Consider the following 57230-nt stretch of genomic DNA (forward strand, 5'->3'; position numbering starts at 1 on the left):
TGGGGTTGGTGAAGTTGCGGTTGAAGTAGGCATTGCGCAGGTTGAGCGTGGCTTTGGCGTCTTCGACAAACCCTTCGGCGTGGGCGGTGAGGGGCAGGGTGAACGCGAGGCTGGCGAGACCGAGGCGACAGGAGGAATTGCGGGCGAATTGACTCACAGTGAGGCTCCCTTTCTTTTGTTGTTTTTATTATTTGTTATACGTTGTCGTACAACATTGGACGCGATATTTGCGGGGTTTTCGGGGTGTGTCAAGCAGAAGTTATACGATGACGTGCCGTGCCTGAATAAAAGTGGGCAGGGTCAACGGTGGGAGGGGGCTTGCCCCCGATAGCAGTGTGTCAGTCACATTAATGTCAACTGATACGACGCCATCGGGGGCAAGCCCCCTCCCACCGTTGACCGAGTTCGACTTGGTTTTTTTATCCCGCCAGGACCATCGGAGGCAGGGTGCCAAGAAGTGAAACGGCGGCTACTGCGCAGACTCCCAGCAGCCATTCCACCATCACGCTGGCCTTCAAGCTGCCCAGCCGCTGTTCGCAGCTCTCGAGGCGCAGCCGATTCAGCAGCGCCAGCGCCAACATGCCCAGCACCAGCATCACCTTGATCAACAGGATCAGGGCAAAACCACTGAACAACGGCGTGGGCCACAACTGCCCGGTGAGCACGCGCACGTTGATCAAGCCGGTTACCAGCAAGCCGGCGACCAAGCCATAACCGACGCTGCTGAAGCGTCGCAGCACAGGCTCCAGCCGGTAGTCCTGCGTACGCCCGAGGGTCAGCACCAACAACAGCAAACCACCCAGCCAGGCGCCTACGCACACTAGATGCACCACCTGATTAAGGATCAATAATTGCCCACTCAGCCCATTGAGCATGGCGCCATGGCCCACTGGTGCCAGGGTCACCAGCATCAGCACTGTCAGCGGCAGGCGCAGCGCCGGCCAGGGCTTGATCAGCGCGATCACCAGCAGCAAATTCAGCAGCAGGTGCCAGGTCCACACCTGGCCGAAGAAGGTCTTGCCCAACACCCGCTGGACGGTCGCCGGTTGCAGCGCCGCGTCCCAACCGCCGGCCATGCTGGCGGTGATCAACAACAGCCACGCGATCCCGGAACCTAGCCCCACCCAGGCCAGGCCACGGGTGATGCGCAACAATTGCCGGTCAAGTGCCGGGAGCACGGCCGCGCCGAGCAGCAGGGGCCTGAACACGCAGGTCCCGAACATCAGCAGCACGACGATGAAATGCAGGAAGCGGCACAGCACCAGCAGGGTTGCCATGGCTTATTGGCCAACCTTGAAGCTGTACTCGCCTTCGCTTTTGTGGGTATCGACGGACACCGCGTGCCATTCGACTTTGTAGGTGCCGGCCGCCAGCGGTGCGGCAGGGGTGACCACCAGGGTTTTCTTGTCGGTGTCCGGGGTTTCCAGGCCCTTGATCGCGATTTCCGTGCCGTCCTTGCTCAGGGACACCTTGGTGAAGGTTGCTTCGACGCCTTCGCTGAACGTCAGGCGCAGATCTTTTGGCGCAGCCACACTGCTGTCTTTGGCTGGCGTGGCGCTTTCAAGGTGCGCATGGGCAAATGCCGCGGACGCGCCCAGCAGTGAGGCGAGCAGGGCGAGGGTTGTCAGGGAATTCTTGATCAACATTGTTCAATACCAATCAGAGGATAGAAGGCGCCAGTGTACGAAGTTTCGGTTCGGCGTGTCGCCCCGATCTAGAGCCGATGGTAGTCTCTAGGTCGTGTTGTTGTCAGGGAGCCCTTATGGGCAATCACAAGATCGGCATCCGACGGATCAACGTCGAGAAAATCCTGCTGGCGGCGGAGAAGGTCTTCGCTGAAAAAGGCTATGGCAGCACCGCCATGGCCGACATCGCCAAAGAGGCGCAACTGCCGCGCTCGAATCTGCATTACTACTTCACCACCAAGAGCGAGCTGTACAGCGCGGTGCTGTTCGACCTGCTGGAGGTGTGGAAACAGGACGCCCTGAGTTTCGAAACCTTCGATGACCCGCGCGTGGTGCTCAGCAGTTACATTCGCGCCAAGATGCAGCGCTCGCGCACACGGCCGTATGGCTCGAAAGTCTGGGCCAACGAAATCATCCACGGCGCGCCGACCCTCGGTGAGGCGCTGGATGAAAGCCTGTACGACTGGGCCAAGATGAAGGAAGCGAAAATTCGCCAGTGGGTGCAGGACAAACGCATCCTGCCGCTGGAGCCGTCGAGCCTGCTGTATATGATCTGGGCGTCGACCCAGCACTATGCGGACTTCGATCACCAGGTGAATATCTTGAATGATCACCAGCCGTTGTCGGATATGCAGTTTGAGCGGGCGATTCAGACGGTGACCGGGGTGATATTGCGCGGGATCGGGTTAGAGCCTTGAGTCTTGGAGGGAGGCTGAGGGCCTTATCGGGGGCAAGCCCCCTCCCACACTTGAATGTATTCCAAATCAAAATGTGGGAGGGGGCTTGCCCCCGATAGCGGTCCGAAGGCCTACACCGCCTCCCGATAAGGATTGCGCGGGTCCTGGGTCCAGTTCAAAAACGGCTTGCCCGTGTCGATCGGCACCATCTCGATGCAGTCGGCCACCGGGCAGGTGATCTGGCACAGATTGCAGCCCACACACTCGTCATCGATCACCTCATATTTATGCGTGCCATCGGCCTGTTTCAAACTGGCGATGGCCTGGTGCGAGGTGTCCTCGCAGGCGATGTGGCAACGCCCGCAGCCAATGCAGGCGTGCTGGTCAATCTTCGCAATCACCTGGTAGTTGATATCCAGGTATTTCCAATCGGTGGTGTTGCCCACCGCGCGCCCGGAAAACGCCTGCAAGCTGGCGTAACCCTGACTGTCCATCCACCGCGACAAGCCATCCTTCATTTCTTCAACGATGCGAAACCCATGCAGCATCGCCGCCGTGCACACCTGCACCGCGCCGCAGCCCAAGGCGACGAATTCGGCGGCGTCACGCCAGTTGCCGATGCCGCCGATACCGCAGATCGGCAGGCCCTGGGTCTGCGGGTCACGGGCGATTTCGGCGACCATGTTCAAGGCAATCGGTTTGACCGCCGAGCCGCAGTAGCCGCCATGGGTACTTTGTGTGCCGACCACGGGCAGGGCGACCATGCGTTCCAGGTCGACGCTGGTGATGGAGTTGAGGGTGTTGATCAGCGACACTGCATCGGCGCCGCCACGATACGCCGCGCGCGCGGCCACGCGGATGTCGGTGATGTTGGGCGTGAGCTTGACGATCACCGGCAGTGAGCAATAGGTCTTGCACCAGCGCGTCACCTGTTCCACATACTCCGGCACCTGGCCGACCGCCGCGCCCATGCCGCGTTCGGGCATGCCATGGGGGCAGCCGAAATTCAGCTCGATGCCGTCGCAGCCGGTGGCTTCTACCAGCGGCAGGATGTTTTTCCAGGACTCCTCGACACAAGGCACCATCAGCGACACGATCAGTGCGCGGTCCGGCCAGTCCTTTTTCACCTGGGTGATTTCGCGCAGGTTGATCTCAAGGGAGCGGTCGGTGATCAGCTCGATATTGTTGATACCCAGCACTTCGCGATTCGCCCCGAAGTGGGCCGAGTAGCGCGACGACACATTGACTGCCGCCGGGTCTTCACCCAGGGTTTTCCACACCACGCCGCCCCAGCCGGCCTCGAACGCGCGCACCACGTTGTAGGCTTTGTCGGTGGGGGGAGCGGAGGCCAGCCAGAACGGGTTGGGGGCTTTGATACCGGCGAACACAATCGACAGATCGGCCATTACGCGGCCTCCACATTGAGCATGAGTTGGGCATGCATGGCCTCGGCGGCCAGCTTGCCGTGTTGCACCGCCTGCACGGTGAGGTCCTGGCCGAGGCTGACGCAATCACCGCCGGCATAGACCCCGGGAATGCTGGTGCGCAGGTGTTCGTCGACAAAGATGCGTTCGCCCACGCGGTGCAACTGCTGGGCCAGTGGGTCGTGCAGCGCTGCATTGTCAAAACCCTGGCCGATGGCCTTGAAGATGGCGTCGGCGGCCAGCTCGAAGGTTTCGCCGGTGGGCTGCAGGCGACCGTTTTCCAGGTGTGTGCGGGCAAAGCGCATGCCGCGTACACAGCCCTTGTCGTCAAGCAAGACTTCTTCGGGCTGGGCCCAGGTCAACAGGCGTACCTGATTGGCCTTGGCTATGTCCTGTTCATGCTGGGTCGCGCCCATGTCGGCCACACCACGGCGGTACACGAGGTTGACGTCGCGGGCACCGAGGCGCGCCATTTGCACGGCCATGTCGATGGCGGTGTTGCCGGCGCCGAGCACGATGCAGCGGTCGGCCAACGGCAATTGGGTGAGGTCATCGGCTTGGCGCAGTTCGCGGATGTAGTCGGTGGCGGCGAGCAGGCCGGGGGCGTCCTCGTGGGGCAGGCCGAGGAGTTTGCTGGCCGCCAGGCCGAGGCCGAGGAACACCGAATCGAATTGCGTGTGCAGCTCGCTCAGGGTGAGGTTGTCACCCAGGCGCTGGCCGTGACGGAGCTCGATGCCGCCGATTTGCAGGAGAAAATCCAATTCCTTCTGAGCGAAGTCGTCCACCAGCTTGTACTTGGCGATTCCGTACTCATTCAGGCCGCCGGCTTTTTCCCGGGCTTCGAAGATCACCACGTCATGGCCATGCAAGGCGGCGCGGTGGGCGCAGGCCAGACCGGCGGGCCCTGCGCCGACTACGGCGATGCGTTTACCGGTGGGCGCGGCGCGTTGGAAAGGGTGTTCGCTGAAATGGGCGTTGTCTACCGCGTAGCGTTGCAGCAGGCCGATCAGCACCGGGGCGCATTCTTCGGCGTTATTGCGCACGCAGGCTTGCTGGCAGAGGATCTCCGTGGGGCAGACGCGCGCGCAACTGCCGCCAAGGATGTTGGCCGAGAGGATTTTCTGCGCGGCGCCTTGCACGTTCTCGGTGTGGATATGGCGGATGAACGATGGGATATCAATGTCGCTGGGGCACGCGTTCACGCAGGGCGCGTCGTAGCAATACAGACAGCGCGAGGCTTCCAGTTGGGCCTGCCGGGCGTTGAGGGGCGGCGCCAGATCGCTGAAATGGTTGGCGAGGGTGGCCCCGTCTTCGCGGGGGTGGGGGAGGTGGGTCAGGGTCTGGATCACGGTAGTGGCCTCACGGTTTTTTTGGGTTGCCTCTAAGTGGGCATTTTTGTCGCCTTCACTGGCCTCATCGGGGGCAAGTCGAATCGTCGCACCGCCCCTCCCACATTGAAATGCATTCCAAGTGTGGGAGGGGGCTTGCCCCCGATAGCGGTGTCAGCGTTTCACAGCCACAGGCCTGGAATGCTCCGCCCGCTTGCTCAACTGTTCAAACACCGACGGGTACGCCGGCCGTTCCACATACCGCCCGGCACCCCGCTCGGCGCGCAGGTCGCCATCGGCCCAGACCAGCTTGCCCTGGCTGATGGTGTGGCTCGGCACGCCGCGCACGGTCTTGCCTTCGAAGATGTTGAAGTCGACTTGCTGATGATGGGTCTTGGCGGAAATGGTGCGCGTACCCTGCGGGTCCCACAGCACCAGGTCGGCATCGGCGCCCACGCGAATCGCGCCTTTACGCGGGTAGAGGTTGAAGATCTTCGCGGTGTTGGTGGAGGTCAGCGCAACGAATTCCTGCATCGACAGGCGCCCGGTGTTGACGCCTTCGTGCCACAGCAGCGCCATGCGGTCTTCGATGCCGGCGGTGCCGTTGGGGATCTTGCTGAAGTCGTCACGCCCGACAGCCTTCTGCTCGGCGCAGAAGCAGCAGTGGTCGGTGGCGGTGGTGTGCAGGTTGCCCGATTGCAAACCGCGCCAGAGTGCCTCCTGATGCCCGCGCGGACGGAACGGCGGGCTCATCACGTAGCCCGCGGCAGTCTGCCAGTCCGGGTGTTGATAGACGCTGTCGTCCAGCAACAAATGGCCGGCGAGCACTTCGCCGTAGACCGCCTGGCCCTTGCCCCGGGCATAGGTGATTTCGTCCAGTGCTTCCTGGGTGGAGACGTGCACCAGGTACAACGGCGTGCCGAGGGTCTCAGCGATGCGGATCGCCCGGCTGGCCGCTTCGCCTTCCACTTGGGAAGGGCGCGACAGCGGATGCGCTTCCGGCCCGGTGATGCCCTGGGCCATCAATTTGCGTTGCAGGTGGTAGACCAGCTCGCCATTTTCCGCATGGACCGTGGGTACCGCGCCCAATTCGAGGCAGCGCTCGAAACTGGCCACCAGGGTGTCATCCGCGGCCATGATCGCGTTCTTGTAGGCCATGAAATGCTTGAAGCTGTTGATGCCGTGGTGGCTGACCAGTTCGGCCATTTCCTCGCGTACCTGCTCGCTCCACCAGGTGATCGCCACATGAAAGCCGTAGTCGGACGCCGACTTCCCGGCCCAGCCGCGCCATTGGTGGAACGCCTCCATCAAGGACTGCTGCGGGTTGGGTATCACGAAGTCGATGATCGAGGTGGTACCGCCCGCCAGGCCCGCCGCCGTACCACTGAAAAAGTCTTCACTGGCCACCGTGCCCATGAACGGCAGTTGCATATGGGTATGGGGATCGATGCCGCCGGGCATCAAGTATCGACCGCTGCCATCGAGTGTTTCAGTGCCGGCGGGAATATCCAGGTCCGTGCCGATCGCACGTATCAGACCGCCTGCGCAAAATACATCGGCGCGGTAACTTTCATCATGGGTAATAACGGTGGCGCCACGGATCAACAGCGACATGTCGAATTCCTCACAGGCTTGACCGGCTTGTGCCAGTTCTAAGTGTTGTAATACCGCTCGCCGATGGCGGGTTAATTCCTGTCATCGGTGACAGGAATAGAAACTAGCCCGAGTTTTTCGATTGGGCAAGAATATTTTTATTAGCCTTTTTGTTGTCTTAACCTAATGATTTATAAGGATAAAAATATTAATTCACCAAAATGAAGCAGCGGCATACCCTTTTGACGCACTTGACAGGTTGCTCATTTGAGCAACATTTCTTATTGCAAATCAGCCGCTTGAGAGACGGCGCTTGACGAGGCCGGGAAATAAAAATAATTGTGGTGCACCAGATTGAGTCCTGAAGGTTCGGATAACTTTGGTGCTAGCGCGCCTGAGTCGCACGGCACGTTGTTAAGACACCCTCGGGCAATTGGATAAAGCTGATAAACATCAGCCAGTTATATAGGCAGTGTGGGTTGCGACGCGGTTGTCGGCACGGTAATTGAGTGCAGTGACGGCTGGCCGGGCCTGAGATGTCATGTTGTCTACGAGGTACTCCGGCCACCTGCCTCAACCGTGCAGGTGAGCAACAATAATTTTAAAAAAACCGTGGAGCGGCCATGCAACAGAACAGATCGCAAGTCATTGAACGCAACGGCCTGTACGAACTCGACGCTGGCCCCGACGTCCTCGACAGCCCTCGCTACAACCACGACATGGCACCGACCAAGGTGCACGAACGCACCTGGAACACGTGGCATATCACGGCGCTGTGGGTCGGTATGTCGATCTGTGTGCCCACCTACACCCTGGGCGGCGTGCTCACTGCGTACTTCGGGTTGTCGGTGGGCGAAGCGCTGATGGCGATTTTGCTGGCCAATATGGTGGTTCTCATCCCCCTGACGCTTAACGCATTTCCTGGAACGAAGTACGGCATTCCCTTTCCGGTACTGTTGCGCTCATCGTTCGGCATCCTGGGTTCCAATGTGCCGTGCCTGATCCGCGCGCTGGTGGCGTGCGGCTGGTTTGGCATCCAGACGATGTTCGGCGGGCTGGCGATCCATCTATTTCTCGGCTCGATTTTCGAGGGCTGGAAGTCCCTCGGCGGCACCGGCGAGGTGATCGGTTTCATGATGTTCTGGTGCCTGAATTTGTGGGTGGTGTTGCGTGGCGCCGAGTCGATCAAGCGCCTGGAAACCCTGTCGGCGCCGTTGCTGGTCGCCGTGGGTATTGGCTTGCTGGTGTGGGCGATGCCGAATGTATCGATCAGCGAACTGATGGCGATCCCGCCCAAGCGTCCCGAAGGTGCGAGCCTCACCGGTTACTTCATGGCAGGTCTCACCGCAATGGTGGGTTTCTGGGCCACTTTGTCGCTGAATATCCCTGACTTCAGCCGCTACGCCAAAAGTCAGAAGGATCAGATCCTCGGGCAGATTTTCGGCCTGCCGCTGACCATGTTCCTGTTCGCCGCCCTGGGCGTGATCATGACCGCTGCCTCGGTAAAGCTGGTGGGGGTCAGCGTGTCCGACCCGGTCACCCTGATCGGGCATATCCAGAGCCCGGTGTGGGTCGCCATCGCCATGGCGCTGATCATCATCGCCACCTTGTCGACCAACACGGCGGCGAACATCGTTTCGCCAACCAACGACTTTCAGAACATCGCGCCCAAGCTGATCAACCGCACCACGGCGGTGATTCTGACCGGTCTGGTGGGGTTGGTGCTGATGGCCCATGAGCTACTGAAAAAACTCGGACTGATCGTTTCCGATGTCAGCCTGGAGACGGTGTATTCCAACTGGTTGCTCGGTTACTCCAGCCTGCTGGGGCCGATCGCCGGGATCATGGTGGTGGACTACTTCATCACCCGCAGACAGCAGCTTGACCTGGCCGGACTCTACCGTGATGACGTGTATCCGGCCTGGAACTGGAGCGGGTTTATCGCGTTCGGTGTGCCGGTGGTGCTGACATTGCTGTCCCTGGGCAGTGATGCATTCAGCTGGTTCTACAGCTATGGCTGGTTTACCGGTTCGGCGTTGGGCGGGGTGTTGTATTACGCGTTGAACGCCAGGCGCGCGATCACCCCGGTCGCAGCCAAATCATCTTTGTGAACACGGTCAACACTGTGGGAGGGGGCAAGCTCCCTCCCACATCTGGCCACTTTTTTGACTGTTGGAATCGTTTCAATTCATAAGAACCTGTAGCCTGAGGAGATCCCCCCATGAACGCTGCCCTCGACGTTCTGCAATCGACCCATCAGCACATCAACCGCGACCGTTTGTGGCAGTCGCTGATGGACCTGGCCAAGCTCGGCGCCACCCCCAAGGGCGGGGTGTGCCGCCTGGCCCTCACTGACCTCGACCGCAAGGCCCGCGACCTGTTCGTGCAGTGGTGCGAGGAGGCCGGCTGTACCGTGACCGTCGACGGCATCGGCAATATTTTCGCCCGGCGCCCGGGGCGCAACCCCGACCTGCCGCCGGTGATGACCGGCAGCCATATCGACACCCAGCCCACCGGCGGCAAGTTTGACGGTTGCTTCGGTGTGTTGGCCGGTGTGGAAGTGCTGCGTACCCTCAACGACCTCAAGCTCGAAACCGAAGCGCCGCTGGAGGTGGTGGTGTGGACCAACGAAGAAGGCTCGCGCTTTCCACCGTGCATGATGGGCTCCGGGGTGTTCGCCGAGAAGTTCAGCCTGGCCGATACCCTGGCCAAGGTGGATGTGGATGGCGTCTCGGTTGGCGAAGCGCTGAACGCCATCGGCTATGCGGGGACGCGTGCTGAGAGCGGGCACACAGTTGGTGCTTATTTCGAGGCGCATATCGAACAAGGGCCGATTCTTGAGGATGAGAAAAAAACCATCGGCGTGGTACTCGGAGCCCTCGGGCAGAAGTGGTTCGACCTGAAGTTGCGGGGCGTTGAAGCACACGCGGGACCGACGCCGATGCACCTGCGCAAGGATGCTCTGGTAGGCGCGGCAGCGGTGGTGGCCGCCGTCAACGCCGCAGCATTGGAGCACCAGCCGCATGCCTGCGGGACCGTGGGTTGCCTGCAGGCGTATCCCGGTTCGCGCAATGTGATTCCCGGCGAGGTGCGCATGACTCTGGATTTTCGTCACTTGGAGCCGGCACGCCTGGATTCGATGATTGCCCAGGTGCGCAAGGTGATCGATGCAACCTGCGACAAACATGGCTTGAGCTTTGAACTGCAACCCACCGCCGACTTTCCGCCGCTGTACTTCGACCAAAGCTGCGTGGACGCCGTGCGCAACGCGGCCAATGGCCTGGGGTTGTCGCACATGGACATTGTCAGCGGGGCCGGGCACGACGCGATTTTCGTCGCCGAGCTGGGCCCTGCGGGAATGATTTTTGTGCCGTGCGAGGGTGGCATCAGCCATAACGAAATCGAGAATGCAGCGCCGGATGACCTGGCGGCGGGGTGTGCGGTGTTGTTGCGTGCCATGGTGGCGGCTTCGGCAGCCATCGCCAGCGGCAAGCTCGCCGCCTGAAATGTGGTAAAAAATGTGGGAGGGGGCAAGCCCCCTCCCACATTTGAATCGTATTTGAGCTTAGACCCAGATGGCATCCCACAGCGGATAGTCGCCAATCCGCTCGACCAACCCTGCGCGCAATGGATTGGCCACCACATAGCGGGCCATTTTCACCAGGTCATCTTCTTTGCGCAGCGCGCGGTCGTGGAAGCTTTCCTGCCATAGCCGGCCCTTGCGTCCGGTGGCGCCGTTGACGGTTCGTGTGCTTCTGGATTTTACCTGGCACATCAGGTCTGCCAGTGAGCCTTTTTTCAACTCGATGATCCAGTGGAAATGGTCGGGCATGATCACCCATGCCAGGGAGTTCGCCAGCCCTTGGTGCTGAGCGGTCCGAAATTGCCGGACCACCAGGCGCCCCAGATGAAAGTCACTGAACAGGCGAATGCGTTCATGGGTATTGGTGGTGATCAAGTAGATCCGATTCGGTTCGCTGAATCGGCCGATGCGCAGGCGATGTGAAGCGGGTAGATCAGGCATTCCCTGGCCTCTCTGCTAAGTGGACTCTGAGAGGCTAGAAGGGGTGGGCTGACTGTGATGTGCAGGCTTTTGGCAATATGTGTCTGGAAGGGCGCTATCGGGAGCAAGCCCCCTCCCACAGGGGGCCTGCAGTGTTCATACATTGTGTGTCTGGCGCGGAACCAGTGTGGGAGGGGGCTTGCTCCCGATGAGGCCGTAACAGGCGCCGCCGTCAGTGCGTCTGCCCCTCGCTTCCAGCTTGCCACCCACCCCCCAACGCCGTCACCAATCCCACGCTCGCCTGCAACTGCCGCGTCTGCACCGCCTGCAAGGTTCGCTGCGCCTGCAAGGCCGCCGTCTGCGCGGTGACCACATCCAGGTAACTCACGGCTCCGGCCTGATAGCTGTTCATCGCCAGCGCCTGGGTGTGCTGCGCCGCATCCGCCGCCGCCTGTTCATCCTGGGCCTGCTGCTGCAGGTCGCGCAGTTGTGCGAGGTTATCTTCCACCTCGCGCACGGCTTTCAAGACCTGGCTGCGGTACTGCGCTGACGCTTCCTCAAATTCGGCCCTGGCCTGGCGTTCGTTGGCACTCAAGCGTCCACCATCAAGGATGGGCAGGTTCATCAACGGCCCCAGCGCCCAATAGCGATTGCCCGCTGAAAGCAGATTGCCCACGCCCTGCGTCTGGCCGCCAATCAACCCGGTCAAACTGAAGTCCGGATACCACGCCGCCTTGGCCACGCCGATGGTTGCATTGGCTGCAAACACTCGTCGTTCCGCCGCAGCAATATCCGGGCGACGTTGCAGCAGGTGGCTCGGCAGTTGCGCTGGAATCCCTGGCAAGGCCATTAACTGCGGGCTGGGTGGCAATGAAAAGTGGCTGGCCGCGACGCCGACCAATTCGCCGATGGCATGCTCGGTCAGGTTACGTTGCCCGCGCACGTCATCCAGCTGCGCCCTGGCCTCGGCCAGTTGATTTTGCGCGCGGGTGAGGTCCAGTTCCGATGCGATCTGCCCCTCATAACGGCTACGGGTGAGTTGCAGCGCCTGGCTGAAATCCTCCAGCGAGTGGGTGAGAATGCGGCTCTGCGCATCCAGTCCATTGAGTTGCACATACAGCGTTGCCAACTGGCGTTGCAGGCTCAGGCACGCCACGGCCAAATCATCCCCGGATGCTTGGGCCTGGGCGTCGCCGGCCGCGACCTGGTTGCGGATCTTGCCCCACAGGTCCAGCTCGTAACTCAACGAGAATCCGGCGGTGTCGCTGTTGTACACCGACGGTTGCGTGGTGCCGCGCAACGGCCTCGAATCCGATTGGCGCTGGCGCAGCGGCTGGGCGCTGGCGGTGAGCTGTGGGAACAGCCCCGCATGCAGTTGACTGGCGTATGCCTGGGACGCATCGAAATGCGCCAGCGCTGCGGCCAGGTCCGGGTTGGCCGTGAGCAGTTGCTGTTGCAGCTCATCGAGCGTTGGGTCGTTGTACAGCTTCCACCACTGAGGCGCCAATAGGTCGGACGGCTGCGCGCTGTGCCACGGGCCGTCGCTGGTCTGTTCGCGATAGCCCGCCGGCAGGTCAACCGACGGCACCTGGTAGGTGGGCGCCATGGAGCAGCCTTGCAAGGCCAGCAGCATCACTGCCGCAAGCGGGTTAAGCCTTGGGCGCATGGACACCCCCGGTGGCATCGGCCAGTTGTACCGCGTCGCCTTCGCGCAGGGCATCGGGCGGGTTGTCGATGATGCGGTCGGCAGGTTTCAGTCCGTGGTCGATCACCAGGCGTTCGCCCAGGTCCAGGCCGATATGAATAGCTTGCAGGTGCACATGGTTCTGCCGGTCCAGCAGCGCGACCTGGGTGCCCTGGGCACGGAAGATCAACGCGCTGGCCGGGATGCTCACGCCATGGGTGTCCGCCGGAATCGGCAAGGTCGCTTCGGCGTAGTCGCCGGGCAGCAGTTCACCGTTCGGATTGTCGGCGACGAACTGCGCGAGCAGGGTGCCGGAGCGTCGGTCGATGGCCGTGGAGTTGCCGATCAGACGCGCCTTGAAGTGTTCGCCCGGATGTTCGGGCACCGTCAGCTCGGCTTCCAGACCTGGGCGGATTACCGCCGCGTAGTTCTGTGGCACCGGCACGTACAGGCGCAGTTGGTGGGTGTCGGCAAGGCTGAACAGTTCCGGATCGCTGTCGGTGTCGGCCTTGATCAACTGGCCGATGTCGGTGTTGCGCGCGGTGATCGTGCCGGCGAAGGGCGCGCGCAGGGTCTTGTAGCTTTCCAGTGCGCACAGCCGCGCGTAGTCGGCGGCGGCCGCCTGGGCATTGGCTTTGGCGGCGGCGGCATCCGAGGTTTTCTCATCGGCCTCCTGGCGTGACACGGAGTGGCTGGCCAGCAGGTTTTGCCAACGCGTTGCGGTGGTGGCGGCCAGGCGCGCGTTGGCCTGTTCCTGAACCAGGTGGGCGTGGGTTTGCGCCAGTTGCTGGTCAAGGTCCGGGCTGTCGATTTGCGCGAGGATTTGCCCGGCCTTGACCTGGCTGCCGATATCGACTTTCCAGTCCTTCAAATAGCCGCTGACCCGGGCATGGATCGGCGCCTTGCTCCAGGCCTCCAGGTGCGCCGGCAAGCGCAGGGTGTCCCCGCTGGCATTCTGTTCGGGCTGGAACACCCTCACCTGGGGGATGGCCGCGGTTTCAGTCCAGGCGGTCACTGATTGCTCATGCAGCGTGCGCGCGTGCAAGCCGTTGGCGACCAACAGGGCGGCCAGGGTCAGGCCGCCGACACCCATGAGCATCAGACGCTTGCGCGAGGGTTTTTGATCAGACGACATGGGACGTTTCTCCAGCAATTGCGCGAGTAGGGTGACGACCGTGGACCAGGCTGAAGACCACGGGAACAAACAACAAAGTGGCGATAGTGGCGAAGATCAACCCACCGATCACGGCGCGGCCCAGCGGCGCGTTTTGTTCCTCGGACAGCGCCAGGGGCAGCATGCCGATGATCATCGCCAGGGCGGTCATGCACACCGGGCGAAAGCGCGTGTAACCGGCTTCCATCGCAGCTTTCAAGGCATCGCCATGTTCGGCCAGGCGTTCACGGCAGAAGCTCACCACCAGGATCGAGTTGGCGGTGGCCACGCCCATGCACAGAATCGCGCCGGTCAGGGCCGGCACCGATAACGAAGTGCCGCTGAGGAACAGCATCCATACGATCCCCGCCAATGCAGCGGGCAGCGCGGTGATGATCACAAAGGGGTCGGCCCAGGATTGGAAGTTGACTACGATCAGCAGGTAGATCAGCACCACGGCGCCGAGCAGGCCGAAGCTCAACCCGCTGAACGCCTCGTGCAGCGCATTGATCTGCCCGTGCAGGCTGATCGTCGCGCCTTTGGGGCGCATGGACGCGGTGTCATCCAGGACTTTTTGCACATCACGGGCGACGCCACCGAGGTCGCGGCCCTGCACGTTGGCATACAGGTCCAGGGTGGGTTCGATGTTGTAGTGCGTCACCACCGCCGGGCTGTGTACCCGCGAAATAGTCGCCACGCCGCCGAGGATCTGGGACTGGCCATCGGCACCGGTCACCGGCAGGGCCTCCAGCGACGGCAGGCTGTCGAGGCGGTATTGCGGCGTCGCAGCCACGATCGAATAGGACACGCCATTGGCCGGATTCAGCCAGAACGTGGGCGCCACCTGGGAGCTGCCGGCGAGGGAGGCGACCATGCTATTGGTCACGTCTTTTTCGGTGATACCCAGGCCATTGGCGCGCAGGCGGTCCACATTCACCTGCAGCGACGGGTAACCGGTGGACTGCTGGATACGCAGGTCGGCGATGCCGGGCACGTGTTGCAGGCGCCGTTCGAGTTCCACGGCATAGGCACGGTTTTCTGCATCGTTGCGCCCGGAAATCTTGACGTCCAGCGGTGCCGGCGCGCCGAAGTTGAGGATCTGGCTGCTGATGTCTGCCGGCAGGAACGCAAAGTGGCTGCCGGGGAAGCTGTGCGGCAGGGCTTCACGCAGCTTTTTCACGTAATCGGCGGTGGGCGCGTGGTCCTTTTTCAGCGTGACCTGGATATCGCCGTCCTGCGGGCCGATGGTGCCGCTGCTGCTGTAGGCCATGTCGATGCCGCTGAGCGGGATGCCGATGTTGTCGACGATCGTGTCCAGCTCCTGCGTCGGGATCACCTCGCGAATCCGCGCTTCGATGCGGTCGAACGCGGCGGCGCTCTCCTCGATACGCGTCCCCAGCGGCAGGCGCACATGCAGCGCCAGTGCGCCGGCATCGGTCGCCGGGAAAAAATCCTGGCCCAGGCTCGGCAGCAACACGAACGAGGCCAGCACGCAGGCGAGAAAACCCAGGATAAAGCGCTTGCGCGCGCCGAGTGCGAGCATCAGCAGGCCGTGGTAGGTGTCGCGGATATTCGAGAAATGTCGCTCGAACCCTTGCTGGAAATTCAGCACCGCTTGCAGCGCGGCATGGCGCGGCTTGCGGTGCTGCTCACCGTCGTGATGGTTGATGAATGGATCTTCCGGATGATGCCCCGGGCCTTGCTCCGGTACGTGGGGCTTGAGCAGAAACATCGCCAGGGTCGGCACCAGGGTGCGCGAGAGAATGAACGAACTGGCCATGGCAAAGATCACCGCCAGCGCCATCGGCCGGAACAGATACCCGGCGATGCCTTGCAGCAGGAACATCGGCACGAACACGATGCAGATGCACAGCAGCGAGACGAACGCCGGGCCGACGATTTGTGCGGCACCGTCGAGAATTGCCGTCTTCACCGCCTTGCCTTGTTCCAGGTGCCAGTTGATGTTTTCGATGGTCACCGTGGCGTCGTCCACCAGAATGCCCACCGCCAGGGCCAGGCCGCCCAGGGTCATCACATTGAGGGTTTGCCCGCTGACCGCCAGCAGCGCAATGGCCGACAGCACCGCCAGGGGGATCGACGCGGCGATGATCAGGGTCGAGCGCCAACTGCCGAGAAACAGCAGGATCATCGCACTGGTCAACAGGGCGGCGATGATGCCTTCCTGGGCCACGCTGCCCACCGACTGCTTGACGAACACCGAGGCGTCGCCCAGCAGTGAGGTCTTCAGCGAGGGTGGCAGGGTTTCGTTGATGCGCGGCAGCATCTGGCGGATGCCGTCGATGATCGAGAGCGTAGAGATACTGCCGTTCTTCAAGGCCGGCATCAGTACGGCGCGATGGCCGTCGACGCGCACGATATTGGTCTGCGGGGGCGAGCCGTCCCGCACGTGGGCCACTTGGCCGATGGTGATGATCGCGCCGTCGACGCTCTTGATCGGCAAGTCGTTGAGTTCATCGATGGCCTTGGGACTGTTGTTCAGCAGGATCGTGTATTCGTTGGGGCCGAGCTTGGCGGTGCCCACCGGGATGATCTGATTCTGCAGCGCCAGGGCGTTGCCCACGTCCTGTGCCGACAAACCCTTGGCCGCCAGAGCCTGGGGATCGAGGTCCAGGGTGATCTGGCGCTGCTTGCCGCCCATCGGCGTGGGCATCGCCAGGCCGGGCAGGGCGCTCAGCGGCAGGCGGATATTGTTCTGCACCAGGTCGCGGATTTTCGCCTCCGACAGGCTCGGGCTGGAAAACGCCATTTGCAGGATCGGCACCGTGGACGCGCTGTAGTTGAGGATCAGCGGTGGAGTGATACCCGGTGGCATCTGCTTGAGCACCGTCTGTGACACCGCCGTGACCTGGGCGTTGGCGGTGCGGATATCCACGCCGGGCTGGAAGAAAATCTTGACGATGCCCATGCCCGGCAGGGATTGCGATTCGATATGTTCGATGTCGTTGACGGTGGTGCTCAGGGAGCGTTCGTAGGTGTAGATCACCCGCCCGGCCATGGCGTCCGGCGACAGGCCGTTGTATTGCCAGACCACGGCGACCACCGGGATACCGATATCGGGGAACACGTCAGTGGGCGTACGCAGGGCCGCCATGGGCCCGATGATGCAGATGAATATGGCCAGCACGATAAACGTGTACGGCTTGTGCAGTGCGGTCTTTACCAGCCCGAGCATGCGTGAGTCTCCGAGAAAAGCAGGATTGCAAACCCCGGCAGTCTTGCCCGACCCACCTAACACGCACCTTTCAGCCAGGTGAAGGAAGATTTAGGTAACGGCTGAAGATCGTTTCATTTGTATTCATTTGTTCTACAAACGGCGGCTCTTCAAGCTTGTCAGCCATCGGACACGCTTTTTACTGATGCGCTTTGGAGCCCTGCCATGTCACCGAAAACACTGTTGTTGATTCCCACTTTTGCGGCTGTTGTATTGTTGTCGGCGTGTGCCGGCCCGATACCCAAGGCCGACCCGAACCAGGCCTGGATCGGCTTGAAAGAAGAAGCACCGAATGACCTGTTGGCCGAGCGCCTCGACGGCAAGCGCGTGGATGACGGGCGCTACTTTGAAGTGAGCCCCGGGGACCATCGCCTGGACGTGACGTTGTTCGAGGAAGAGCCCGGCGACGATAACCAGCAGGACTGCCAGGGCCGGGTCGAGTACAAGCATTTCAAGGCGGGTGAGCATTACACCCTGGAGGAGTCGAGCCTGGGGACTACTGTGCGCGCAGCGCTCAAGGATGGGCACGGCAAGGAAGTCGCCGCCACCCAGGACTTCAATTGCATGCCCGGCTAGGCATGGTGCGCCGTCGCCTTGCGCGGCTCGGCGGGCGCAGTGGGTTTGACATGGGGGGGATGATGCCGGCGAGTCACGCGCATGACCCCCCACAACATGGCGCCGGCCACCGCCAGCCAACCGCAGATCAACAGGAAAATCGTCGTTGCAAGGCTCATTCAGGCCTCCCTTCACCCCGTCCGGGGTACACACAGTCTTCTCAATGGACAGTCTAGCTACCCGGCGGTTGCCTGCTATTGACCAATGGTCGTGTCCGTCCAACTTGTTTGCTCTATGGCGAGCGCTTTATCGACACTTGAGGCTATACCCTTGCCCGAGAGCGTCCTATGATCGGGACCCTCACCGGCAGTTGATCAAGAGAGTCAAACATTGCGCTTACGGTCGAACCTCAGAACATCCATCCTGCTGGCCTGTGCCCTGGGGCTGATGGCCTGTTCCAGCCAGCCTTCGAAACTTCCCGGCCTGCCGGAGCGGGTTGAACTCAATGGCGTCCCCACCTTTCGCAGCGAGGCTTATCAGAGCGCTCCTGCGGCACTGGCCAGCATGCTGTCGCAACAAGGCATTGTCATGACACCGGGGCTGCTCGATAAGCCACTGCACCTGCCGGGCGCCGAGGCGGACCTTGAACGCAACATGCAAAAGCTGGCGCGTGAGTACGGGTTGATGGTGTATCCGCTGGATGAAAGGCTGACCGCGGTGCTGGCGCAGGTGGCGGCCGGTTATCCGGTGATGGCGCGCATCAACTCCAGTTTCTGGTCCGGCCCGCGTTACGTCGTGGTGGTGGGGTTCAATCAGCAGAAAAGCACAGTGCTCTTGCGTTCCGGCATGGAACGGCGATTGATGATGGGTTTCAGTGACTTTGAGTCGGCGTGGAAGAGCGCGGGTCATTGGGCGATCCTGACCCAGCGTCCGAGCCAGTTGCCGGCGAATGTGGACGCGCAGCGTTGGCGAGAGGCGGCGAATGCCACGGCTCAGGCCGGGCAGGAAGGGGCGGCGGCCCAGGCGCTCAAGGTCCTGGCGGAACGCAAGTAACAAATGTGGGAGGGTGCTTGCCCCCGATGAGGGTGTGTCAGTAGAAGTATCTATAACTGACCCACCGCTATCGGGAGCAAGCCCCCTCCCACATTTAATTTGCGTTGTGAGTGAGTCAGCGACGTACTTCTGCCACTCCCGCGCGGTTCTTCAGGTTCTTGTCAGCCTTGTAGCGCAACGCCACATCCGGCACCGCGCCGCCCTTGCCGGTCTCGACCCAGCTGCGAATACGGCTGGCATCGGCAAAATGGGTGAACTTGCCAAAAGCATCCAGGATCACCAGCGACACCGGGCGGTTACCCATGCTCGTGACCAGCACCAGGCAATGCCCGGCCTGGTTGGTAAAGCCGGTCTTGGTCAGCTTGATGTCCCAGTTGGCACGATTGATCAGGTGATCGGTGTTGGAGAAACCCAGGGTGTAGTTGGGCTTGCGGAATGCCACGGTCTTTTCCTTGGTGGTGCTCAACTGGCTCAACATCGGGAACTTGCGCGCATAGGCCAGCAACTTGCTCAGGTCGCGGGCGGTCGACACGTTATGGATCGACAGGCCTGTAGGCTCCACGTAATGGGTGCTGGTCATGCCCAGCGCCTTAGCCTTGGCGTTCATTGCCGCAATAAACGCCGCGTAGCCGCCCGGATAATGGTGGGCCAGGCTCGCGGCGGCGCGGTTTTCCGAGGACATCAGTGCGATCAGCAGCATCTCCTTGCGCGGCATCTGGCTGCCGATCTTCACGCGCGAGAACACCCCTTTCATCTCCGGCGTGTCGGTGATGTTGATGTCGATGTATTCATCCATGTTCTGCTTGGCTTCCAGCACGATCAGGCCGGTCATCAGCTTGCTCACGGACGCGATGGGTACTACCACGTCGGGGTTGCTGGCATAGATAACTTTGTTGGTCTGCAAATCCACCAGCATGGCGCTGCCGGAGGCAATTTGCAGTTTGGAGGCGTCACGCGGGGCCAGGGTGGATTCGGCGGCGTGGGCGAACGTGCCTGTGAAAGCGAAAAACAGGCTGACAAGAGAAAGACGAATTTTCACGCGGATGAACTCGCTAAAAAGTAAGGAAATACCGTTTGGAAACGGGTTTTATGAAAAATGACGTTACATTTTAGGAGTATGGATCAGAAGCTGTCGAATGTTCTTCCAGAACCAGACGAAAGTGCTTAAAAACTAAGAAAAAACAGTTTTTTTTCGGGCAATAAAAAGCCCTGCGATAAGGCAGGGCTTTTTCAGTACGCCTGGTTATTAGCTGTGCAACGTTTCCGCCGCATACAGCGTGTTCTCCAGCAGGCACGCCCGGGTCATCGGGCCTACACCGCCTGGAACCGGCGTGATCCAGCCGGCGCGGGGCAGGGCGGTGTCGTAAACCACATCACCCACCAGCTTGCCGTCGTCCTGGCGGTTGATGCCCACGTCAATGACGATGGCGCCTTCCTTGATCCATTCACCTTTGACCAGGCCCGGCTTGCCGGCGGCGACCACGACCAGGTCGGCGCGGCCAACGTGGCCGGCCAGGTCCTTGGTGAAGCGGTGGGTGACGGTCACGGTGCAGCCGGCCAGCAACAGTTCCATGGCCATCGGGCGACCGACGATATTCGACGCGCCCACCACGACTGCATCGAGACCGTACAGATCGACCCCGGTGCTTTCCAGCAACGTCATGATCCCTTTGGGTGTGCACGGGCGCAGCAGCGGGATACGCTGGGCCAGTCGGCCAACGTTATAAGGGTGGAAACCATCGACGTCTTTGTCCGGGCGGATGCGTTCCAGCAGTTGGGAGGCGTCCAGGTGCTCGGGCAGCGGCAACTGGAGCAGGATGCCATCCATGTCCGGGTCATCGTTGAGGTTGTCAATCAGGTCGGTCAGGGCCTGTTGAGTGGTGTCCGAAGGCAAGTCGTAGGCTTTGGAGATAAAGCCCACCTCTTCACAGTCTTTACGCTTGTGCGAGACGTAAACCTGAGAGGCAGGATCGCTGCCGACCAGGATCACCGCGAGGCCAGGCGTGCGCAGGCCTTGCTGGCGACGCTCGGTGACGCGTTTGGCGATCTGCTGGCGCAGGCTGGCGGCGATTGATTTGCCGTCGATAAGTTGTGCAGTCATTACGCGTGATTAACCATCGAGAGGGGGAAGAAAAGTGCGCGCATTCTCGCACGCCAAGGCGCGAGGGCAAAGGCGCTTGGTCTGCAAATTGGCCTAACCCCTTAAATAAAATCAGTTTTTTTCAAAAAAGATTTGACGGGTTTCAGGCCTCTCTATACTATTCGTCGCACTTGTCGGGCACAGCCTAGCACTGGTTAGAAAGTCGAGCAGAATTGTTGTCCTGCAAGGCTGGAAACACTTAGTTTGTAATCCTCCAAGAGTACAGATTAATCAGGCGCCCGTAGCTCAGCTGGATAGAGCATCCGCCTTCTAAGCGGATGGTCGCAGGTTCGAGTCCTGCCGGGTGCGCCATTAGGCAGCTTTGGCACAAGTAGCGCTATATGGTGGGCGTAGCTCAGTTGGTAGAGCACGGGATTGTGACTCCCGTTGTCGAGGGTTCGATCCCCTTCGTCCACCCCATATTTTGAAAGGCGCCAGATTAACCGTCTGGCGCCTTTGCTTTAAGAGCTTCAAGCGCGGATGTGGTGGAATTGGTAGACACACTGGATTTAGGTTCCAGCGCCGCGAGGCGTAAGAGTTCGAGTCTCTTCATCCGCACCAAATAAAACGTTGCTCGGCTGTCAGGCTGGGCAGGGTTCAACAAAGAAGTAGTTTGGTTTCTTTGTTAACGCAATATGGTGGGCGTAGCTCAGTTGGTAGAGCACGGGATTGTGACTCCCGTTGTCGAGGGTTCGATCCCCTTCGTCCACCCCATATTCGAAAGGCGCCAGATTTAACAGTCTGGCGCCTTTTTTGGTTTTGGCGGTTCGATATTTCGGCGGTCGCAGGTAGTGGGCCCCATCGGCAGCGCGTTTCGTCGTGTTTGTGTGTCTCGATGATGCCGTGTTGCCTGCTCGCGCCGTTCGCGGGGCGGGCCGTCAGGGAGATGAATGGCTGCTCGTTCTATATATAGAAGGGCGGCGCAGAGCCCTGGCGCAATTGGCTGTATTTGTCACCGGGGCGAGGTACTTCAGTGCCTTCGTACCGATAAATTGCCGGCTGTTTTCAGGTGTATTTTGAGTAGGGTGACTTCTTGAGTTTGACCCACTAGAATGCATGCCCTTGATTGGGGTCGGAAATGGCCGGCTAATGTCTGTGCAACGAGGAATATCCATGCAAGTTTCTGTTGAAAATACTACTGCTCTCGAGCGCCGCCTGAGCATCACCGTGCCGGCAGAGCGTATTGAGACTGCGGTCAACAAGCGTCTGCAGCAGACTGCCCAGAAGGCCAAGATCGCTGGTTTCCGTCCAGGCAAGGTGCCGATGAGCGAAATCAAGCGTCGTTTTGGTGCCGATGCGCGCCAGGAAGCTGTAGGTGACGTGATCCAGGCTTCCTTCTACGAAGCCGTTGTCGAGCAGAAGCTGAACCCGGCTGGCTCGCCTTCGATCGAACCCAAGTCCCTGGAAGCTGGCAAGGACCTGGAATACGTTGCTACTTTCGAAGTGTTCCCCGAGTTTGAAGTGGCCGGTTTTGAAGGCATCGAAATCGAGCGCCTGAGCGCCGACGTCGCTGATTCGGACCTGGACAACATGCTGGAAATCCTGCGCAAGCAGAACACTCGTTTCGAAGTGGCCGACCGTGCCGCCCAGAACGAAGACCAGCTGAACATCGATTTCGTTGGCAAGGTTGACGGCGAAGTATTCGCTGGTGGCTCCGCCAAGGGTACTCAGCTGGTGCTGGGTTCCAACCGCATGATCCCGGGCTTCGAAGACGGCCTGGTTGGCGCCAAGGCCGGTGAAGAACGCGTTCTGAACCTGGAATTCCCTGCTGACTACCAGAACCTGGACCTGGCCGGCAAAGCCGCCGAGTTCACCGTGACCGTCAACAGCGTTTCCGAGCCTAAGCTGCCAGAGCTGAACGAAGAGTTCTTCGCTCAATTCGGCATCAAGGAAACCGGCATCGAAGGTTTCCGCACCGAAGTGCGCAAGAACATGGAGCGCGAGCTGCGCCAGGCCATCAAGTCCAAGGTCAAGAACCAGGTCATGGACGGTCTGCTGGCCGCCAACCCGATCGAAGTGCCTAAGGCCCTGCTGTCCAATGAAGTGGATCGCCTGCGCGTACAAGCTGTTCAGCAGTTTGGTGGCAACATCAAGCCTGACCAACTGCCGGCCGAGCTGTTCGAAGAGCAAGCCAAGCGCCGTGTCGTGCTGGGCCTGATCGTGGCTGAAGTGGTCAAGCAGTTCGACCTCAAGCCGGACGAAGACCGTGTTCGCGAAATGATCCAGGAAATGGCGTCGGCCTACCAGGAACCTGAGCAGGTCGTGGCTTGGTACTACAAGAACGACCAGCAACTGAACGAAGTACGTTCGGTTGTGCTGGAAGAACAAGTTGTGGATACTGTTCTGCAGAAGGCTAAGGTGACCGATAAAGCGGTCTCTTACGAAGAAGCAGTCAAACCGGCAGAAGCAGCACAAGCCGACTGATTGTCCAACTCGTTGGAAATTCAACCATAAGCCAGCCTCGCGCTGGCTTATGCGTTTTCAAGACATGACTATTTGGGAGTAACTGCAGAGCATGTTCCGTAATTCCTATATTCAGCAGAACTCTGATATCCAGGCCGCAGGCGGCCTGGTCCCGATGGTTGTCGAGCAGTCCGCTCGTGGCGAACGCGCCTACGACATCTACTCGCGCCTGCTCAAGGAGCGAGTGATCTTTCTGGTCGGCCCGGTAGAGGACTACATGGCTAACCTGATCTGTGCGCAGCTGCTGTTCCTTGAAGCGGAAAACCCGGACAAGGACATCCATCTCTACATCAACTCGCCGGGCGGTTCGGTGACGGCGGGGATGTCGATCTACGACACCATGCAGTTCATCAAGCCAAACGTATCGACTACCTGCATTGGCCAGGCTTGCAGCATGGGTGCCTTCCTGCTGACCGCCGGTGCCGAGGGCAAGCGTTACTGCCTGCCGAACTCACGTGTGATGATTCACCAGCCACTGGGCGGGTTCCAGGGCCAGGCATCGGACATCGAAATCCATGCCAAGGAAATCCTCTTCATTCGTGAGCGCCTCAACACACTGATGGCCAAGCACAGCGGGCACACACTTGAAGAAATCGAGCGTGATACCAACCGTGATAATTTCATGAGTGCTGAAGCGGCCCGTGAATACGGGTTGATCGACGCCGTGATCGAAAAGCGCCCCGCTTAATATAAGCCGCTCAAAATAGGGCTGGTCGGCATGTCCGACCACTGGCGGGCTTGAAAAAGCCCGCATAAGCCTTCATCTTGTGTTGCAAGCCTATCGGATTTGGATCGAACGAATGACTGACACCCGCAACGGCGAGGACAACGGCAAGCTGCTTTATTGCTCCTTCTGTGGCAAAAGCCAGCATGAAGTGCGCAAATTGATTGCCGGCCCCTCGGTGTTTATCTGCGACGAATGCGTCGACCTGTGCAATGACATCATCCGCGAGGAGGTGCAGGAAGCCCAGGCCGAGAGCAGTGCGCACAAACTCCCATCGCCTAAAGAAATCAGCGGCATCCTTGACCAGTACGTCATTGGTCAGGAGCGTGCAAAGAAGGTTCTGGCCGTAGCGGTGTACAACCACTACAAGCGCTTGAACCAGCGTGACAAGAAAGGCGACGAAGTCGAACTCGGCAAGAGTAATATCCTGCTGATCGGCCCAACAGGCTCGGGTAAGACCCTGCTTGCGGAAACCCTCGCTCGCCTGCTGAACGTTCCGTTCACCATCGCCGACGCCACCACCCTCACTGAGGCAGGTTATGTGGGCGAAGATGTCGAGAACATCATTCAGAAACTGCTGCAGAAGTGCGACTACGACGTAGAGAAGGCCCAGATGGGTATTGTCTACATCGACGAGATCGACAAGATTTCGCGCAAGTCGGACAATCCGTCGATCACTCGGGATGTTTCCGGTGAAGGCGTACAGCAGGCCCTGTTGAAGCTGATCGAAGGCACGGTCGCTTCGGTACCGCCCCAAGGTGGCCGCAAGCACCCGCAGCAGGAATTCCTGCAGGTCGATACGCGCAACATCCTGTTTATCTGTGGCGGTGCGTTCTCCGGGCTTGAAAAGGTTATCCAGCAGCGTTCCACCCGTGGCGGTATCGGTTTCGGCGCGGAAGTGCGCAGCAAGGAAGAAGGCAAGAAGGTGGGCGAGTCCCTGCGTGAAGTCGAACCTGACGATCTGGTCAAGTTCGGTCTGATCCCGGAATTCGTCGGTCGTCTGCCGGTCCTGGCGACGCTGGACGAGCTGGATGAGGCTGCGTTGATTCAGATCCTCACCGAGCCGAAAAACGCCCTGACCAAGCAGTACGCCAAGCTGTTCGAGATGGAAGGTGTGGACCTCGAGTTCCGTACCGATGCGCTCAAATCAGTGGCCAAGCGCGCACTGGAGCGCAAGACCGGTGCACGTGGTCTGCGCTCGATCCTCGAAGGCGTGTTGCTCGACACCATGTACGAAATCCCCTCGCAGTCCGAGGTGAGTAAAGTGGTGATCGACGAAAGCGTTATCGAAGGCAAGTCCAAGCCACTGTATATCTATGAAAACAGTGAGCCGGCTGCCAAGGCTGCACCTGACGCGTAAGCGTCTTTGCAGTGGCGGTACAAGCAAGGGGCCTTTTTGGGGCCCCTTGTTTTTTTGGGGTATTTTTGCAGGACGGCTGATTAAATCGCGTTTATTCATGCGTTTAAGTGCTGGCATTGAGCTTGTTTTTTTTGCATGCAACCCCCATCTTGGTTTCAAGCTTATTTTTCAACTGTCATAGAGGCGAAATCATGAAGACAACCATCGAATTGCCTCTCCTGCCGTTGCGTGATGTCGTCGTCTATCCGCACATGGTTATCCCGCTGTTCGTGGGGCGCGAGAAGTCTATCGAAGCCCTCGAGGCTGCGATGACGGGCGACAAGCAGATCCTGCTGCTGGCCCAGAAGAATCCTGCTGATGATGATCCGGGCGAAGACGCCCTGTATCGCGTCGGCACCGTTGCCACTGTCCTGCAATTGCTCAAGCTGCCCGACGGTACCGTCAAGGTGCTGGTGGAGGGCGAGCAGCGCGGCGCGGTCGAGCGTTTCATGGAGGTGGACGGCCACCTGCGCGCCGAAGTGGCGCTGATCGACGAAGTCGAAGCCCCTGAGCGTGAATCCGAAGTCTTCGTGCGCAGCCTGCTTTCGCAGTTCGAACAGTATGTGCAGCTGGGCAAGAAAGTCCCGGCGGAAGTCCTGTCGTCCCTCAACAGCATCGATGAGCCGAGCCGCCTGGTCGACACCATGGCTGCGCATATGGCGCTGAAAATCGAGCAGAAACAGGACATCCTCGAGATCATCGACCTGTCGGCCCGTGTCGAGCATGTACTGGCACTGCTGGACGGTGAAATCGACCTGCTGCAGGTCGAGAAGCGCATTCGTGGCCGCGTGAAGAAACAGATGGAGCGCAGCCAGCGCGAGTACTACTTGAATGAGCAGATGAAGGCCATTCAAAAAGAACTCGGCGACGGCGAGGAAGGCCACAACGAGATCGAAGAGCTGAAAAAGCGTATCGATGCCGCCGGCCTGCCGAAGGACGCGCTGACCAAGGCCACGGCCGAGCTGAACAAACTCAAGCAAATGTCGCCGATGTCGGCCGAAGCCACCGTGGTTCGCTCCTATATCGACTGGCTGGTGCAAGTGCCGTGGAAGGCCCAGACCAAGGTCCGCCTGGACCTGACCCGCGCCGAAGAAATCCTCGATGCCGATCACTACGGCCTTGAAGAGGTCAAGGAACGCATCCTCGAATACCTCGCCGTGCAAAAGCGCGTGAAGAAAATTCGTGGTCCGGTGTTATGCCTGGTCGGGCCTCCCGGGGTGGGTAAAACCTCTCTGGCGGAGTCCATCGCCAGCGCGACCAACCGCAAATTTGTCCGCATGGCCCTGGGTGGCGTGCGTGACGAGGCGGAAATCCGCGGCCATCGCCGGACGTATATCGGTTCGATGCCAGGAAGATTGATTCAAAAAATGACCAAAGTGGGCGTGCGCAACCCGCTGTTCCTGCTCGATGAAATCGACAAGATGGGCAGCGATATGCGTGGCGATCCAGCGTCGGCGCTGCTTGAGGTGCTCGATCCCGAGCAGAACCACAACTTCAACGACCATTATCTGGAAGTCGATTACGACCTCTCCGACGTGATGTTCCTGTGCACCTCCAACTCCATGAACATTCCGCCGGCGTTGCTGGACCGGATGGAGGTGATTCGTCTACCGGGTTACACCGAAGACGAGAAGATCAACATCGCGATCAAATACCTCGCGCCCAAGCAGACGTCGGCCAACGGCCTGAAGAAAGGCGAGATCGAGTTTGACGTCGAAGCGATCCGAGACATCGTGCGCTATTACACCCGCGAGGCCGGTGTACGGGGCCTTGAGCGCCAGATCGCGAAGGTTTGCCGCAAAGCAGTCAAGGAACATGCACTGGAAAAACGCTTCTCGGTGAAGGTGACGGCCGATGCGCTGGAACATTTCCTCGGTGTGCGTAAATTCCGCTACGGCCTGGCCGAGCAGCAGGATCAGGTAGGGCAGGTGACGGGCCTGGCGTGGACCCAGGTGGGCGGCGAGTTGCTGACGATCGAAGCTGCCGTGATTCCGGGCAAGGGCCAGTTGATCAAGACCGGCTCCCTCGGCGATGTGATGGTCGAATCGATCACCGCCGCGCAGACCGTGGTGCGCAGCCGTGCCAAGAGCCTGGGGATCCCCCTGGACTTCCACCAGAAGCACGACACCCATATCCACATGCCGGAAGGGGCGACCCCGAAGGATGGCCCCAGCGCGGGTGTAGGCATGTGCACGGCCCTGGTGTCGGCATTGACGGGCATTCCGGTGCGTGCCGATGTGGCAATGACCGGTGAAATTACCCTGCGCGGCCAGGTATTGGCCATCGGCGGTCTGAAAGAGAAATTGCTCGCCGCGCACCGGGGTGGAATCAAGACCGTGATCATTCCCGAAGAGAATGTCCGCGACCTGAAGGAAATTCCAGACAATATTAAACAGGATCTTCAGATCAAACCGGTTAAATGGATTGACGAAGTCCTGCAAATTGCGCTGCAATACGCGCCGGAGCCCTTGCCGGATGTGGCTCCGGAGATTGTCGCGAAGGACGAAAAACGCGAGTCGGATTCCAAGGAAAGAATTAGCACGCATTAAAGTGCTGGAGCCTGGGGGGCTTCCTTGACAGCTTTTTAGAGCCCTTGTTATAAAGCGGCTCTTAAGTGTCTGTTGGCCATCCAGCACTGGTTTTTGCTTTTTACCAAAAAACTTAGAATCATACTCATAGATATATAAGGGGACTTAGAGTGAACAAGTCGGAACTGATTGATGCTATCGCTGCATCCGCTGATATCCCGAAAGCTGCTGCCGGCCGTGCGCTGGACGCAGTAATCGAATCCGTCACTGGCGCTCTGAAGGCCGGCGACTCCGTGGTACTGGTAGGCTTCGGTACTTTCTCTGTGACTGACCGCCCAGCTCGCACTGGCCGTAACCCACAGACCGGCAAAGCACTGCAAATCGCTGCTGCCAAGAAACCAGGTTTCAAAGCCGGTAAAGCCCTGAAAGAAGCCGTTAACTAAGCTTCGATCAAGCCTTTGCTTACCCGGGTCGGACGCAGGTCTGGCCTGGCAGCGGAGCGGTAGCCGGCCCGAGTATCCATCGGGTCGCCACGCCGGGGGTCAGCGTTAAAACTCCCGTCCGCTCCGCCAGTTACGAGAAGGCGCATCCTCGGATGCGCCTTTCTTCTATCCGGATTCTACCCACGCTCCACGGTTGCCTATTTTGATGTTCAACCGTTTCTGGGGGACGCATGCTGCAAAATATCAGGGACAATTCACAAGGCTGGATTGCCAAGACCATTATCGGGATCATCGTCGCATTGATGGCGTTCACCGGTATCGAGGCTATTTTCCAGGCTTCGGGTAATAACAAGCAGGACGTGGCCAAGGTCAACGGTGAGGAAATCACCCAGACCGAACTGAGCCAGGCCGTTGATATGCAACGGCGCCAGCTGATGCAACAACTGGGCAAGGATTTCGATGCTTCCCTGTTGGACGAGAAACTGCTGCGCGATGCGGCCCTCAAGGGCCTGATCGATCGCAAGCTGCTGCTGCAAGGCGCTGCGGATTCCAAGTTCGGCTTCTCGGAAGCGGCTTTGGACCAGGTGATCCTGCAGACGCCGGAGTTCCAGGTGGATGGCCAGTTCAACGCCGAGCGCTTTGACCAGGTGATTCGTCAACTGGGCTATAGCCGCCTGCAATTCCGTCAGATGATGACCCAGGAAATGCTGATCGGTCAGGTTCGCGCAGGCATCGCCGGCAGTGGTTTCGTGACCGATGCCGAGGTGCTGGCATTCGCCCGTCTGGAAAAACAGACGCGCGATTTTGCCACCGTCAACATCAAGGCTGACCCGGCAGCGGTGAAACTCACCGACGACGAAGTCAAGGCGTACTACGACCAGCATGCCAAGGAGTTCATGACCCCGGATCAGGTCGTCATCGACTACCTGGAGCTGAAGAAGTCGTCCTTCTTCGACCAGGTCACCGTCAAGGACGATGAGCTGCAGGCCGCCTATGAGAAAGAAACCGCCAACCTCGCTGAACAGCGTCGTGCCGCGCACATTCTGATCGAGGTCAACGACAAGGTCACCGAGGCGCAAGCCAAGGCCAAGATCGAAGACATCCAGGCGCGCCTGGCCAAGGGCGAACAGTTTGACGCCCTGGCCAAAGAGTTCTCTCAGGACCCGGGTTCGGCCAACAATGGCGGCGATCTCGGCTTTGCCGGTCCCGGTGTCTACGATCCGGACTTCGAGACGGCGCTGTACGGCCTCAAGCAAGACCAGGTGTCCGCGCCGGTGCGCAGCGCCTTCGGTTGGCACTTGATCAAGCTGCTGGGCGTTGAAGCGCCAGAAGTGCCGACGTTCGCCAGCCTGAAAGACAAGCTGACCCGCGAGCTCAAGACCCAGCAGGTTGAACAGCGCTTTGTCGAAGCGACCAAGCAGTTGGAAGATGCGGCATTCGAGGCTTCCGACCTGGCCCAGCCGGCGTCCGATCTGAAATTGACCGTACACACGTCGGCGCCGTTCGGCCGTGAAGGTGGCGAAGGCGTCGCGGCCAACCGTGCCGTGGTCACCGCTGCGTTCAGTCCGGAAGTGCTGGATGAGGGTGCCAACAGCAGCGCCATCGAGCTGGACCCGGAAACCATCATCGTGCTGCGCGCCAAAGAGCACCTCAAGCCTGCCCAGCTGCCGCTGGAAAAGGTTGAGGCGGCGATCCGCACGCAGATGACCAAGGAGCGTGCGAGCGCTGCCGCCAAAACCCGTGCCGACGAGTTGATCGCCAGCCTGCGTGATGGCAAGACCGCACTGGACCAGCCGATTGACGGCCAGGCCTGGAAGGTGACTGAAGCGGCGACCCGTGGCCAGGAAGGCGTCGACCCTGCTGTGCTGCAAGCGCTGTTCCGCATGCCCAAGCCAGCGGCCAAGGACAAGCCGACCTTCACCACCGTCACTCTGCGCGACGGCAGCCTGGTGATCGTGCGCTTGAACGGTGTCAACGAAGCGGCAGCCCCTACGGACGAAGAAAAAGCGCAATACCGCCGCTTCCTCGCTTCCCGTATCGGCCAGCAGGACTTCGCGGCGTACCGCAAGCAGCTGGAAACCCAGGCAGACATCAAGAAGTTCTGATGTTGGCTTGACTAAAAAGACCCCGTCCTGAAAAGGCCGGGGTCTTTTTTTGCGTGCGTTAAAGCCTGCGACTTCTGCTTCTCACGTCTTCTTGCCCGAGAACCTGAGTTTGCCCCAGGTCAGCCCGATGACTGCGGCCAGGGTCGAGGCCGTCAATACGCTCAGCTTGGCCGCCGAGAGCAAGGCCGGGTCGGAGAACGCCAGGGACGAGATGAAGATCGACATGGTGAAACCGATCCCCGCCAGCAGGCCGACCAGGCCGACACCTGCCCAGCTGACGCCGTCCGGCAGCCTGCAGAGGTTGAGCTTGACCAGGGTGACACTGGCCAGCATCACGCCCAGGGGTTTGCCGAGCACCAGGGCGAAGATAACGCCCATGAACACGCCGTGGGGCAGGGGATCGTCCAGGTTGAAGCCGCTCAGGCTTACGCCGGCGTTGGCCAGCGCGAACAGCGGCATCACGCCGAACGCCACCCACGGGTGCAACGCCGATTGCACCCGCTGCACGGGCGGTAACAGCTCGCGCTGTGCGTGGCGCAATTGCTTGAGTGGCTGGGCAACCTGTCCGGGGCCTTCCGGCGACTGCGAGAAGCGCTCCATCAATTCGGCGAACGTACGGCCGATGGTGTCCAGCGGACGCTCGGTGGTGGGCTTGGAGTTGACCGGGGTCATCAGTCCCAGGATCACGCCGGCGAGCGTCGGGTGAACGCCGGTCTTGAGCAGGCCGAACCACACAATTGCTCCGGGCAGCAGGTAGATAGCGGCTTTGCCGATGCCCATGCGCTGGAAAACCACCACCAGCGCAAGCCCGGCGGCGGCAATCACCAGCCCCATGTAGTCGAGGCTGGCGGTGAAGAAAACGGCGATGATCAGGATCGCCACGATGTCATCGATGATTGCCAGGGCCAGCAGCAAAACACGCACGCCACTGGGAATCGACTTGCCCAACAGTGCCAGCACGCCGACAGCAAAGGCGATGTCTGTCGCGGTGGGCACGGCCCAGCCACTGGCGGCGGCGGTGCCGTGGTTGAGCAGGGTGTAAATGATCGCCGGCATCAGTACGCCGCCCAGCGCGGCACCCAATGGCAAGGTGGCCAGCTTCAGGTTGGCGAGCGCGCCGTCCTTGATTTCCTGACGAATCTCGGCGCCCACCACCAGGAAGAAGATGGTCATCAGGCCGTCATTGACCAGGAAATGCAGGGAGCGCGACACGCTGTAGTCGCCCAGCCCAAGGGTGACCGGCGTGTTCCAGAAGTGCTCATAGGTGTCGGCCGCTGCACTGTTGGCCCAGATCAAGGCCACGATGGCGGCCAATAGCAGGACGATGCCGCTGACGGCCTCAATATGTGAAAAGCGCTCGAGGGCAGACAGCGCGCCCTCGGTCAAACGCTGGGGGCGGGGGATAGCGGGGTGTTTATCAGGCACGACAAGGCTCCATTGGCGGCCCGACCAACGCTTAACGTTTAACCTGCGCTGTGCCCTATGCAGCAACGCACCCAGGACGATAATAGGAAGTTGGGGAATAAGTTGTAAACAAACTTGTCATAGTCATTGGCGCCGTTCAAAAAACCTGTGACGTTTTACCGACAGGAATGCGCGCGCCAACCCCTCGTTCTGTTGCACAATACCGCCCGGACTGTTTTTCTCAGGATTTTCGATGTCGACATCATTTCACTTGCGAAACCTCGGGTTGGCGCTGGTGCTGGCGGGCGCGGCGGGTTGCTCGTCACCCAAGACCGCTATTTACGAACATGAGAATTTCGACGACTCCGGTACGTTTTCCCGCGATTACCCGGTGAGCGATATAGCGGCTTGTGAAGCGGCGCGCCGTGCCCTGCTGAGCCAGGGCTATATCATCACCAGCAGCGATCCGAAGCTGGTGGCCGGCAACAAGAGTTTCCAGCAGACCGGCGAGACCCACCTGCAGATCAGCTTCAACGTGGTGTGTGCCGCCGATGGCAAAGGCAGCAACCATTCGACTATGTTTGCCAACGCTCTGCAGGACCGCTATGCGCTGAAGAAGGTCAACAACTCCGCAAGTCTTGGGGTTGGGGTGCTGGGTTCGGTGTCGATGCCGATCGGCTCCACCGATGACTCGATGGTCAAGGTGGCGAGCGAGACCGTCTCGGCGCCCAAGTTCTATGAGCGTTACTTTGCCTTGGTGGATGTGTTCCTGCCCCAGGAAGTGAAGCAGGCTGAGCATATACCCGAGAAGCCCAAGGATGAGCTTGGCATGCCTGAACCGAAAGCCGCGCCGGCCGCCGAGAAGCTTGAAACACCTCAAGAAGCGCCCGCAACCCCTGCCGGTGCGCAGCCACTGGCACCGCCACCGGAGGCCGAACCCATCGCGCCGAGCGTAGAGCCAGTGCCGCAGACCGCACCAGAGACCCCAGCCATAGAGTCCGCGCCCGCGCCGACCAACCCCAGCCTGCCGGCGCCGACAGAGGCGATTCCAGCCCTGCCAACGCCAGCGCAATGACTCAGACCGTTACGGGGTCAGTCTTGTCGACGTTGATCCCGTAGCGGTTGATTGCCTCCGCGATTTTGTCACGACCGATCACACCGTCATCCGCCAGTGCCTTCAACGTCGCCAGCACGATGAAGTGGCGGTCCACTTCAAAAAACTCGCGCAAGGCTTCCCGGGTATCCGACTGCCCGAAACCGTCGGTTCCCAGCGCCACAAAGCGGCGACCGTGTACGAAGGGGCGAATCTGATCGGCGAATAATTTCATGTAGTCCGTCGCTGCCACCACCGGCCCGGCTTTGCCGACAAGGCACTGCTCCACGTAGCTCAGACGCGGTTCACTTTCCGGATGCAGCAGGTTCCAGCGCTCTACGGCGTGCCCGTTACGGCGCAGCTCGGTCAGGCTGGTGACGCTCCAGACATCGCTGTATAGACCGAAGTCTTCCTCGAGCAGTGCCGCTGCAGCGATGACTTCGCGCAGGATCGAACCGCTTCCCATGAGTTGCACCCGCGCATCCGGGTGTGTGCTCAGCGGATACATCCCTTTGAGAATCCCATCTTCCACGCCTTCGGGCATTGCCGGGTGCGGGTAGTTTTCGTTGAGCAGGGTGATGTAGTAGTAAATGTCTTCCTGTTCGACATACATGCGCCGCATGCCCTCGCGAATAATCACCGCCAGCTCGTAGGCAAAGGTCGGATCGTAGGCCACGCAGCAAGGCACTACCGAGGCCAGGATATGGCTGTGCCCGTCGTCATGCTGCAACCCTTCGCCCATCAAGGTAGTGCGCCCGGCCGTGGCACCCAGCAGAAAGCCGCGGGCTCGTGCGTCGCCCGCTGCCCAGGCCAGGTCGCCGACGCGCTGGAAGCCGAACATCGAATAGAAAATATAGAACGGTAGCGTCATCAGGCCATGGTTGCTGTAGGACGTACTCGCCGCGATCCAGGAAGAAATGGCACCTGATTCATTCAGGCCTTCCTGCATGATCTGTCCGTCCTTGGTCTCTTTGTAGTAGCTCAGTTGCCCGGCGTCCTGCGGGGTGTAAAGCTGGCCGACGGCGGAGTGGATGCCGATCTGCCGGAACAGGCTTTCCATGCCGAAGGTGCGCGACTCGTCCGGCACGATGGGGACGATCAGCTTGCCCAGATGCGGGTCTTTGAGCAGCGTGCCGAGAATGCGGACAAACGCCATGGTGGTGGAAATAGCGCGCTCGCCGGTGTCTTTGAGTTGAGTGGCGAATGCGGACAGGGGTGGAATAGTCAACGGGGCCACGTCAGTGTGCCGGGCGGGCACATACCCGCCCAGCGCCTTGCGCCGGGCATTGAAGTAGCGGGCTTCTGCGCTGTCGGCCGCCGGCTTGAGGTATGGGATTTCGTCGAGCTGGTCATCGGCCACGTTCAGCCCGAAGCGGTCGCGGAAGGCTTTTACCGCGTCAGCACCCATCTTCTTCAGTTGATGATTGATGTTCTGGCCTTCGCCAGCTTCGCCCATGCCGAAGCCCTTGACGGTCTTGGCCAGGATCACCGTGGGCTGGCCCTTGTGGCGCACTGCGGCGGCGTAGGCGTTGTAGACTTTGAGCGGGTCATGGCCGCCCCGTGAGAGTTTCCAGATATCGTCGTCGGACATGTCCGCAACCAGTGCGAGCAACTCCGGGTATTTGCCGAAGAAATGCTCGCGCACGTAGGCGCCATTCTGGGATTTGTAATTCTGGTAATCGCCGTCCACGCATTCCATCATGCGCTGGCGCAGCAAGCCGCTGCGGTCCTTTTCCAGCAGCGCATCCCAGCCACCGCCCCAGATGACCTTGATCACATTCCACCCGGCGGCGCGGTACACACTCTCGAACTCCTGAATCACCTTGGCATTACCGCGCACCGGGCCGTCCAGGCGCTGCAGGTTGCAGTTGACGACGAAGATCAGGTTGTCGAGTTTTTCGCGACCGGCCAGGGAAATGGCGGCCAGCGATTCCGGCTGGTCCATCTCGCCGTCACCGAGGAACGCCCATACCTTGCGACCCTGGTGTTGCTTGAGGTCGCGAAACTCCAGGTAACGCATGAAGCGCGCCTGATAAGCCGCAGTGATCGGCCCCAGGCCCATGGACACTGTAGGGAATTGCCAGAAGTCCGGCATCAGCCGTGGGTGAGGGTAGGAAGACAGCCCTTCGCCACCGGCCTCGCGGCGAAAGTTATCCAGTTGGGCCTCGTTGAGGCGGCCTTCCAGATACGCGCGGCCGTAGATGCCAGGGGAGGAGTGGCCCTGGATGTACACGAGGTCGCCGTCAAAGGTGTCGGTTCGGCCACGAAAGAAATGGTCAAAGCCTACGTCGTACAGCACTGCGGCTGACGCATAGGTCGCAATATGCCCACCCACGCCTGAGTGTTTGCCGGCACGCAATACCATCGCCACGGCATTCCAGCGGATAAACGCATTGGTCCGCCGTTCAATGTCCAGGTCGCCGGGGTAGGGCAGTTGGCGTTCGACAGCAATGGTATTGACGTAAGGGGTGGTTACGCGCCCGTAGAAGTCGCCATGGCGCGCGACGTCGAAATCCAGCAGTTGGTCGATCAGGTAATGGGCGCGAGGGCGGCCTTCGGCAGACAGCACCGATTCGATGGAGTCCAGCCACTCGCGGGTTTCCTGCGGATCGTTGTCCAGGGATGCTGCGTTATTGGGATTCATATGAGACTCCAGGGTAGGCGGATTCCGGGCGGCGAACGCCTTGTGGGCGTGCTGCGATGTAGTTGCAATTGCAACGATATGCCGGAATTTAGCCCGGGATGAGCTACTATTGCAACCTTCTTGAAATTTCCCGGATGGTGTTGCATGTCGTCGAAAGAGCCTGATGTATGGTTCCGTTTTGTCAGGGCCCACAGGACGGTCATCCGTGAGATCGAGCGCCGTCTGGGTGAAGCGCAACTGCCGCCGTATGCCTGGTACGACGCGCTGTGGGGCTTGGAAAGCGGTCCTGAAGGCACCCGCCGTATGCATGAATTGGCCGATGTGCTGGCCATTGAGCGTTACAACCTCACGCGCCTGGTCGACCGCCTTGAAAAGGACGGCCTGGTGGTGCGTTCGCGTTCCGACGGTGATGGCCGCGCGGCGTTTGCCTCGATCACCGAGGCGGGTCGTACGCTGCGCAAAAAGATGTGGAAAATCTACGAAAGCACCGTGGATGAGCTGTTTTTGTCACAAATCGAGCCTGAGCATCGCCAGGCGTTTGCCGATGCGCTGCAGCGTACGGCGGGGTTGGCGATGGAGGCCGGCGTGCAAACCCGTAGCCGGCGCAAGGCATGAATGTGATCAAACGTGGCCGGGTCATTTCAGGTCATACCGTTGCAGGGCTTCTTCCACTGTTTGTGTATCGACATGCCCTTCATCGGCCAACGCCTTCAAGGCCAGCACTGCAATCCAGTAGCGGTTCGGCGCGCCTGCCTGCACCGAGCCTGCGCCCAGCGCTATGAAGCGTGTGTCCACATGCGCGGCCAACGGGTCGACAACCGCCTGCGGGTAGCCAGTGACGGCAATCACCGGTGTTCGGCTCCCCGCCAGGCAGTCGCGCAGATGGCTGCTGCGTCTGGGCGCGCATGGATGCAGGCGGTTCCAGCGCTCAGCTGCCGCCGCCTCACGGGCCAGTCGGGTGTAGCTGGGGCAACTCCATACGTGCGCCGTGATACCCCATTGCTGCTCCAGCAATAGCGCGGCGTGCAGGACCTCTTCCAAGGCTCGACCGGCACCCAGCAAGCGCACGTGCTCCACGCCGGCAGTGCGCCGGACGAGGTACATGCCCTTGATCGCACCTTCGCGGTCCAGCGTCTGCGGTGCGAGGGTGCTGTGCTGATCATGCAGCGCCAGGTAATAAAACCCTGGCTGGCCATCCACGTACAGCGTACGTAACCCGCCCAGCACGATGGCCCGTGCCTCTTCGCCCGAGGCCGGGTCATAGGGCGTACAGCGTGGATGGCTCGCCAGCCACAATGGCAGCGACGGTTGCGCGCCCTTCGGCCACGGGGATGGCTGGGTTTCACTGTCATTGCACAAAATGCCGCGCTGGGCGGTCTGGTGTGACAGTGCACACAGCTGTGCAGACGACGTGGCGCTGTGCAGGTAGAGCATCGGTTTTTCTCCGGTATTGCACGCAAACCAGGTGGGCCAGTTACCCGGGCGCCGACTGCGCGACTGGCCGCGAATCACCCAGGCCTGGCGGCTGGATTCCAGCGCGCCGGCCATGCTCAGGACCGTGTACAGCGGTGAGCTGCGCGAGTAGGCGCGCGTGTCAAGTGCGTCGATGCACAGCTGCGCAGCGAGTGCGGTAGAGGCGGGCATGGGGCGTGGCTCCTGGCGACAGAGGTGCCTACCCTAATGGAATTGGTCAGTTGATTGCAATTGCAATGATTGCAATAGTGCCTCGGTCTTCCGGCTAAATCAGTCCGCCGCTGCCGCGTTTAATCTTCACGTGCGGGAACATAAAGGCGCAGACATTTTTTCGTCATGACGGCACTTTAGTCTGGTCGTGCAGGTCATTAATTGCGCTGGCGCTTTTATCTCAACAAGGAGTCCACCATGGACGATTACCAGGAAGAACTGCTGGAGTACCAGGCATTCGAACTCGACCCACTGGATCCGGTCGACGATGCCACCGAGCTGTAAGCCCGACTTCAGGCGGAATGCCGCTGACTGCGGCGAAATTCCCCTGGGGTCTGGTTGTTCCAGCGCCTGAAGGCGCGTTGGAAGGCTTGGGCTGAGGCAAAACCGAGCAAGTAGGCGATCTCGCCAAAGGCCAGTTCCGTGTCGCGAATGTAGGTCATGGCCAGATCGCGGCGGGTATCGTTGAGAATCGCGCGAAATTGCGTGCCTTCGTCGGCCAGTTTACGGCGCAGCGTCCAGGTGGGCAGCTTCAGGCGTGCCGCCACTTCTTCCAGGTCGGGTTCCCGGCCACCATTGAGCATCGGCCCCAGCAGCCGAGTAATGCGCTCGCGCAGGCTGCGGGTGCGGGTCAGTTGCTCCAGTTCCCTTTCACACAGCTGTAACAACAGGTGCCAGGTACTCGGGCAGTGCTGTGGGTTGCGCAGGGCCAGGGTGGCCTGGTCAAGGCGTAGTTGATTGCTGTCGGCGCCGAACTGCACCGGACTGTCTCCCAGCACGCCATACAACGAGCTGTATTCGGGGACCTGGAACTCGATTTCGATACGCTGCGCCTGCACCGGCTGTTGCGCCAGGCTCGACAGTTGATGCAGCCAGCCGGCGATGATCGAGTCCACCACAAAGCGGTTATAGGCATTGTAGGGGCTGATGGAATAGAACCGCAGCCAGGCGCCTTCGGCGTCCTCATGAAAGCTCGATTGCCCACGGTAGTTGGAGCCATACAGCGGTTCGAAGCGGGTCAGCGTGCGCGCGGCCTCGCGTACGGTCGGAGCCTGGGCGGCGGTCACCCCGGCGAGCCCGGCCTGGCTCAGGCGACTGAGCTGACCCATGCGCAGGCCCAGCCCCGGATCGCCGGTCAGTTGGATGGCCGCATGCCCCAGGCGCATATAGCGCGGGATCGACAAGCGCGCACCCGCTTCGGCCAGGCGTGCCGGGTCCAGGCCGTATTGCAGCAACAAAGGTTGCGGGTCCAGGCCGTGGCTCTGGATGGCATCGGCCAGGGTGTGCACGAAGCCCACCGACAGATCCCCCAGGCGCACCGGCTTCACGCGGTTACAGCCAGATATTGAGCAGGCGCGCGCCACGGGCTTCGCCGTCGGCGAACAGTTGCCCGTTGCGGCTCAGAAAGCTCTGCCCGGCGCTGCCCAGGTCCCAGAACTGGCCACGCAAAAACACGCTCATGCCCGCTGTGGCCTGGCTGATCGGTGGTTGGCTGATCAGGGTCAGGCGGCGCCAGGCTTCGCCCTCGCTGGTTTCTTCGGGCTTGAGGCTGACTTCCGAGGGGGTCGATACGCTCTTGAAGCCGCGCCACGGGCGGTCCCAGGTGTCACGTCCGGTCACATAGGCCGGCACGGCAATCAGTTGGGCGCCTTGTTCATTGAGCTTGCGGTAGTTATCCGGGTACCAGCTGTCGCTGCCGATCAGCACGCCCAGGCGCCCGGCCGGGGTGTCGACCACGCTGACGATGTTTTCATCGCCGGGTTCGATGAAGCCGCGCTCGTCGTAGATCGGATAAAGCTGACGCTGCGGCTGGCCCAGGGGCAAACCATCGGCGGCAAATACCACGCTGACGTTGTACAGCGCGCCATGGCCGACCTGCAGTTGCCCCAGGGTCACACTGGGGTTGGGCAGGGCGATGGAACCGGCCACCAGGGTCACGCCGAATTCCTTGGCCAGGCCGCCGAACAGCACTTGGTAATCGCGCGCCATGCCGGGGGCTTTCATGCGCAGGTACGCATCATCCATGCGGTTGTCGCCGGTGGCGCTGATCCAGGCGCGCAGGAACGGCAACGGGTTGCTGATCGACAGCCAGTTCATCGCGTCCTTGAGGTGAGTGGCCTGGTACAGCTCGTTTTTCTCGCCGGCCAGCATCAGCCAGGTGCCGACATGTTCCGGCAGCACGACGACGGTCTTGTCGTTGATCAAACCCTGTTCGCGGGCCTTTTGCAGGTAGGCCGAGAGCTTCAGGTGCAGGCGCTCCAGGCTCTGGTAATCGGCGGGGAACAGCTCCGGCTGGATGCCCAGCAGGTTGCCACGCTCGGCCGGCTGGCCTTCATTGACCGCGAGGGTGATGCGCAGGTCCGACAGGTAATGCGCCACAGGGCGCTCCTGGGTCCAGACCAGATACGCGGCGAGGGCGGCAACCAGGGCCATGGTGACGGTGAATATGAGTAATTTGCGCATGGGGCAACAGACAACAGACCGGGGGCAGGGTTCGCGACTAGGGTAGGTCCCCTGGCCCGGCTTGCCAAGGGTTGCTGTGCATTTGGATCAATAAGTTGTGAGTTTCAGTCATTGAGCGGTAGGTGATCGCCTCTTAGTCTGTGGGACATAAACCGATGGGGTGCCATTCGAGCCCTCCACGTCCCGTGATGATCCGTTGTGGAGCTGTACCATGACCGCTGCTGCCTACCCGCACCTGCTGGCCCCGTTGGACCTGGGTTTTACCACCCTGCGCAACCGTACCCTGATGGGTTCGATGCACACTGGCCTGGAAGAAAAGCCCGGCGGTTTCGAGCGCATGGCGGCTTATTTCGCCGAGCGCGCCCGTGGCGGCGTCGGCCTGATGGTGACCGGTGGCATAGGCCCGAACGATGAGGGCGGCGTGTATGCCGGTGCGGCCAAGCTGACCACCGACGAAGAGGCGCAAAAGCACCGGATTGTCACCCGGGCCGTCCACGACGCCGGTGGCAAGATCTGCATGCAGATCCTGCATGCCGGGCGTTATGCCTACAGTCCCAAGCAGGTGGCGCCGAGTGCGATCCAGGCACCGATCAACCCGTTCAAGCCCAGGGAACTGGACGAGGAGGGCATCGAGAAGCAGATTCAGGATTTCGTCACCTGCTCGCTGCTGGCCCAGGTCGCCGAGTACGACGGCGTGGAAATCATGGGTTCCGAAGGTTACTTCATCAACCAGTTCCTGGCCGCCCACACCAACCATCGCACCGACCGCTGGGGCGGCAGCTTTGAAAACCGTATGCGCCTGGCCGTGGAAATCGTGCGCCGGGTGCGTGAAGCGGTCGGCCCGAATTTCATCATCATTTTCCGCCTGTCGATGCTCGACCTGGTCGAGGGTGGCAGCGTCTGGGGAGAAGTCGTGCAGTTGGCCAAGGCCATCGAGCAGGCCGGCGCGACCCTTATCAATACCGGTATCGGCTGGCACGAAGCGCGTATCCCGACCATTGCCACCAAAGTGCCGCGCGCCGCGTTCAGCAAGGTCACCGCCAAGCTGCGGGGCGCGGTGCAGATTCCGCTGATCACCACCAACCGCATCAACACCCCGGAAATCGCCGAGCAGATTCTCGCCGAGGGCGATGCCGATATGGTCTCGATGGCGCGGCCGTTTCTCGCCGACCCGGAGTTCGTCAACAAGGCCGCGGCCGGGCGCGCCGACGAGATCAATACTTGCATCGGCTGCAATCAGGCGTGCCTGGACCACACCTTCGGCGGCAAGCTGACGACCTGCCTGGTCAACCCGCGGGCGTGCTATGAGACCGAGCTCAACTACCTGCCCGTGCAGCAGATCAAGAAAATTGCGGTCGTCGGTGCAGGTCCTGCCGGGCTGGCTGCTGCTACCGTGGCTGCCGAGCGCGGGCACCAGGTGACCTTGTTCGATTCGGCCAGCGAGATTGGCGGCCAGTTCAACATCGCCAAGCGCATACCGGGCAAGGAAGAGTTTTTCGAAACCCTGCGCTACTTCAAACGCAAAGTGCAGACCACCCACGTCGAGCTGTGCCTCAACACCCGTGTTGATGTGGCGCAACTGGTGGCGGGCGGTTATGACGACGTGATCCTGGCCACCGGTATCGCACCGCGTACGCCGGCGATCCCGGGTGTGGAGAACGCCAAGGTGCTCAATTACCTGGACGTGATCCTGGAGCGCAAACCGGTCGGCAAGCGCGTGGCGGTGATTGGCGCGGGCGGTATCGGTTTTGACGTGTCGGAATTCCTGGTGCACCAGGGCGTGTCCACCAGTCTGGATCGCGAAGCGTTCTGGAAAGAGTGGGGCATCGACACCCAGCTCGAGGCCCGTGGCGGCGTGGCCGGGATCAAGCCTGAGCGCCATGCACCGGCGCGTGACGTGTTCCTGCTGCAACGCAAGACCTCCAAGGTCGGCGACGGCCTGGGCAAGACCACCGGCTGGATCCACCGTACCGGCCTGAAAAACAAACAGGTGCAGATGCTTAACAGCGTCGAATACCTGAAGATCGATGACGAAGGCCTGCATATCCGCATCGGCGCCGAGGGTGAGCCCCGGCTGCTGGCGGTGGACAATATCGTCATCTGCGCCGGCCAGGACCCGCTGCGCGAACTGCACGACGGCCTGGTCGCCGCCGGGCAGAACGTGCACCTGATCGGCGGTGCCGATGTGGCGGCAGAGCTGGACGCCAAGCGCGCCATCAACCAGGGCTCGCGCCTGGCCGCCGAGCTGTAAGTCGACGAAAGGGGGCGGTGGTAGACTGCCGCTCCTTTTCATGCAGATAACTTCCCGATGGGCCCTTTCGACTGGCTGCCTCACGCGCCCCTTGAACCTGTGCAGCTCGACTGGCTGAACGGGGTCGAGTTGGCGGTGCTGCGCCTGGACCGTATCGACCCGCTGATCAGCGGCAACAAGTGGTTCAAGCTCACCGAGCACCTGAACCAGGCCCGCGACGCGGGGGCTGACGGCATCATCAGCCTCGGCGGGGCGTACTCCAACCATCTGCACGCACTGGCGGCGGCCGGCAAGCGCTTTGGCTTTCCCACGGTCGGCCTGTTGCGCGGCCATCCTCAAGACACACCCACCGTGCTCGACCTCAGGGCGTTTGGCATGCAATTGCATTGGCTAGGTTACGGCGGCTATCGCGCACGCCATGAGCCGGGCTTCTGGTTGCCCTGGCGCGAACAGTATCCGCATCTTCATCCGGTACCGGAGGGCGGCGGCGGGCTGGCCGGAGCGCTGGGCTGCGGGGTGCTGGTCGAGCAGGCGCAGGCGCAGTTGAGCCAGCTCGGTTGGGCGGATTACGACGGCTGGTGGCTGGCAGCGGGCACCGGTACGACGTTGGCCGGGTTGGTCTTGGCCGAGGCCGGCAGGCGTACGGTCTACGGCGCATTGGCAGTGCCGGACGATCACGGTGTAGCGCAGAACGTAAGTGCCATGGTGCACAACGGTTACGCACTGATCGACGCCAGCCGAGGCGGCTTTGCCAAGGTCGATCCGCTGCTGCTCGATTTTATCGAACGCACCGAACAGGCCAGCGGTGTGCCGCTGGAGCCGCTATACACCGGCAAGGCACTGCTGGCGTTGAAGCAACAGATCGAGGCCGGACGCTTCGCCGCCGGTACGCGCCTGATCTTCATCCACACCGGCGGCCTGCAAGGCCGCCGAGGTTTCAACGTATAGAGCGGTCCCGTTGTGGGAGGGGGCTTGCCCGCGAAGACGTCGGCCCAGCAAACACTGGTGTCGGTTGACCCACCGCTATCGGGGGCAAGCCCCCTCCCACAGGGGATCTGCGCTAACTGACTGGCATCAGGGCTTGCCCTCGCTGAGGTGTATCAGTCGATGGATGTGTTGGCTGACTCAACGCGATCGGAAGCAAGCCCCCTCCCACCCGGCATCATTCGCAACGCCGTATTGTCGCGCAGCACATAGTGATGAAAGATTCCCGCCAGCGCATGCAGCCCGATCAGCCAGTAACCGATCTGGCCGAACAGCACATGCCAGCCTTCGATCTCCTTGGCCAGTGCCTTGTTTTCAGCGATCAGCGGCGGCAACTCCATCCCGTAGAACATCACCGAATGCCCCTCGGCACTGACGATCAGCCAGCCGGCAATCGGCATGCCGATCATCAACGCATACAGCGCGACGTGGGTCAGCGTCGCCAACAGGCGCTGCCATGGTGGCGGCGCCGGCACGATCTGCGGCGCCACGCCCAGGCTGCGGGCGAACAGGCGCAGCCACACCAGCACAAACACGGTGAGGCCGAACATAAAGTGCATTTCGACGATCAGCGTGCGCGCACCGCTGCCTTTGGGGAACTGGCCGCGTAACTCAATGCAGGCGTAGACCACCGCCAGGAGCACCACCATCAACCAGTGCAATGCAATCGACATGGTGCTGTAGCGCGTATCGGAATTTTTCCACGGCATCGTTGGGTCCTCACTCATCAGGGCATACCTCCGTTCTTTGGCGGAGTGGGTTAACTGTATGCCTGTTTGAAGCGCTTCGCCTGTTGTGAATGCCGGTGCATTGACCTTCGTCAGTTGCTTTGCGGCATTTCCCCGCGAGCCAGGCGTGCGTTGATATCGACGATAACCTGCGGCAGATCGGTAATGGTGTCCACGAGATAATGCGGGCGCGAGCCTTCGAACATCGCTTCGATACGCTGGCGCTCGCTGGCCAGTGTGGCGCTGTCCAGCGCCCGGAACTGCTCATAAGTCAGGCCCAGGGCGTTGCCGGAACAGGTCAGGGCCACAGTCCACATCCCGGCGCGTCGGCCTTCGAGGATACCCGGCACGGTGTCGTCGACTTTCACGCACGCCGCCACATCGTCAATGCCCAGCGCGATCACGTTAGCCAGCGCCTGGGCCGGCCATGGGCGGCCATTGGGCACCTCGTCGGTGGCGACCACATGGTCGGCCACGTAGCCGTTGCTGGCTGCCAGGGCGACCACCTTGTCCATCACTTGTTTGGGATAGCCGGAACAGGAGCCGATCTTGATGCCCTGGGCGCGCACGCTGGCAAGGGTGTCCAGGGCTCCGGGGATCAGGGCCGAGTGTTCGGCGATTTTCTCGATCTGCAGTGGCATGAAGCGTTGGTAGATAGCGCTCACGTCTGCGTCGGTGGGCGTGCGGCCGAAGGCCTTGCGATAACGTTCCGCGACCTGCGGCTGGTCGCAGAGGGTGCGGATATGGTCCCACTTGCCCATGCCCATCGGGCCACGGGCTTCTTCGATGGACACCTGCACGCCGAATTCGGCGAAAGCTTCGACAAAAATCTGCGTGGGGGCAAAGGAGCCGAAGTCGACCACGGTGCCGGCCCAGTCGAGGATGACGGCCTGGAGGGAGGTGGGGTTTTGATAGTTCATGGTGCGGGTCCTGTGTAAGGGGGCAATCAAATGTCCAGCACATGCATTTCCTGCAGCGCCTCGGCGATGGCCTTGACCGCCGCGCGCATGCCGGCCGCGTCGACATGGCCAATGCAGCCCACACGGAAGGTGTCCACCTGGGTCAATTTGCCCGGATAGAGGATGAAACCCTTGGCCTTGACCCGTTCGTAAAAGTCCGTGAACTGGTAGCGCGGGTCTTTCGGTGCGTGGAAGGTGACGATGATCGGTGCCTGGATCGCCGCCGGCAGAAAGCTGCGCAGGCGCAGTTCGGCCATGCCGTCCAGGAGTGCCCGGCAGTTATTGGCGTAGCGTTGATGGCGGGCGGGCAGGCCGCCTTCTTCATGGTATTGCACAAGCGCTTCGTGCAGCGCGGCGACCACGTGGGTGGGCGGGGTGAAGCGCCACTGGCCGGTGCGGGCCATGTAGCTGTGCTGGTCGAACAGGTCCATCGCCAGGGAATGAGAGTTGCCTCCGGCCGCAGCCAGCGCGGTCTTTTCGGCGAAGACGAAGCCCATGCCCGGCACGCCTTCCAGGCATTTGCCGGACGCGGCGATCAACGCGTCGAAGGGCACTTGCCGCGCATCGATCGGCAGTGCGCCGAAGGAACTCATGGCGTCGATGATCAAGCGCTTGCCGTGGCGTTTGACCACCTCGGCGATCTGCGCCAGCGGGTTGAGGATGCCGGTGCTGGTTTCACAGTGGATCAGCGCGACATGGGTGATCGCGGCGTCGGCGCGCAGCAGGCGGTCCACATCGGCGGCGGTGGTGGGCTCGTCTTCCGGGGTTTCGAAGCTGCTGTACGCGCGGCCAATGACTTCACAGATCTTCGCCAGACGTTTGCCGTAGGCGCCGTTGATCAGCACCAGCACCTTGCCGTCACGCGGCACGAGGGTGCCGATGGCGGCTTCGACGGCGAAGGTGCCGCTGCCCTGCAACGGCACGCAATGGTGACTGTCAGCGCCATGGATGATCGCCAACAAGTGCTCGCACACACGCGCGGTGAGGTGGTTGAAACGCTCATCCCATGAACCCCAGTCCACCATCATCGCCTGGCGCGTACGGTCGGAAGTGCTCAGGGGGCCTGGGGTCAGCAGGAGCGGCGCGGCAGGGGTCATCTCGGGTCCTCGTAAAACAACGGGTCGACTCTACGGCGCCTAAATTGCAGTTTGGCTTGTCATCAATCAAATTGTTTGTTGTTATGCGAGCTATCAGTGAGGCCGATAGCCATGAACCTGTTCCAATTGCGCGCATTCGACGCGGTGGCCCGCGAGGGCAGTTTTACCCGTGCAGCCGCCCGGCTGTTCATCAGCCAGCCGGCGGTGACCGGACACATCAAGGCCCTGGAAGAGCACTACCAGATCCCGTTGCTGCGCCGCACTGCGCGGCGGGTCGAGTTGACCGAGGAGGGCGCACGCCTGGCGGCGATCACCCGGGCGATCTTCGGCCTGGTGGATGAGGCGCAGGCCATGCTCGAAGCCAACCGCCAATTGCTCACCGGGCGCCTGGAAGTGGCGGCGGACGGACCGCATCTGGTGATGCCGATGATCGCGCGGCTGCGCGTCCTTTATCCGGGCGTCACCGTGAATCTGCGCCTGGGCAATGCCCAGGAAACCCTGGCGGCGTTGTTGTCCGAGCATGCAGATGTGGCGGTGTTGACCGAAGTGGAGCCGCGCAATGGCCTGCACCTGCACCCCTTGGGCGAGTCACGTATTTGCGCGCTGGTGCCGGCCATGCATGCGTGGGCGGGGCAGGCCGAGGGCATTGCACTGTCAGCGTTGAACGAAGAGATCATGGTGCTGCGCGAGCCCGGTTCCATCACCCGGCGTACCTTTGACGACGCCTGCATGGCTGCCAATGTGCGGCCCAGGGTGCTGCTGGAACTGGACAGTCGGGAGGCGGTGACCGAGGCCGTTGCGGCCGAGTTGGGCGTCGGGGTGGTGTCGTCGATGGAGGTCAGCCAGGACCCGCGTGTACGCGCTGTGCCGATTCGGGGCGATGGCCTGCTGAACCGGCATTGGCTTGGCTGCCTCGAGCGGCGCCGGTCGTTGCGCCTGATCCAGGCGTTTTTCGAGTTGGCGCCTTGAGGGTTTTTTGGTGGAACGATGCGTTGCTGCGCTATAAACTCTGCCCCCAAAGCGCCGGCCAGTAGACGTTTCGGCGCCATGGATAGTAGAGAGTGAGTCATGGGCGCACAGTGGAAAGTCAAACATAAAGAAGCGGCAGCCAATGCCAAGGGCAAGATTTTCGGCAAACTGGTGAAAGAAATCACCATCGCCGCCCGCAATGGTGCAGACACCTCGACCAACGCTCACTTGCGTCTGGTGGTGGAGCAGGCCAAGAAGGCCTCGATGCCCAAGGAAACCCTGGACCGCGCGATCAAGAAGGGTGCCGGTCTGCTCGGTGAGACCGTGCAGTACCACCGCGTCACCTACGAAGGTTTCGCGCCGCACCAGGTGCCGTTGATCGTCGAGTGCGTTACCGACAACATCAACCGCACCGTGGCGGAAATCCGCGTGGCGTTCCGTAAGGGCCAACTGGGGGCTTCCGGCTCGGTGGCCTGGGACTTCAACCACGTCGGCCTGATCGAGGCATCGCCGGACACCCCGGACGCTGATCCGGAAATGGCCGCCATCGAAGCCGGCGCCCAGGACTTTGAAGACGGCGAAGAAGCAGGCACCACCTTGTTCATCACCGAAACCACCGACCTGGACGCGGTGCAGAAAGCCTTGCCGGAACAGGGCTTCACCGTGCTGTCGGCCAAGCTGGGCTACCTCTCGAAGAACCCGGTCAGTGGGTTGACCGACGAGCAGATGGCCGAAGTCGAGGCGTTCCTGGAAGGCCTGGACAACCATGATGATGTGCAGGATATGTTTGTCGGCCTGGCTGGCTGATCATCACTGACTAAATGAGCTCAAATGTGGGAGGGGGCTTGCCCCCGATAGCATTGGGTCAGGCATAGACAATGTGGCTGATCCACCGCCATCGGGGGCAAGCCCCCTCCCACATTTGTTCCAGTGGTGTCAGAGCGCGCTCAGCACGACTTCGATCTCGTCGAAACTTGGTCGCGCCAGCACCTGTGGCTGACAGCAACTGAGTTGCAGTTCAACCAGCTCGTCTGCCACTGCCCCCTCGACCCGCGCCAGCAACTCCCCCAGCAGCACGCCGAACGCGCGCACTTCAATGCGCTGCAGCGCCTTGGTTTCCAAGGTGTCCGCCGTGGCATGGAATGACGCCGCGCCAAAATCCCCCAGCAAACAATCACCCGCCGCATTCCACAAAATATTGTGGCCATACAGGTCGCCGTGGGTAATGCCGTGCCGGTGCAGGTGCGCGGCGACCGAGGCGATACCGCGCGCCATGCGCAGTGCCACGTCCAGGCTGAAACGGGTGCCGGGTGCGTAGACATCCCGCGTGCACGACGCCAGGCTCGGCAGCGCCGCGAGGTTGCGATAACTCGGGTCGATCAGGTCCATCACCAATGCAGCCTGGTGATCGGGGTGACCGCTGACGCGGCCTTGGACCTTGATCAGGTTGGGATGCAGCCCGGCGGCGATGCAGGCCTGCATTTCATGCAGCGGTGAACCGTCGCTGGTGATGGTTCCTTTGTACAGCTTGACCGCGACCGGCAACGCCCGAGGTTTCCATAGCGCCTTGCGAATGATCCCCGAAGCGCCTTCGCCCAGCACCTCGCCCAGTTGCAGGTCGGTCCAGGGAATGTCCGGCGTGGTATCAGCAGTCACCGTCACGGCCATTTCCACCGGATTGCCGGCATACGCCAGCCACGTCAGGCTGGGCATGCTCAGCAGCCACTGCGGCAGGTGGGTCAGGCGGTTGGAAGCGATGCGGATCAATTCAAGGTTTTCGCACTGGGCCAGGCTGGGCGGCAGCTGCGTCAGTTGGTTGCCGGCCAGCATCAGCTTTTGCAGCAGCGGGCGCTGGCCGAGTTCGTCGGGCAACCGGCTGATGCAGTTGTCGGTGAGGATCAGCCAGCGCAACTGGGGCGGCAGAGCGGCCGCCGGCACAGTGTCGATGCGGTTGGCCTTGAAGCCGATCATGCTCAGCTGGGCGCAGCGGCCCAGGCATTCGGGCAGTTCGGTGAAGGCATTGTCCGAGCAGAACAGCACGCGCAGGTGCCGCAGGCGGTGCAGGTCGTCCGGCAGGCTGCTCAAGGCGTTGCCCGTGAGGTTGAGGATTTCCAGCGAGTCGGCCAGTTCGAAGATTTCCCGGGGGAATTCGGTTAGCCCGCAGGCCAGGTCCAGGCGGGTGGCGCCGGCCAATTGGCCGGCCTTGAGTTGGGCGAGGGTATTGATCAACGGCGCGGTCACTCGGCAAGGGGGCGTGAAAAGGCGCTCATGATACCGGGTCGCGCGCAACTTGCGTGCCGCACTGGTGTAATTGCCCCAGACGGCTGGCGGTACGCGCAAGGTCGATGGCCTTGCCGCCCAAGGCGTGCTCCAGTGGCTGCGCGCCGATCAGGATCAGCTGTTTGTCGCGGTCGTAAAGCACGTCCACCAGGTTGATAAAACGTTGTTGCACGGCAATCGGGCAGTCGGCGAGGTGAGGCAGGCCGTCGATGATCCAGTGGTCGAAGTCCTGGCACAGCAGCAGATAATCCATCACGGCGGTGAGCTGTTCGCACAGATCGTTGAACGTAAAGGCGATGCTGCGCGCTTCACGGCGGCGGCACTGCAACGGCCGGTTGCCCACGGTCAAGGGCAGCGCCGGGCAATCCGCAGCCGGCAGCCCGAGCGCCTCACGTTGCGCCACGCTGCCTGGCCAGATGTACCTGCCGGTGCTGAAGCGCTGCTCGGCATGGGCCTGGGGCAGGCGGCGAAAGTCCTCGGGGGCACTGACTTCCAGCACGTCCATGCGCGCCGCGATCAGGTCGATCACCGGCTTGAAGCGCTGGTGATACAACGGGTTGGGCAGCAGGCCCTCGGGCGCATAGTTGGACGTCACCAGCACCAGCACACCGCGTTGGAACAAGGCCTTGAACAGACGGCTGATGAGCATCGCATCGCCGATATCGTGCACGTGGAATTCGTCGAAACACAGTACGCGGCAGCCCGCCAGCCGTTCGTCCAGGGCGACGGCCAACGCGTCGTCCTGCGCGCGATGTTCGAACATGCCCCGGTGCAGGTCGGCGAAAAAGTCGTGAAAGTGCACGCGCTGTTTCTGGGTAATCGGCAGCGCCTGGAAAAAACCATCGAGCAGCCAGCTCTTGCCGCGTCCGACCGGGCCGTGCAGGTACAGGCTGCGGGCGGGCCGGCCGCCGAGCAGGTGTTCGGTTTCGCGGGCCAGCGCGGCAATGGCGCGGGTCTGTCCGGCGCTGAGGGTATAGCCCTGCTGCTCAGCCTTGTGCCGGAAAAATGCAGTGATGGGCGATGCGCCCGCCTGTTGGGGGGGAGTGCCCAGCAGGCGGCGGATCAGGGAAAGCACGGTCAAGGCGCGTCACTCTTGTTTCGGTGGTCGCTCACTTTAGGACGCTCGCCACGATTTGACCAACACCCAGGCGGCAGCCAGCCCCCCCGGAACAGGCAGACGCGGGGTATTCCTGACCAGACTGGCAGATTTGCGCCAAGTGGCTACCCTTATACGCAGGAGCCACCCCTGTATAAGGATTTTGGGGCAGTGAAGGAACGAACAGTACTGGCAGTCATGGGCACGATGCTCTGCAACACGGTGTTCGCGGCGCAGCTGCAAGTGGTGGTGCGCATCGATGTGCAGCGCGGTTGCCAGTTGGTGGGTACCACGCGCACTGCGGGCATCGAACAGCTTGGCGTGTTGGATTTTGGCAGCGGACCGCGTCTGGATGACCCGGCCGGGCCGTTGAGTGCCGCGCTGATCAGCCAGCGCCAGCCACGCCTGGAATGCAATCCCGATACACCCTATCAAGTGCGCGTCGACGGTGGCCTGCATGGCGGCGTCGGTGAAGTGCGCTATCTGGCCAATGGCGCGTCGGCGAGCAAACCCATCCCCTATCGCATCTATGCCGACGCCGCGCGGTTGATCCCGTTGCCGGTGGATGTGCCGGTCAGCGGTCGCGTGCCGGACAGCGGCTCCGTCGACCTGCCGCTGTTCGGCCGTATCGAGCCGCTCAAAGACATTCCCGCCGTCGGCCGTTATTCCGACCTGCTCAAGGTTACGGTGACATGGTAAGTCGCTTTCTGGCCGTGATCGCGCTGGGCAGCCTGCTGTTGCTGGCCGAAGACGCGCAGGCGGCCGCCGCCAGCGGGCAGATTCAGGCGCGGCTGGTGATCACCGCCAGCTGCGAGGTCAACAAGAGCGTCGAAACGGCGCCCGTGACGCCCGAGGGCGGTACCGCGATGCTGGATTTCGGCAGCCAGGGACCGACCTGGAACGACACCCTGGGCGCGGCCGTTTCCGCCGGCGACAAAACTCCGCTATCGGTGTCCTGCAGCCCGTCTGTGGCCAGCAGCTTCACGGTGACCATCGACGGTGGCACCAATGGCGACGGCATCACGCGGCGCCTGAGCAATGGTCGCCAGTCCATTCCCTATCAGCTGTGGGCAGACCCTCTGGGTCGCAGCGCCTACAGCATCGGCGAGCAACGAAACTTCGCCATGACCCACGACACCCAGGTACCGATCCCGGTATTCGGCTCCGTGGTGGCGAATACCAGGGCCTTACCGGCCGGCATTTACACAGACACCCTGACGGTGACTCTGGATTGGTAAACCATGAGGATGACGATCATGCATGTACTCGTATCTCGATTAGGCGCCTGTGCCCTGGGCCTGACGATGGCTTCCAGCCTCAACGCGGCGACCACCGTGACCGGGCAGATCAGCTCCAGCCTGACCTTGATTGCAAGTTGCCAGGTCAACGGCTCCGGTGCGGCGACCGGGTTGAACTTCGGTAGCCTCAACTTCGGTACCACCAATAGCTTGTTTACCAACGCTGACGCCCAATTGCTGGGGGGCACCGGCACCGGTGGTGCGTTGTCGATCGTGTGCTCGGCCGGCACTACGCCCGCTGTCAAAGTGCGCGCCGGTGCCCATGACGGTGCCTCGCCGGGCGGCACTCGCGCATTGGCCGATGGCGCGGGCAATTTCGTGCCCTATGACTTCTACACCGACAGCGGTTTCTCCTCGCTGCTGGCGATCGATGGCGTGATTACCCTCGCCGCCAGTACCGGTGTGGCGCAAACCGTAGGCCTGTATGGACGCGCGGTGGGCAAGCCGGGCCTGCCGGCGGGCGTCTACACCGACACAGTGGCCGTGGAGTTGACGTTCTGACGATGTGGCTCAGAGTGTGGTTGGCCTGTGGGTTGGCGTTGCCACTGCCGTTGTCGGCGGTGACCAGCCAGAGCTTCCAGGTCAGCGCAACCGTCACGCCGGGGTGCCTGATCGTGGGCGGTGGCAGCAACTACGGCGCGCTGACCTATGGCAGCTATTCGGCCCTGGCCACCAGCACGGTGACGGCGGCCCTGACAGGCGGCGTGACCCTGCAATGTACGCCGGGGGTAGCGCTGAGCATGAGCGTCGACGGCGGGTTGCACAGCGGCAGTGGGCGCAATTTGCAGCTCAACAGCGGCAGCGCGCGGGTGCCTTATCAATTGTTTCGCGATGCGGCGTTCAGCCAGAGCCTGGGGATCAGCCAGAGCGTCAGCGTGAGTTACAGCGATGCCAACACCATCCGCCTGCCGATCTACGGGCGGGTGGTACTGCCGGGCAATCAGCCGGGGGGGACGTACAGCGACACGTTGCAGGTGCAACTGTCGTGGTAGGACTATGGGAATAAGGAGTGGTTTTATGCGTTTAGCTTCCCGGCGGTTGTGCGCCGCGGGTGTTGTCTTGAGTGCCCTGTGCACGAGCGGGCTTGTGCAGGCGGCCAGCTCGGTGTTGATCTGGCCCATCGACCCGGTGCTGGAGGCCGACCAACAGGCCAGTGCGCTGTGGCTGGAGAACCGTGGCAGCGAGGCCGCCAACCTGCAGGTGCGCGTGTTTGCCTGGAGCCAGAACGGCTTCGACGAGCAGTACCAGAACCAGCGCGACGTGATCGGCAGCCCGCCGGTGGCCAGGATCGAACCCGGTCAGAAACAACTGGTGCGCCTGACCCGCACTCGTGAAGTACCGCCAGGCCGGGAGTTGGCCTATCGCATCATCATCGATGAAATACCCTCGGCGCTGCAGGTGCCCGCGCCACCGGAGGGCAAGAATACGGCGGCGGCGATTCGTTTCCAGATGCGCTATTCGGTGCCGTTGTTTGCCTACGGCGCCGGCCTGTGGAGCAAGGACGACGCCACCCGCCAGCGCGACCCCAAGGGCGCCGGCCAGCCGCAATTGAGCTGGAAGAAGGTCAACGTGGCCGGGCGCAGCTATATCGAGGTGCGTAACCAGGGCGCCGTGCATGCGCGGTTGACCGATGCCTCGTTCAAACAGGGCGGCCAGACCCGGCCGCTGGTGGAAGGGCTGCTCGGCTACGTATTGCCGGGGGCGACCATGCGCTGGCCGATGCCGGGCGATGTGCCGGGCGACCAGCCGTTGCAGGTCAGGATCAACGGCGCGACGCAAGTGGAGAGCCTTGCGCCGACACGGTAAACAGTGTGTCGCGGGACGGGTGCACGCCCGGGTTTCAACAGGATGGAGATGTCCATGGAAGGACGCGGTGCCACAGTGAGTCGTGGTTGGGCTCGTGGTATATGGCCGTCGGTGGCAGTGGTAAGCGGGCTGTGGGGCGCTGCGGTAGCGGGCGATCTGCCGCCGCCGCCGAGCAGCATGGAGGCGGTCGCCGACGCACAGCTGTTTCTGCAATTGGTGGTCAACCAGATGGACACCGGCCGCGTCATCGCGGTCGACCAACGCGCCGGGCGGCTGTTCGTGCCGGCCAGCGCCTTGCAGGACGTGGGCATGAAGCTGCCGGGTGACCCCGACGGGAGCGTGGCCCTGGACACGGTGCCTGGCCTGCACAGCGATTACGACAGCAATGGCCAGCGCCTGCTGCTGGATGTACCACCGTCCTGGTTGCAGGAGCAGTTCATCGGCAACCGCAACACCTACCCGCGCACCCAAGCCATGAGCAGCTTCGGCGCCTTGCTCAACTATGACGTGTATTTCAACGACACCGACGAAGGCGGCAGCTACCTTGCGGCCTGGAACGAGGTGCGTCTGTTCGATAACTGGGGCACCTTGTCCAACACCGGGCAGCTGCGCCAGACCCTGTCCAACGGCATCGGCAACAGCACGCTCAACAACGGTTACCGCCGCTACGACACCACCTGGCGCTTTTCCGATGATGAGCGCCTGCTCACTTACGAGGCCGGCGACGTGATCAGCGCTGCGTTGCCCTGGAGCAGCTCGGTGCGTCTGGGCGGGGTACAACTGTCGCGCGATTTTGCCGTGCGTCCGGACCTGGTGACGTACCCCTTGCCGCAATTTGCCGGTGAGGCGGCGGTGCCCTCGTCGGTCGACCTGTTCATCAATGGCTACAAGACCGACAGCGCGCAGTTGCAACCCGGGCCTTATACGCTGACCAACATTCCGTTCATCAATGGCGCCGGCGAGGCTGTGGTCGTCACCACCGACGCCCTCGGTCGTCAGGTGTCGACCACCGTACCCTTTTATGTCACCAGCACCTTGCTGCAACACGGCCTGACGGATTTTTCCGTGGCCGCAGGGACCTTGCGCCGTAACTACACCTTGCGCGACTTTGGCTACGGACCGGGCGTGGCCAGCGGCACGTTCCGCTACGGCTATTCCGACAACCTGACCCTGGAAAGCCACGCCGAGGCGTCCAGCGACCTGACCCTCGGCGGGCTCGGCGGCAACCTGCGCCTGGGCAATGTCGGCGTGCTCAATACGGCCGTCAGCCAGAGCCGGTTCGACAGCCACAGCGGTCGGCAATTGAGCCTCGGCTATCAGTACAACGGCACGCGCTACAGCCTGATGTACCAACGTGTCGAACGGCGCGACGGGTATGCCGACCTGACCCTGGTCGACACGCCCTACGCCCGCCTCAGCAAGCGTAGCGAGCAAATCACCCTGAGCCTCAACCTCGAGCGGTTCGGCAGCCTCGGCCTGGGTTATTTCGACGTGCAGGCGGCGGACGATTCGCGCACGCGCCTGCTCAACCTGAGCTGGAGCAAACCGCTGTGGCGCAACTCCAGCGTGTACCTGTCGGCCAACCGCGAAATCGGCGACCGCAACTGGGCGATGCAGGCGCAACTGGTGATTCCGTTCGACCTCAACGCCAGCCTGTCCTTGAGCACCGAGCGCGGCAAGGACGGTGCCAGCCGCCAACGCATCAACTACAGCCGCGCGGTGCCCAGCGAAGGCGGGGTGGGCTATAACCTCGGCTACGCCCAGGGCGATACCCCCACTTATCGCCAGGCCGACCTGACCTGGCGCCTGCAGTCGGTGCAGTTGCAGGCCGGTGTGTACGGCAGCAGCGATGCCCAGACACGCTGGGCGGATGCCAGCGGCTCGCTGGTGTGGATGGGCGGTAACACCTTCGCCGCCAACCGGATCAACGATGCCTTTGTGGTGGTGAGCACCCAAGGGTTCGCCGGCATTCCGGTGCGCTATGAAAACCAGTTGGTCGGCGAGACCGACAACAAGGGCCACTTACTGGTGCCCTGGAGCAGTGCGTATTACCGCGCCAAATATGAAATCGACCCGCTGAACCTGCCACCGAATGTGCAGAGCCCGAATGTGGAACAGCGCGTGTCGGTGCGCCGTGGCAGCGGCTACCTGTTGGAGTTTCCGTTGCGCCGGGTGCTCGCCGCGAGCATCACGCTGGTCGACAGCCAGCACCAGGAGTTGCCGCTGGGCAGCCTGGTGGTGCATGAACAGAGCAACACCCAGGCGGTGGTGGGCTGGGACGGCCTGGTCTATCTGGAAAACCTCAGCGCCCACAACACGCTGCAGGTCACGCTCGGAGAAGGTCGCACCTGCCAGGCGAGATTCGATATCGATGCGCACCAACAGGACGTGCCGTTGATCGGTCCGTTGGTCTGCCAATGAAGGATTCAACAGGGAGTGTTCGGGTGAGGGGCAAGGGATGGCTGTTTGGGGTAGGGCTGTTGTGTTCGGGCAAGGCGTTGGCCGTGTGCTCGGTGGTGTCCACGGTCCCGGCCAGTTTCGGCTCGATCAGTTCGATGACCGTGCGTACCGCTGCGCAAACCAGCTCTACCACCAACGCCGGCTTGAGCTGCACCTCGGCCCTGGTGTCGCTGCTGGCGTCGACCGACCATTTCTACGCCACGATTACGTCGACTCAGGGCGGCATGCGCGGGCCGACCGGGGATGTGATCGGCTACACGATTTATGGCAATAACAGCACCAGTTATCCGATCACCCGTGGGGCGCAGTTCGATTTTGGCGGCGCCGGCGGTATCGCCCAGATCATCGGCCTGATCGCGGGGCCGGGTGCGAAAACCGTGCCGCTGTACCTGGGCAGCATCACCGGCAGCAATGTCGCCGCCGGCTTGTATACCGAGACGTTGAACATCGCCTGGAACTGGAACTACTGCTCGGGGATCGGTCTTGGCGGCATCTGCCTGGGGCGTGACATTGGCAGCGGCACGGCATCACTGACCGTGAGCATGAACGTGACCAATGACTGCCAGATTAGCGCCCCCACTATCAGCTTCGGCAGCGCGCCGGTGGTCAGCGGATTCACTGCCGTGACCGGGCAGACCATCAGCATTGCCTGTACCAAGGGCAGTGCCTACACCGTGGGCTTGAGCGACGGCCAGAACGCGGTCAGCGTCGGTGGCCGGCGGCGCATGATTTCCGGCGGCAACTACTTGGCCTACGATATCTTCAAGAGTGCCGGCACCACGCGTTGGGGCAGCGTTGGCGCGGCGCGGCGCGCCAGTTCCACGGCCGAGGTCAACCCCGGCAATGGCTTGGGCACGGGCAGCCAGGTCTACAACTATAACGCCAGGATCTACCCCGACCAGCCCACGCCACCGGCCGGTACCTATCTGGACAACGTGGTGCTGGACGTGGGCTTCTAGAACTTCATTTGCCCGGCGCTGGCCTGATCCACTGGACTGACCATCGCGTAGTTGTACCCGCCGCCCGACCAATAGTCGGCCTGCAATCCGTCGGCGCTGCGACTGCCGCGCGGCAGGAAGCCGTTGTTCGGACCCGGTGGGCGGATATAGAAACTGATGCGCCGACCCCGCGCATCTTCGTACAGCACCATGGCCGCTGCGCCTTGTTCGGTGGTGAGCAGGCGCCCGCTGACCGGCTTGAACCCCGCCTGGCTCAAGTCGGGCAAGCGATGGGCCTGGTTGAAGTAGCGATCGAGCCAGGCCTGCATCGTGTTGCGGTCCTGAGCGTTGTAGTCGGCGGGCATGATGCCGTCCTGGGCAAACAAACGGTATGCCTGCATCGCATCGGCCATCGGCAACAGCGCAGGCTGGGTGGCCTCGCGGGCGTGCCAGCCGCCCAGTCCGCCGAGGCTGACAGCGATCAGCAGCAGCGCGGCGGTGGCGAGATGGCGGCGGGACCGATGCTTGACGCGCTGGCGAATCAGCGCCGGGTCCAATGCCGGGTTACCCGGTTGCTGCAGGGCACCGCTCAAAGACGCGCGCAGCAACTGGGCATCCTGTTGCCAGGCATGCACCTGGGCGGCCACGTCGGGGTGGCTCGCCAGCCAGGTTTCAAGGACACGGCGATCACTGTCCGGCAACTGGTGATCGACGTAGGCGTGTAAGTCACGTTCACTGGGAGGCAGGCTGATCATTTGAGTATCCGCAGGGAAGGGCTGGCAATTTCGCCATCGCTGAGTTGACGCAAGGCCTGGCGGGCGCGTGAGAGACGCGACATCACCGTACCGATGGGCACGTCGAGTATTTCGGCGACTTCCTTGTAGCTCA

At 61.6% G+C, this 57230-nt stretch carries 50 protein-coding genes and 4 tRNA genes (2 of these 54 cut by a window edge); 29 read left to right on the plus strand and 25 right to left on the minus strand.

The window, feature by feature from the left end:
- The 3 genes from BFQ04_RS24630 to copC form a co-directional block, all read right to left on the minus strand.
- Nucleotides 1-157 carry the start of an OprD family porin gene (locus BFQ04_RS24630; RefSeq protein ID WP_065953032.1) on the minus strand. It extends 1097 nt beyond the left edge of the window, so only the first 157 of its 1254 coding nucleotides appear in the window; its start codon is at nt 155-157; its stop codon lies off the left edge, out of view.
- 262 nt (nt 158-419) lie between these two features.
- Nucleotides 420-1277 (minus strand): copper homeostasis membrane protein CopD, encoded by an 858-nt coding sequence (gene copD / locus BFQ04_RS24635; protein ID WP_065953033.1) that lies wholly within the window; start codon nt 1275-1277, stop codon nt 420-422.
- A 3-nt stretch (nt 1278-1280) separates the two neighbouring features.
- On the minus strand, nt 1281-1646 hold the full coding sequence (gene copC / locus BFQ04_RS24640) for a copper homeostasis periplasmic binding protein CopC (RefSeq protein ID WP_065953034.1): 366 nt from the start codon (nt 1644-1646) through the stop codon (nt 1281-1283).
- 116 nt (nt 1647-1762) lie between these two features.
- Here copC and BFQ04_RS24645 point away from each other — a divergent pair, with 116 nt between their 5' ends.
- Nucleotides 1763-2383 (plus strand): TetR/AcrR family transcriptional regulator, encoded by a 621-nt coding sequence (locus BFQ04_RS24645; protein WP_065953035.1) that lies wholly within the window; start codon nt 1763-1765, stop codon nt 2381-2383.
- A gap of 110 nt (nt 2384-2493) precedes the next feature.
- On the opposite strand, the gene preA is transcribed toward BFQ04_RS24645, so the two are convergent.
- The 3 genes from preA to hydA all read right to left on the minus strand — a co-directional run bounded on the left by preA (nt 2494) and on the right by hydA (nt 6728).
- Entirely contained in the window at nt 2494-3768 is a 1275-nt protein-coding gene (preA, locus tag BFQ04_RS24650; RefSeq protein WP_065953036.1) for an NAD-dependent dihydropyrimidine dehydrogenase subunit PreA, read from the minus strand.
- Nucleotides 3768-5135 carry an NAD(P)-dependent oxidoreductase gene (locus tag BFQ04_RS24655; RefSeq protein WP_065953037.1) on the minus strand — a complete coding sequence of 456 codons (1368 nt, stop codon included), beginning with the start codon at nt 5133-5135 and terminating at the stop codon, nt 3768-3770. The genes preA and BFQ04_RS24655 overlap by 1 nt, the downstream gene beginning before the upstream one ends.
- Before the next feature lie 153 nt (nt 5136-5288).
- Nucleotides 5289-6728: a dihydropyrimidinase gene (hydA, locus tag BFQ04_RS24660; protein WP_065953038.1), complete on the minus strand. Its 1440-nt coding sequence runs from the start codon at nt 6726-6728 to the stop codon at nt 5289-5291.
- 602 nt (nt 6729-7330) lie between these two features.
- Between hydA and BFQ04_RS24665 the strand changes: the two genes are divergently transcribed.
- Both BFQ04_RS24665 and BFQ04_RS24670 read left to right on the plus strand, forming a co-directional pair.
- Complete coding sequence (locus BFQ04_RS24665; protein ID WP_065953039.1) at nt 7331-8818, plus strand: NCS1 family nucleobase:cation symporter-1; 1488 nt, start codon at nt 7331-7333, stop codon at nt 8816-8818.
- A 110-nt stretch (nt 8819-8928) separates the two neighbouring features.
- Nucleotides 8929-10212 carry a Zn-dependent hydrolase gene (locus tag BFQ04_RS24670; protein ID WP_065953040.1) on the plus strand — a complete coding sequence of 428 codons (1284 nt, stop codon included), beginning with the start codon at nt 8929-8931 and terminating at the stop codon, nt 10210-10212.
- A 60-nt stretch (nt 10213-10272) separates the two neighbouring features.
- Here BFQ04_RS24670 and BFQ04_RS24675 read toward each other — a convergent pair whose 3' ends face one another.
- From BFQ04_RS24675 to BFQ04_RS24690, 4 genes are all read right to left on the minus strand, one after another.
- Nucleotides 10273-10731, minus strand: a complete 459-nt coding sequence (locus BFQ04_RS24675) for an REP-associated tyrosine transposase (protein ID WP_065953041.1) — start codon at nt 10729-10731, stop codon at nt 10273-10275.
- Between the two features lie 211 nt (nt 10732-10942).
- The gene (locus tag BFQ04_RS24680) at nt 10943-12376 is read right to left on the minus strand and encodes an efflux transporter outer membrane subunit (RefSeq protein WP_065953209.1); all 1434 of its coding nucleotides are present in this window, start codon (nt 12374-12376) and stop codon (nt 10943-10945) included.
- Nucleotides 12360-13529 (minus strand): efflux RND transporter periplasmic adaptor subunit, encoded by a 1170-nt coding sequence (locus tag BFQ04_RS24685; protein ID WP_065953042.1) that lies wholly within the window; start codon nt 13527-13529, stop codon nt 12360-12362. The genes BFQ04_RS24680 and BFQ04_RS24685 overlap by 17 nt, the downstream gene beginning before the upstream one ends.
- Nucleotides 13519-16740 carry an efflux RND transporter permease subunit gene (locus BFQ04_RS24690; RefSeq protein WP_065953043.1) on the minus strand — a complete coding sequence of 1074 codons (3222 nt, stop codon included), beginning with the start codon at nt 16738-16740 and terminating at the stop codon, nt 13519-13521. Before BFQ04_RS24690 ends, BFQ04_RS24685 begins: the two co-directional genes overlap by 11 nt.
- A gap of 204 nt (nt 16741-16944) precedes the next feature.
- Between BFQ04_RS24690 and BFQ04_RS24695 the strand changes: the two genes are divergently transcribed.
- Nucleotides 16945-17355, plus strand: coding sequence for a PA0061/PA0062 family lipoprotein (locus tag BFQ04_RS24695; RefSeq protein WP_065953044.1), 411 nt, complete (start codon nt 16945-16947; stop codon nt 17353-17355).
- Here the strand turns inward: BFQ04_RS24695 and BFQ04_RS29795 are convergent.
- Nucleotides 17352-17513: a hypothetical protein gene (locus tag BFQ04_RS29795; protein ID WP_175413318.1), complete on the minus strand. Its 162-nt coding sequence runs from the start codon at nt 17511-17513 to the stop codon at nt 17352-17354. The two genes, BFQ04_RS24695 and BFQ04_RS29795, sit on opposite strands and share 4 nt — an antisense overlap.
- A 211-nt stretch (nt 17514-17724) precedes the next feature.
- Between BFQ04_RS29795 and BFQ04_RS24700 the strand changes: the two genes are divergently transcribed.
- Nucleotides 17725-18387, plus strand: a complete 663-nt coding sequence (locus BFQ04_RS24700; RefSeq protein ID WP_065953045.1) for a peptidase C39 family protein — start codon at nt 17725-17727, stop codon at nt 18385-18387.
- A 115-nt stretch (nt 18388-18502) separates the two neighbouring features.
- On the opposite strand, the gene pbpG is transcribed toward BFQ04_RS24700, so the two are convergent.
- Together pbpG and folD are read right to left on the minus strand one after the other, a co-directional pair.
- A complete protein-coding gene (pbpG, locus tag BFQ04_RS24705) occupies nt 18503-19426 on the minus strand; it encodes a D-alanyl-D-alanine endopeptidase (RefSeq protein WP_065953046.1) in 924 nt (307 codons plus the stop codon).
- Nucleotides 19427-19633: 207 nt separating this feature from the next.
- The gene (folD, locus tag BFQ04_RS24710) at nt 19634-20488 is read right to left on the minus strand and encodes a bifunctional methylenetetrahydrofolate dehydrogenase/methenyltetrahydrofolate cyclohydrolase FolD (protein ID WP_065953047.1); all 855 of its coding nucleotides are present in this window, start codon (nt 20486-20488) and stop codon (nt 19634-19636) included.
- Nucleotides 20489-20762: 274 nt separating this feature from the next.
- Here folD and BFQ04_RS24715 point away from each other — a divergent pair.
- The 10 genes from BFQ04_RS24715 (at nt 20763) to BFQ04_RS24760 (ending at nt 30189) form a co-directional block, all read left to right on the plus strand.
- A tRNA-Arg gene (locus BFQ04_RS24715) sits at nt 20763-20839 on the plus strand.
- A gap of 32 nt (nt 20840-20871) precedes the next feature.
- Nucleotides 20872-20947: transfer RNA gene (locus BFQ04_RS24720), tRNA-His, on the plus strand.
- 56 nt (nt 20948-21003) lie between these two features.
- Nucleotides 21004-21088 (plus strand) — tRNA-Leu (locus BFQ04_RS24725).
- Nucleotides 21089-21165: 77 nt separating this feature from the next.
- A tRNA-His gene (locus tag BFQ04_RS24730) sits at nt 21166-21241 on the plus strand.
- Nucleotides 21242-21640: 399 nt separating this feature from the next.
- The gene (gene tig / locus BFQ04_RS24735) at nt 21641-22951 is read left to right on the plus strand and encodes a trigger factor (protein ID WP_065953048.1); all 1311 of its coding nucleotides are present in this window, start codon (nt 21641-21643) and stop codon (nt 22949-22951) included.
- Nucleotides 22952-23042: 91 nt separating this feature from the next.
- On the plus strand, nt 23043-23678 hold the full coding sequence (gene clpP / locus BFQ04_RS24740; RefSeq protein WP_003174822.1) for an ATP-dependent Clp endopeptidase proteolytic subunit ClpP: 636 nt from the start codon (nt 23043-23045) through the stop codon (nt 23676-23678).
- A gap of 112 nt (nt 23679-23790) precedes the next feature.
- A complete protein-coding gene (gene clpX, locus BFQ04_RS24745; protein WP_017136464.1) occupies nt 23791-25074 on the plus strand; it encodes an ATP-dependent Clp protease ATP-binding subunit ClpX in 1284 nt (427 codons plus the stop codon).
- A gap of 191 nt (nt 25075-25265) precedes the next feature.
- Entirely contained in the window at nt 25266-27662 is a 2397-nt protein-coding gene (gene lon / locus BFQ04_RS24750; protein WP_065953049.1) for an endopeptidase La, read from the plus strand.
- Nucleotides 27663-27811: 149 nt separating this feature from the next.
- Nucleotides 27812-28084 carry an HU family DNA-binding protein gene (locus BFQ04_RS24755; RefSeq protein ID WP_003174819.1) on the plus strand — a complete coding sequence of 91 codons (273 nt, stop codon included), beginning with the start codon at nt 27812-27814 and terminating at the stop codon, nt 28082-28084.
- A gap of 230 nt (nt 28085-28314) precedes the next feature.
- The gene (locus BFQ04_RS24760) at nt 28315-30189 is read left to right on the plus strand and encodes a SurA N-terminal domain-containing protein (RefSeq protein WP_065953050.1); all 1875 of its coding nucleotides are present in this window, start codon (nt 28315-28317) and stop codon (nt 30187-30189) included.
- An 81-nt stretch (nt 30190-30270) separates the two neighbouring features.
- Here BFQ04_RS24760 and nhaA read toward each other — a convergent pair whose 3' ends face one another.
- A complete protein-coding gene (nhaA, locus tag BFQ04_RS24765) occupies nt 30271-31614 on the minus strand; it encodes a Na+/H+ antiporter NhaA (protein WP_065953051.1) in 1344 nt (447 codons plus the stop codon).
- A 232-nt stretch (nt 31615-31846) separates the two neighbouring features.
- Here nhaA and BFQ04_RS24770 point away from each other — a divergent pair, with 232 nt between their 5' ends.
- Nucleotides 31847-32668, plus strand: coding sequence for a DUF2242 domain-containing protein (locus tag BFQ04_RS24770; RefSeq protein ID WP_065953052.1), 822 nt, complete (start codon nt 31847-31849; stop codon nt 32666-32668).
- A 1-nt stretch (nt 32669) separates the two neighbouring features.
- On the opposite strand, the gene aceE is transcribed toward BFQ04_RS24770, so the two are convergent.
- The gene (gene aceE, locus BFQ04_RS24775) at nt 32670-35330 is read right to left on the minus strand and encodes a pyruvate dehydrogenase (acetyl-transferring), homodimeric type (RefSeq protein WP_065953053.1); all 2661 of its coding nucleotides are present in this window, start codon (nt 35328-35330) and stop codon (nt 32670-32672) included.
- Between the two features lie 144 nt (nt 35331-35474).
- Here aceE and BFQ04_RS24780 point away from each other — a divergent pair, with 144 nt between their 5' ends.
- Nucleotides 35475-35945 (plus strand): MarR family winged helix-turn-helix transcriptional regulator, encoded by a 471-nt coding sequence (locus BFQ04_RS24780; protein ID WP_065953054.1) that lies wholly within the window; start codon nt 35475-35477, stop codon nt 35943-35945.
- A gap of 21 nt (nt 35946-35966) precedes the next feature.
- Here BFQ04_RS24780 and BFQ04_RS24785 read toward each other — a convergent pair whose 3' ends face one another.
- Nucleotides 35967-36974, minus strand: a complete 1008-nt coding sequence (locus tag BFQ04_RS24785) for a transketolase-like TK C-terminal-containing protein (protein WP_065953055.1) — start codon at nt 36972-36974, stop codon at nt 35967-35969.
- A gap of 201 nt (nt 36975-37175) precedes the next feature.
- On the opposite strand from BFQ04_RS24785, the gene BFQ04_RS30170 reads away from it, so the two are divergent.
- Complete coding sequence (locus BFQ04_RS30170; protein WP_256544619.1) at nt 37176-37298, plus strand: hypothetical protein; 123 nt, start codon at nt 37176-37178, stop codon at nt 37296-37298.
- An 8-nt stretch (nt 37299-37306) separates the two neighbouring features.
- On the opposite strand, the gene BFQ04_RS24790 is transcribed toward BFQ04_RS30170, so the two are convergent.
- Nucleotides 37307-38341, minus strand: a complete 1035-nt coding sequence (locus tag BFQ04_RS24790) for an AraC family transcriptional regulator (protein ID WP_065953056.1) — start codon at nt 38339-38341, stop codon at nt 37307-37309.
- A gap of 4 nt (nt 38342-38345) precedes the next feature.
- Complete coding sequence (locus tag BFQ04_RS24795; RefSeq protein ID WP_065953057.1) at nt 38346-39476, minus strand: carbon-nitrogen hydrolase family protein; 1131 nt, start codon at nt 39474-39476, stop codon at nt 38346-38348.
- Nucleotides 39477-39687: 211 nt separating this feature from the next.
- Between BFQ04_RS24795 and BFQ04_RS24800 the strand changes: the two genes are divergently transcribed.
- Nucleotides 39688-41727 (plus strand): NADPH-dependent 2,4-dienoyl-CoA reductase, encoded by a 2040-nt coding sequence (locus BFQ04_RS24800; protein WP_065953058.1) that lies wholly within the window; start codon nt 39688-39690, stop codon nt 41725-41727.
- Nucleotides 41728-41784: 57 nt separating this feature from the next.
- Nucleotides 41785-42675 carry a 1-aminocyclopropane-1-carboxylate deaminase/D-cysteine desulfhydrase gene (locus BFQ04_RS24805; protein WP_065953059.1) on the plus strand — a complete coding sequence of 297 codons (891 nt, stop codon included), beginning with the start codon at nt 41785-41787 and terminating at the stop codon, nt 42673-42675.
- Nucleotides 42676-42827: 152 nt separating this feature from the next.
- On the opposite strand, the gene BFQ04_RS24810 is transcribed toward BFQ04_RS24805, so the two are convergent.
- The 3 genes from BFQ04_RS24810 to BFQ04_RS24820 all read right to left on the minus strand — a co-directional run bounded on the left by BFQ04_RS24810 (nt 42828) and on the right by BFQ04_RS24820 (nt 45495).
- Entirely contained in the window at nt 42828-43421 is a 594-nt protein-coding gene (locus BFQ04_RS24810) for a cytochrome b (RefSeq protein WP_065953060.1), read from the minus strand.
- 110 nt (nt 43422-43531) lie between these two features.
- Nucleotides 43532-44359: a phosphonoacetaldehyde hydrolase gene (gene phnX / locus BFQ04_RS24815; RefSeq protein WP_065953061.1), complete on the minus strand. Its 828-nt coding sequence runs from the start codon at nt 44357-44359 to the stop codon at nt 43532-43534.
- 26 nt (nt 44360-44385) lie between these two features.
- Entirely contained in the window at nt 44386-45495 is a 1110-nt protein-coding gene (locus BFQ04_RS24820; RefSeq protein ID WP_065953062.1) for a 2-aminoethylphosphonate--pyruvate transaminase, read from the minus strand.
- Between the two features lie 111 nt (nt 45496-45606).
- Between BFQ04_RS24820 and BFQ04_RS24825 the strand changes: the two genes are divergently transcribed.
- Together BFQ04_RS24825 and BFQ04_RS24830 are read left to right on the plus strand one after the other, a co-directional pair.
- Entirely contained in the window at nt 45607-46464 is an 858-nt protein-coding gene (locus BFQ04_RS24825; RefSeq protein ID WP_065953063.1) for a LysR substrate-binding domain-containing protein, read from the plus strand.
- A gap of 99 nt (nt 46465-46563) precedes the next feature.
- Nucleotides 46564-47271, plus strand: a complete 708-nt coding sequence (locus tag BFQ04_RS24830) for a YebC/PmpR family DNA-binding transcriptional regulator (RefSeq protein WP_065884874.1) — start codon at nt 46564-46566, stop codon at nt 47269-47271.
- A gap of 129 nt (nt 47272-47400) precedes the next feature.
- Here the strand turns inward: BFQ04_RS24830 and BFQ04_RS24835 are convergent, their stop codons facing one another.
- The gene (locus tag BFQ04_RS24835; protein ID WP_065953210.1) at nt 47401-48690 is read right to left on the minus strand and encodes a protein kinase; all 1290 of its coding nucleotides are present in this window, start codon (nt 48688-48690) and stop codon (nt 47401-47403) included.
- 40 nt (nt 48691-48730) lie between these two features.
- Nucleotides 48731-49825, minus strand: a complete 1095-nt coding sequence (gene zapE / locus BFQ04_RS24840; RefSeq protein WP_065953064.1) for a cell division protein ZapE — start codon at nt 49823-49825, stop codon at nt 48731-48733.
- 222 nt (nt 49826-50047) lie between these two features.
- Between zapE and BFQ04_RS24845 the strand changes: the two genes are divergently transcribed.
- From BFQ04_RS24845 to BFQ04_RS24875, 7 genes are read left to right on the plus strand one after another with little or no spacing between them, the layout of a single operon-like run.
- Nucleotides 50048-50539 carry a Csu type fimbrial protein gene (locus BFQ04_RS24845; protein ID WP_083218073.1) on the plus strand — a complete coding sequence of 164 codons (492 nt, stop codon included), beginning with the start codon at nt 50048-50050 and terminating at the stop codon, nt 50537-50539.
- Nucleotides 50533-51078 carry a Csu type fimbrial protein gene (locus BFQ04_RS24850; RefSeq protein ID WP_065953066.1) on the plus strand — a complete coding sequence of 182 codons (546 nt, stop codon included), beginning with the start codon at nt 50533-50535 and terminating at the stop codon, nt 51076-51078. Before BFQ04_RS24845 ends, BFQ04_RS24850 begins: the two co-directional genes overlap by 7 nt.
- Before the next feature lie 18 nt (nt 51079-51096).
- Nucleotides 51097-51639, plus strand: a complete 543-nt coding sequence (locus BFQ04_RS24855; protein WP_065953067.1) for a Csu type fimbrial protein — start codon at nt 51097-51099, stop codon at nt 51637-51639.
- Between the two features lie 2 nt (nt 51640-51641).
- Entirely contained in the window at nt 51642-52130 is a 489-nt protein-coding gene (locus tag BFQ04_RS24860) for a Csu type fimbrial protein (protein WP_065953068.1), read from the plus strand.
- A gap of 25 nt (nt 52131-52155) precedes the next feature.
- Nucleotides 52156-52944 (plus strand): fimbrial biogenesis chaperone, encoded by a 789-nt coding sequence (locus tag BFQ04_RS24865; RefSeq protein WP_065953069.1) that lies wholly within the window; start codon nt 52156-52158, stop codon nt 52942-52944.
- A gap of 42 nt (nt 52945-52986) precedes the next feature.
- On the plus strand, nt 52987-55365 hold the full coding sequence (locus BFQ04_RS24870; protein WP_065953070.1) for a fimbria/pilus outer membrane usher protein: 2379 nt from the start codon (nt 52987-52989) through the stop codon (nt 55363-55365).
- Nucleotides 55362-56363, plus strand: a complete 1002-nt coding sequence (locus BFQ04_RS24875; protein WP_065953071.1) for a Csu type fimbrial protein — start codon at nt 55362-55364, stop codon at nt 56361-56363. The genes BFQ04_RS24870 and BFQ04_RS24875 overlap by 4 nt, the downstream gene beginning before the upstream one ends.
- Here BFQ04_RS24875 and BFQ04_RS24880 read toward each other — a convergent pair.
- Together BFQ04_RS24880 and BFQ04_RS24885 are read right to left on the minus strand one after the other, a co-directional pair.
- Nucleotides 56360-57097, minus strand: coding sequence for an anti-sigma factor family protein (locus tag BFQ04_RS24880; protein WP_065953072.1), 738 nt, complete (start codon nt 57095-57097; stop codon nt 56360-56362). The genes BFQ04_RS24875 and BFQ04_RS24880 overlap by 4 nt on opposite strands.
- On the minus strand, nt 57094-57230 hold the end of the coding sequence (locus BFQ04_RS24885) for an RNA polymerase sigma factor (RefSeq protein WP_065953073.1). 370 nt of this gene lie beyond the right edge of the window; only the last 137 of its 507 coding nucleotides appear in the window; the start codon falls outside the window, past its right edge; it ends in the stop codon at nt 57094-57096. Before BFQ04_RS24885 ends, BFQ04_RS24880 begins: the two co-directional genes overlap by 4 nt.

Origin of the sequence: Pseudomonas sp. 37 R 15 (assembly GCF_900004865.1) — a bacterium.
GTDB lineage: Bacteria > Pseudomonadota > Gammaproteobacteria > Pseudomonadales > Pseudomonadaceae > Aquipseudomonas > Aquipseudomonas fluorescens_AM.

Bases quoted from the DNA above. Each gene is read 5' to 3' on its own strand.
- BFQ04_RS24680 (WP_065953209.1), bottom strand. From the start codon at position 12,376: ATGCGCCCAAGGCTTAACCCGCTTGCGGCAGTGATGCTGCTGGCCTTG.
- BFQ04_RS24845 (WP_083218073.1), top strand. From the start codon at position 50,048: ATGCTCTGCAACACGGTGTTCGCGGCGCAGCTGCAAGTGGTGGTGCGC.
- BFQ04_RS24770 (WP_065953052.1), top strand. From the start codon at position 31,847: ATGTCGACATCATTTCACTTGCGAAACCTCGGGTTGGCGCTGGTGCTG.
- BFQ04_RS24850 (WP_065953066.1), top strand. From the start codon at position 50,533: ATGGTAAGTCGCTTTCTGGCCGTGATCGCGCTGGGCAGCCTGCTGTTG.
- BFQ04_RS24785 (WP_065953055.1), bottom strand. From the start codon at position 36,974: ATGCCCGCCTCTACCGCACTCGCTGCGCAGCTGTGCATCGACGCACTT.
- BFQ04_RS29795 (WP_175413318.1), bottom strand. From the start codon at position 17,513: ATGAGCCTTGCAACGACGATTTTCCTGTTGATCTGCGGTTGGCTGGCG.
- BFQ04_RS24695 (WP_065953044.1), top strand. From the start codon at position 16,945: ATGTCACCGAAAACACTGTTGTTGATTCCCACTTTTGCGGCTGTTGTA.
- BFQ04_RS24825 (WP_065953063.1), top strand. From the start codon at position 45,607: ATGAACCTGTTCCAATTGCGCGCATTCGACGCGGTGGCCCGCGAGGGC.
- BFQ04_RS24645 (WP_065953035.1), top strand. From the start codon at position 1,763: ATGGGCAATCACAAGATCGGCATCCGACGGATCAACGTCGAGAAAATC.
- BFQ04_RS24855 (WP_065953067.1), top strand. From the start codon at position 51,097: ATGCATGTACTCGTATCTCGATTAGGCGCCTGTGCCCTGGGCCTGACG.
- BFQ04_RS24875 (WP_065953071.1), top strand. From the start codon at position 55,362: ATGAAGGATTCAACAGGGAGTGTTCGGGTGAGGGGCAAGGGATGGCTG.
- folD (WP_065953047.1), bottom strand. From the start codon at position 20,488: ATGACTGCACAACTTATCGACGGCAAATCAATCGCCGCCAGCCTGCGC.
- BFQ04_RS24820 (WP_065953062.1), bottom strand. From the start codon at position 45,495: ATGACCCCTGCCGCGCCGCTCCTGCTGACCCCAGGCCCCCTGAGCACT.
- phnX (WP_065953061.1), bottom strand. From the start codon at position 44,359: ATGAACTATCAAAACCCCACCTCCCTCCAGGCCGTCATCCTCGACTGG.
- BFQ04_RS24810 (WP_065953060.1), bottom strand. From the start codon at position 43,421: ATGCCGTGGAAAAATTCCGATACGCGCTACAGCACCATGTCGATTGCA.
- BFQ04_RS24860 (WP_065953068.1), top strand. From the start codon at position 51,642: ATGTGGCTCAGAGTGTGGTTGGCCTGTGGGTTGGCGTTGCCACTGCCG.
- BFQ04_RS24800 (WP_065953058.1), top strand. From the start codon at position 39,688: ATGACCGCTGCTGCCTACCCGCACCTGCTGGCCCCGTTGGACCTGGGT.
- BFQ04_RS24690 (WP_065953043.1), bottom strand. From the start codon at position 16,740: ATGCTCGGGCTGGTAAAGACCGCACTGCACAAGCCGTACACGTTTATC.
- copD (WP_065953033.1), bottom strand. From the start codon at position 1,277: ATGGCAACCCTGCTGGTGCTGTGCCGCTTCCTGCATTTCATCGTCGTG.
- BFQ04_RS24760 (WP_065953050.1), top strand. From the start codon at position 28,315: ATGCTGCAAAATATCAGGGACAATTCACAAGGCTGGATTGCCAAGACC.
- BFQ04_RS24870 (WP_065953070.1), top strand. From the start codon at position 52,987: ATGGAGATGTCCATGGAAGGACGCGGTGCCACAGTGAGTCGTGGTTGG.
- BFQ04_RS24865 (WP_065953069.1), top strand. From the start codon at position 52,156: ATGCGTTTAGCTTCCCGGCGGTTGTGCGCCGCGGGTGTTGTCTTGAGT.
- lon (WP_065953049.1), top strand. From the start codon at position 25,266: ATGAAGACAACCATCGAATTGCCTCTCCTGCCGTTGCGTGATGTCGTC.
- copC (WP_065953034.1), bottom strand. From the start codon at position 1,646: ATGTTGATCAAGAATTCCCTGACAACCCTCGCCCTGCTCGCCTCACTG.
- BFQ04_RS24665 (WP_065953039.1), top strand. From the start codon at position 7,331: ATGCAACAGAACAGATCGCAAGTCATTGAACGCAACGGCCTGTACGAA.
- BFQ04_RS24780 (WP_065953054.1), top strand. From the start codon at position 35,475: ATGTCGTCGAAAGAGCCTGATGTATGGTTCCGTTTTGTCAGGGCCCAC.
- BFQ04_RS24675 (WP_065953041.1), bottom strand. From the start codon at position 10,731: ATGCCTGATCTACCCGCTTCACATCGCCTGCGCATCGGCCGATTCAGC.
- clpX (WP_017136464.1), top strand. From the start codon at position 23,791: ATGACTGACACCCGCAACGGCGAGGACAACGGCAAGCTGCTTTATTGC.
- BFQ04_RS24685 (WP_065953042.1), bottom strand. From the start codon at position 13,529: ATGTCGTCTGATCAAAAACCCTCGCGCAAGCGTCTGATGCTCATGGGT.
- aceE (WP_065953053.1), bottom strand. From the start codon at position 35,330: ATGAATCCCAATAACGCAGCATCCCTGGACAACGATCCGCAGGAAACC.
- BFQ04_RS24880 (WP_065953072.1), bottom strand. From the start codon at position 57,097: ATGATCAGCCTGCCTCCCAGTGAACGTGACTTACACGCCTACGTCGAT.
- BFQ04_RS24805 (WP_065953059.1), top strand. From the start codon at position 41,785: ATGGGCCCTTTCGACTGGCTGCCTCACGCGCCCCTTGAACCTGTGCAG.
- hydA (WP_065953038.1), bottom strand. From the start codon at position 6,728: ATGTCGCTGTTGATCCGTGGCGCCACCGTTATTACCCATGATGAAAGT.
- preA (WP_065953036.1), bottom strand. From the start codon at position 3,768: ATGGCCGATCTGTCGATTGTGTTCGCCGGTATCAAAGCCCCCAACCCG.
- BFQ04_RS24830 (WP_065884874.1), top strand. From the start codon at position 46,564: ATGGGCGCACAGTGGAAAGTCAAACATAAAGAAGCGGCAGCCAATGCC.
- BFQ04_RS24670 (WP_065953040.1), top strand. From the start codon at position 8,929: ATGAACGCTGCCCTCGACGTTCTGCAATCGACCCATCAGCACATCAAC.
- tig (WP_065953048.1), top strand. From the start codon at position 21,641: ATGCAAGTTTCTGTTGAAAATACTACTGCTCTCGAGCGCCGCCTGAGC.
- clpP (WP_003174822.1), top strand. From the start codon at position 23,043: ATGTTCCGTAATTCCTATATTCAGCAGAACTCTGATATCCAGGCCGCA.
- BFQ04_RS24795 (WP_065953057.1), bottom strand. From the start codon at position 39,476: ATGCGCAAATTACTCATATTCACCGTCACCATGGCCCTGGTTGCCGCC.